The sequence below is a fragment of the Vasconcelosia minhoensis LEGE 07310 genome (assembly GCF_015207255.1).
GTDB lineage: Bacteria > Cyanobacteriota > Cyanobacteriia > Phormidesmidales > Phormidesmidaceae > Vasconcelosia > Vasconcelosia minhoensis.
In genome coordinates, this window is sequence record NZ_JADEXG010000010.1 from 1 (window position 1) to 56,863 (window position 56,863).

General features: G+C 56.7%; 49 protein-coding genes, 1 tRNA gene and 3 pseudogenes (1 of these 53 cut by a window edge). 29 read left to right on the forward strand and 24 right to left on the reverse strand.

Going from position 1 to position 56,863, the window contains the following annotated elements; translation table 11 throughout:
• Positions 1-124 (reverse strand): annotated as a pseudogene (locus IQ241_RS06005) (photosystem II q(b) protein); the annotation flags it as partial.
• A 78-nt stretch (positions 125-202) separates the two neighbouring features.
• Positions 203-1,240 (reverse strand): tRNA lysidine(34) synthetase TilS, encoded by a 1,038-nt coding sequence (tilS, locus tag IQ241_RS06010; RefSeq protein ID WP_193905516.1) that lies wholly within the window; start codon positions 1,238-1,240, stop codon positions 203-205.
• A 257-nt stretch (positions 1,241-1,497) separates the two neighbouring features.
• Here tilS and minC point away from each other — a divergent pair, with 257 nt between their 5' ends.
• The 3 genes and pseudogenes from minC to minE all read left to right on the forward strand — a co-directional run.
• On the forward strand, positions 1,498-2,403 hold the full coding sequence (gene minC, locus IQ241_RS06015) for a septum site-determining protein MinC (protein WP_322743589.1): 906 nt from the start codon (positions 1,498-1,500) through the stop codon (positions 2,401-2,403).
• A 3-nt stretch (positions 2,404-2,406) separates the two neighbouring features.
• Positions 2,407-3,204, forward strand: a complete 798-nt coding sequence (gene minD, locus IQ241_RS06020) for a septum site-determining protein MinD (protein WP_193905518.1) — start codon at positions 2,407-2,409, stop codon at positions 3,202-3,204.
• A gap of 33 nt (positions 3,205-3,237) precedes the next feature.
• Positions 3,238-3,510, forward strand: a pseudogene (gene minE, locus IQ241_RS26380) (cell division topological specificity factor MinE); the annotation flags it as partial.
• Between the two features lie 179 nt (positions 3,511-3,689).
• Here minE and IQ241_RS06030 read toward each other — a convergent pair.
• On the reverse strand, positions 3,690-4,175 hold the full coding sequence (locus IQ241_RS06030; protein WP_193905520.1) for a TrmH family RNA methyltransferase: 486 nt from the start codon (positions 4,173-4,175) through the stop codon (positions 3,690-3,692).
• A gap of 14 nt (positions 4,176-4,189) precedes the next feature.
• Here IQ241_RS06030 and yccX point away from each other — a divergent pair, with 14 nt between their 5' ends.
• Both yccX and IQ241_RS26385 read left to right on the forward strand, forming a co-directional pair.
• Positions 4,190-4,462 (forward strand): acylphosphatase, encoded by a 273-nt coding sequence (gene yccX, locus IQ241_RS06035; RefSeq protein WP_193905521.1) that lies wholly within the window; start codon positions 4,190-4,192, stop codon positions 4,460-4,462.
• A 145-nt stretch (positions 4,463-4,607) separates the two neighbouring features.
• Positions 4,608-4,759: pseudogene (locus IQ241_RS26385) on the forward strand (LemA family protein); the annotation flags it as partial.
• 150 nt (positions 4,760-4,909) lie between these two features.
• On the opposite strand, the gene IQ241_RS06045 reads toward IQ241_RS26385, so the two are convergent.
• Positions 4,910-5,497 carry a CPBP family intramembrane glutamic endopeptidase gene (locus IQ241_RS06045; protein WP_322743590.1) on the reverse strand — a complete coding sequence of 196 codons (588 nt, stop codon included), beginning with the start codon at positions 5,495-5,497 and terminating at the stop codon, positions 4,910-4,912.
• Positions 5,498-6,017: 520 nt separating this feature from the next.
• Here IQ241_RS06045 and IQ241_RS06050 point away from each other — a divergent pair.
• Together IQ241_RS06050 and IQ241_RS06055 are read left to right on the forward strand one after the other, a co-directional pair.
• Positions 6,018-6,299: an Npun_R1517 family heterocyst differentiation transcriptional regulator gene (locus IQ241_RS06050; RefSeq protein ID WP_193905522.1), complete on the forward strand. Its 282-nt coding sequence runs from the start codon at positions 6,018-6,020 to the stop codon at positions 6,297-6,299.
• An 88-nt stretch (positions 6,300-6,387) separates the two neighbouring features.
• A tRNA-Glu gene (locus IQ241_RS06055) sits at positions 6,388-6,460 on the forward strand.
• A gap of 77 nt (positions 6,461-6,537) precedes the next feature.
• On the opposite strand, the gene IQ241_RS06060 is transcribed toward IQ241_RS06055, so the two are convergent.
• Positions 6,538-7,128, reverse strand: a complete 591-nt coding sequence (locus IQ241_RS06060) for an SRPBCC family protein (protein ID WP_193905523.1) — start codon at positions 7,126-7,128, stop codon at positions 6,538-6,540.
• A gap of 276 nt (positions 7,129-7,404) precedes the next feature.
• On the opposite strand from IQ241_RS06060, the gene IQ241_RS06065 reads away from it, so the two are divergent.
• Positions 7,405-9,093, forward strand: a complete 1,689-nt coding sequence (locus IQ241_RS06065; protein WP_193905524.1) for an ATP-binding protein — start codon at positions 7,405-7,407, stop codon at positions 9,091-9,093.
• A 38-nt stretch (positions 9,094-9,131) separates the two neighbouring features.
• Here the strand turns inward: IQ241_RS06065 and IQ241_RS06070 are convergent, their stop codons facing one another.
• Both IQ241_RS06070 and IQ241_RS06075 read right to left on the reverse strand, forming a co-directional pair.
• Positions 9,132-10,049: a hypothetical protein gene (locus tag IQ241_RS06070; protein WP_193905525.1), complete on the reverse strand. Its 918-nt coding sequence runs from the start codon at positions 10,047-10,049 to the stop codon at positions 9,132-9,134.
• Positions 10,050-10,248: 199 nt separating this feature from the next.
• Positions 10,249-10,944 carry a histidine phosphatase family protein gene (locus IQ241_RS06075; protein ID WP_193905526.1) on the reverse strand — a complete coding sequence of 232 codons (696 nt, stop codon included), beginning with the start codon at positions 10,942-10,944 and terminating at the stop codon, positions 10,249-10,251.
• A gap of 78 nt (positions 10,945-11,022) precedes the next feature.
• Here IQ241_RS06075 and ndhM point away from each other — a divergent pair, with 78 nt between their 5' ends.
• From ndhM to IQ241_RS06095, 4 genes are all read left to right on the forward strand, one after another.
• The gene (gene ndhM, locus IQ241_RS06080) at positions 11,023-11,370 is read left to right on the forward strand and encodes an NAD(P)H-quinone oxidoreductase subunit M (RefSeq protein WP_193905527.1); all 348 of its coding nucleotides are present in this window, start codon (positions 11,023-11,025) and stop codon (positions 11,368-11,370) included.
• 21 nt (positions 11,371-11,391) lie between these two features.
• Positions 11,392-13,719: a PP2C family protein-serine/threonine phosphatase gene (locus IQ241_RS06085; RefSeq protein ID WP_193905528.1), complete on the forward strand. Its 2,328-nt coding sequence runs from the start codon at positions 11,392-11,394 to the stop codon at positions 13,717-13,719.
• 56 nt (positions 13,720-13,775) lie between these two features.
• Entirely contained in the window at positions 13,776-15,413 is a 1,638-nt protein-coding gene (locus IQ241_RS06090; RefSeq protein WP_193905529.1) for a CHAT domain-containing protein, read from the forward strand.
• 115 nt (positions 15,414-15,528) lie between these two features.
• Positions 15,529-16,149 carry a hypothetical protein gene (locus IQ241_RS06095; RefSeq protein WP_193905530.1) on the forward strand — a complete coding sequence of 207 codons (621 nt, stop codon included), beginning with the start codon at positions 15,529-15,531 and terminating at the stop codon, positions 16,147-16,149.
• A gap of 179 nt (positions 16,150-16,328) precedes the next feature.
• Here the strand turns inward: IQ241_RS06095 and IQ241_RS06100 are convergent, their stop codons facing one another.
• Positions 16,329-17,630 carry a tetratricopeptide repeat protein gene (locus IQ241_RS06100; protein WP_193905531.1) on the reverse strand — a complete coding sequence of 434 codons (1,302 nt, stop codon included), beginning with the start codon at positions 17,628-17,630 and terminating at the stop codon, positions 16,329-16,331.
• 147 nt (positions 17,631-17,777) lie between these two features.
• Here IQ241_RS06100 and hemC point away from each other — a divergent pair, with 147 nt between their 5' ends.
• From hemC to glgA, 3 genes are all read left to right on the forward strand, one after another.
• Positions 17,778-18,737 (forward strand): hydroxymethylbilane synthase, encoded by a 960-nt coding sequence (hemC, locus tag IQ241_RS06105; RefSeq protein ID WP_193905532.1) that lies wholly within the window; start codon positions 17,778-17,780, stop codon positions 18,735-18,737.
• A gap of 41 nt (positions 18,738-18,778) precedes the next feature.
• Entirely contained in the window at positions 18,779-19,033 is a 255-nt protein-coding gene (locus IQ241_RS06110) for a hypothetical protein (RefSeq protein WP_193905533.1), read from the forward strand.
• A 160-nt stretch (positions 19,034-19,193) separates the two neighbouring features.
• The gene (gene glgA / locus IQ241_RS06115; RefSeq protein ID WP_193905534.1) at positions 19,194-20,630 is read left to right on the forward strand and encodes a glycogen synthase GlgA; all 1,437 of its coding nucleotides are present in this window, start codon (positions 19,194-19,196) and stop codon (positions 20,628-20,630) included.
• Positions 20,631-20,668: 38 nt separating this feature from the next.
• Here the strand turns inward: glgA and IQ241_RS06120 are convergent, their stop codons facing one another.
• Positions 20,669-21,772 carry a D-alanine--D-alanine ligase family protein gene (locus tag IQ241_RS06120; protein WP_390622420.1) on the reverse strand — a complete coding sequence of 368 codons (1,104 nt, stop codon included), beginning with the start codon at positions 21,770-21,772 and terminating at the stop codon, positions 20,669-20,671.
• Positions 21,773-22,085: 313 nt separating this feature from the next.
• On the opposite strand from IQ241_RS06120, the gene IQ241_RS06125 reads away from it, so the two are divergent.
• Positions 22,086-22,451 carry a hypothetical protein gene (locus IQ241_RS06125; RefSeq protein WP_322743591.1) on the forward strand — a complete coding sequence of 122 codons (366 nt, stop codon included), beginning with the start codon at positions 22,086-22,088 and terminating at the stop codon, positions 22,449-22,451.
• A 37-nt stretch (positions 22,452-22,488) separates the two neighbouring features.
• Here IQ241_RS06125 and IQ241_RS06130 read toward each other — a convergent pair whose 3' ends face one another.
• The 3 genes from IQ241_RS06130 to IQ241_RS06140 all read right to left on the reverse strand — a co-directional run bounded on the left by IQ241_RS06130 (position 22,489) and on the right by IQ241_RS06140 (position 26,824).
• Positions 22,489-24,285, reverse strand: a complete 1,797-nt coding sequence (locus IQ241_RS06130) for a TolC family protein (protein ID WP_193905536.1) — start codon at positions 24,283-24,285, stop codon at positions 22,489-22,491.
• 233 nt (positions 24,286-24,518) lie between these two features.
• Positions 24,519-25,868, reverse strand: coding sequence for a TIGR03279 family radical SAM protein (locus IQ241_RS06135; RefSeq protein ID WP_193905537.1), 1,350 nt, complete (start codon positions 25,866-25,868; stop codon positions 24,519-24,521).
• Between the two features lie 32 nt (positions 25,869-25,900).
• A complete protein-coding gene (locus tag IQ241_RS06140) occupies positions 25,901-26,824 on the reverse strand; it encodes an undecaprenyl-diphosphate phosphatase (protein WP_193905538.1) in 924 nt (307 codons plus the stop codon).
• A 258-nt stretch (positions 26,825-27,082) separates the two neighbouring features.
• Between IQ241_RS06140 and IQ241_RS06145 the strand changes: the two genes are divergently transcribed.
• The 5 genes from IQ241_RS06145 (at position 27,083) to IQ241_RS06165 (ending at position 32,405) form a co-directional block, all read left to right on the forward strand.
• Complete coding sequence (locus IQ241_RS06145; RefSeq protein ID WP_228021429.1) at positions 27,083-27,805, forward strand: DUF3120 domain-containing protein; 723 nt, start codon at positions 27,083-27,085, stop codon at positions 27,803-27,805.
• Positions 27,806-27,856: 51 nt separating this feature from the next.
• Positions 27,857-28,906, forward strand: coding sequence for an adenylate/guanylate cyclase domain-containing protein (locus tag IQ241_RS06150; protein WP_193905540.1), 1,050 nt, complete (start codon positions 27,857-27,859; stop codon positions 28,904-28,906).
• Between the two features lie 145 nt (positions 28,907-29,051).
• A complete protein-coding gene (gene psbU, locus IQ241_RS06155) occupies positions 29,052-29,432 on the forward strand; it encodes a photosystem II complex extrinsic protein PsbU (RefSeq protein WP_193905541.1) in 381 nt (126 codons plus the stop codon).
• Positions 29,433-29,514: 82 nt separating this feature from the next.
• On the forward strand, positions 29,515-31,245 hold the full coding sequence (gene nadB / locus IQ241_RS06160; RefSeq protein ID WP_193905542.1) for an L-aspartate oxidase: 1,731 nt from the start codon (positions 29,515-29,517) through the stop codon (positions 31,243-31,245).
• A 101-nt stretch (positions 31,246-31,346) separates the two neighbouring features.
• Positions 31,347-32,405, forward strand: coding sequence for a fatty acid desaturase (locus tag IQ241_RS06165; protein WP_193905543.1), 1,059 nt, complete (start codon positions 31,347-31,349; stop codon positions 32,403-32,405).
• A gap of 105 nt (positions 32,406-32,510) precedes the next feature.
• Here the strand turns inward: IQ241_RS06165 and IQ241_RS06170 are convergent, their stop codons facing one another.
• From IQ241_RS06170 to cysH, 4 genes are all read right to left on the reverse strand, one after another.
• The gene (locus IQ241_RS06170; RefSeq protein ID WP_193905544.1) at positions 32,511-34,592 is read right to left on the reverse strand and encodes a heparin lyase I family protein; all 2,082 of its coding nucleotides are present in this window, start codon (positions 34,590-34,592) and stop codon (positions 32,511-32,513) included.
• Positions 34,593-35,637: 1,045 nt separating this feature from the next.
• Positions 35,638-36,735, reverse strand: coding sequence for a tetratricopeptide repeat protein (locus IQ241_RS06175; RefSeq protein WP_193905545.1), 1,098 nt, complete (start codon positions 36,733-36,735; stop codon positions 35,638-35,640).
• 47 nt (positions 36,736-36,782) lie between these two features.
• Entirely contained in the window at positions 36,783-38,120 is a 1,338-nt protein-coding gene (gene sbcD / locus IQ241_RS06180; RefSeq protein ID WP_193905546.1) for an exonuclease subunit SbcD, read from the reverse strand.
• A gap of 81 nt (positions 38,121-38,201) precedes the next feature.
• Complete coding sequence (cysH, locus tag IQ241_RS06185; protein ID WP_228021431.1) at positions 38,202-38,918, reverse strand: phosphoadenosine phosphosulfate reductase; 717 nt, start codon at positions 38,916-38,918, stop codon at positions 38,202-38,204.
• A 300-nt stretch (positions 38,919-39,218) separates the two neighbouring features.
• Here cysH and IQ241_RS06190 point away from each other — a divergent pair, with 300 nt between their 5' ends.
• The 3 genes from IQ241_RS06190 (at position 39,219) to IQ241_RS06200 (ending at position 42,538) form a co-directional block, all read left to right on the forward strand.
• Positions 39,219-39,503 carry a glutaredoxin family protein gene (locus IQ241_RS06190; protein ID WP_193905548.1) on the forward strand — a complete coding sequence of 95 codons (285 nt, stop codon included), beginning with the start codon at positions 39,219-39,221 and terminating at the stop codon, positions 39,501-39,503.
• Between the two features lie 55 nt (positions 39,504-39,558).
• Entirely contained in the window at positions 39,559-41,070 is a 1,512-nt protein-coding gene (locus IQ241_RS06195; protein WP_193905549.1) for a UDP-N-acetylmuramoyl-L-alanyl-D-glutamate--2,6-diaminopimelate ligase, read from the forward strand.
• A 118-nt stretch (positions 41,071-41,188) separates the two neighbouring features.
• Positions 41,189-42,538: an ATP-binding protein gene (locus tag IQ241_RS06200; RefSeq protein ID WP_193905550.1), complete on the forward strand. Its 1,350-nt coding sequence runs from the start codon at positions 41,189-41,191 to the stop codon at positions 42,536-42,538.
• A gap of 9 nt (positions 42,539-42,547) precedes the next feature.
• On the opposite strand, the gene xseB is transcribed toward IQ241_RS06200, so the two are convergent.
• Positions 42,548-42,826, reverse strand: a complete 279-nt coding sequence (gene xseB, locus IQ241_RS06205) for an exodeoxyribonuclease VII small subunit (protein ID WP_228021432.1) — start codon at positions 42,824-42,826, stop codon at positions 42,548-42,550.
• A 36-nt stretch (positions 42,827-42,862) separates the two neighbouring features.
• Positions 42,863-44,089, reverse strand: a complete 1,227-nt coding sequence (xseA, locus tag IQ241_RS06210; protein WP_193905551.1) for an exodeoxyribonuclease VII large subunit — start codon at positions 44,087-44,089, stop codon at positions 42,863-42,865.
• 312 nt (positions 44,090-44,401) lie between these two features.
• Between xseA and recA the strand changes: the two genes are divergently transcribed.
• On the forward strand, positions 44,402-45,442 hold the full coding sequence (gene recA, locus IQ241_RS06215; RefSeq protein ID WP_193905552.1) for a recombinase RecA: 1,041 nt from the start codon (positions 44,402-44,404) through the stop codon (positions 45,440-45,442).
• Here the strand turns inward: recA and IQ241_RS06220 are convergent.
• The 4 genes from IQ241_RS06220 to IQ241_RS06235 form a co-directional block, all read right to left on the reverse strand.
• Positions 45,439-46,080, reverse strand: coding sequence for an FHA domain-containing protein (locus tag IQ241_RS06220; protein WP_193905553.1), 642 nt, complete (start codon positions 46,078-46,080; stop codon positions 45,439-45,441). The genes recA and IQ241_RS06220 overlap by 4 nt on opposite strands.
• A 318-nt stretch (positions 46,081-46,398) precedes the next feature.
• Entirely contained in the window at positions 46,399-46,740 is a 342-nt protein-coding gene (locus IQ241_RS06225) for a DUF1815 family protein (RefSeq protein WP_193905554.1), read from the reverse strand.
• Between the two features lie 422 nt (positions 46,741-47,162).
• Complete coding sequence (locus tag IQ241_RS06230) at positions 47,163-47,378, reverse strand: DUF2839 domain-containing protein (RefSeq protein ID WP_193905555.1); 216 nt, start codon at positions 47,376-47,378, stop codon at positions 47,163-47,165.
• 34 nt (positions 47,379-47,412) lie between these two features.
• Positions 47,413-48,861: an ATP-dependent DNA helicase gene (locus tag IQ241_RS06235; protein WP_228021433.1), complete on the reverse strand. Its 1,449-nt coding sequence runs from the start codon at positions 48,859-48,861 to the stop codon at positions 47,413-47,415.
• Positions 48,862-49,145: 284 nt separating this feature from the next.
• Between IQ241_RS06235 and IQ241_RS06240 the strand changes: the two genes are divergently transcribed.
• Complete coding sequence (locus IQ241_RS06240) at positions 49,146-49,985, forward strand: prephenate/arogenate dehydrogenase (RefSeq protein ID WP_193905557.1); 840 nt, start codon at positions 49,146-49,148, stop codon at positions 49,983-49,985.
• On the opposite strand, the gene IQ241_RS06245 is transcribed toward IQ241_RS06240, so the two are convergent.
• A complete protein-coding gene (locus IQ241_RS06245; RefSeq protein WP_322743592.1) occupies positions 49,982-51,733 on the reverse strand; it encodes an ATP-binding protein in 1,752 nt (583 codons plus the stop codon). The two genes, IQ241_RS06240 and IQ241_RS06245, sit on opposite strands and share 4 nt — an antisense overlap.
• A gap of 334 nt (positions 51,734-52,067) precedes the next feature.
• Positions 52,068-52,286 (reverse strand): hypothetical protein, encoded by a 219-nt coding sequence (locus IQ241_RS06250; protein ID WP_193905559.1) that lies wholly within the window; start codon positions 52,284-52,286, stop codon positions 52,068-52,070.
• A gap of 264 nt (positions 52,287-52,550) precedes the next feature.
• Here IQ241_RS06250 and lepA point away from each other — a divergent pair, with 264 nt between their 5' ends.
• The 3 genes from lepA to IQ241_RS06265 all read left to right on the forward strand — a co-directional run.
• Positions 52,551-54,356, forward strand: a complete 1,806-nt coding sequence (gene lepA / locus IQ241_RS06255; protein ID WP_193905560.1) for a translation elongation factor 4 — start codon at positions 52,551-52,553, stop codon at positions 54,354-54,356.
• A gap of 282 nt (positions 54,357-54,638) precedes the next feature.
• Positions 54,639-55,604, forward strand: a complete 966-nt coding sequence (locus IQ241_RS06260) for a UDP-glucuronic acid decarboxylase family protein (RefSeq protein ID WP_193905561.1) — start codon at positions 54,639-54,641, stop codon at positions 55,602-55,604.
• A gap of 85 nt (positions 55,605-55,689) precedes the next feature.
• A protein-coding gene (locus IQ241_RS06265; RefSeq protein ID WP_193905562.1) for a UDP-glucose dehydrogenase family protein crosses the window boundary here: on the forward strand, positions 55,690-56,863 show its 5' portion. Its footprint extends 212 nt past the window's final position; the window shows 1,174 of its 1,386 coding nt (coding positions 1-1,174); its start codon is at positions 55,690-55,692; its stop codon lies beyond the right edge, outside the window.

Consider the following 56,863-nt stretch of genomic DNA (forward strand, 5'->3'; position numbering starts at 1 on the left):
GCAAGGTCGGGATCATCAGCACGCCGAACCAGCCTACATACAGGCGGTTCTCGGTGCTTGTGACCCACTGACAAAACTGCTCCCACAGTGAAGCGCTGCTGCGCTGCTGTAGTGTCGTTGTCATAATATGGATGATTCCGTTGTTAGTTTTCAGATACAGATAAGCAAGGTAAAGAAAATTTGCTCAGCTGTATGAGTAATATTATCTCAATTGCTTAGTTTTGTAAAGTTTTCTCGCATCGTCTTCAGATGGCACCAGCCAGATACTCCCCTGGCGCACGATCGCGATCGCGCCTCCTGGAAACGGATCGGTCTGGCTGCCGTTAGGGCTGTTGGCTAGGGCGCTGAGCTTTTCGACCTGGTCAAAGCTGGGCGATTGGTTTAGAGCCGCTTGTAACAGCCGGCGACAGAGGCGGCGTCTGAGGGCCAGAGGGGCCTGCTGGAGTACCGACTGGCTCATCTCCCAGGCCGATGGCTGGGTATGGGGGGTCACGGCTCGCTCGTACCAGCCATCGGTTTCAGCGTCTAGATAGGCCACTTCGGCGGTGACGATCTCTGCGGTCTGGGCCAGGGCTCGCTCAGCCTGCGGGTTGAAATGCTGGCGGATATAGGGCAGCAGCTCCCGGCGCAGGCGGTTGCGGCGAAAGCCCAGGTCCTCATTGCTGCTGTCTGTCCAGATTGGCAGGCCTTGCTCCTGGCAGAAGCAGCCGGTTTCCTGGCGGGTGAAGGCGAGCAGCGGGCGCACTAGGGTCAGATGGGGCGCAGTTGGACTCAGCGATCGCGTCCAGGTCAGGGACTGGAGGCCATCTAGACCGCTGCCGCGAATCAGGTTATAGAGCGTAGTTTCGGCCCGGTCGCTGGCGGTGTGGCCGGTAACGATAGTGCTGTAGCCGTGCTGCTGAGCTAGGGCCTCAAAGGTCTGATAGCGCCAACGTCGGGCGGCTGCTTCGCTAGCGGGCGGCACCTTAGCAGTCTCAACCCAAACCGGCAGCTGCCATTGTTGCGCCAGGCCGACGACATGGGCCGCGTTGGCGGCTGAGTCCGGGCGCCAGCCGTGGTCGCCATGGACGATCGCTAGCCGCCAGCCCCAGTGCGGCTGCAGGCCCATCAGGAGCTGTGCCAGGCAGAGCGAGTCCTGCCCGCCGGAGACGGCTATTAGGATCGAGCTTTGACGGGGCAGCAGTGCCCGTGTTTTCAGCTGTCGATGCAGTCGGGCCTGGAGCGGATGCCAAGGTTTCATTACGCTGGTTTGCTGAACCCTTTAAACCAGGGGTAGATTGGCCTGATAGGGATTGACAATGGCCCGTGTGTCCGCCAATCATTAATCCCTAAGGTCAATAGTGATCTAATATGTCAAAGTTCGCTGCCTGACAGACGATGACCGCTGGGAATCGGCCGATGATTTCAGACTCCTCTTATTATATGCAGATCGGAAATACTGGGCACACCAGGGATACTGGGGATGCCGCTGCGGATGCCAACGGGAATAGATTAGAGGTGGGTGCTGGCGATCAAATCTACCACGGCGTATCGGCTGAATCGGCTGAATTGATAGATGACGGGGAGCCCATCGATATCGAGGCGACAGAGGATTTCATCTTGGAAATTGAGTCCAATTTGGATGACGCTGAGTCGCCAGAGACGAAATCTGAGAACAATCCCAATCTTCAGGTGCAGTTTAAGAGCGATCGCGGTCGGCTGCTTCTCCTCCTGCCCCCCGACCCCGATAATAGCCGCAACCCGGTCAATAGTGAGGAGCTGAGGCACCAGCTGAGACAGCGACTGGACGCCAGCGAGCGGTTTCTCCAGCCCCATACGCCGGTGCATATGATTGCCCGCGATCGTCTGCTCGACAGCCGCCAGATTCAAGATATCGACGACATGCTCGGAACGGCTAATCTGCCGCTGAAGCGAATCTACACCAGCCGTCGACAGACGGCAGTAGCGGCGGCAACGGCGGGCTATTCGGTCGAGCAGCAGACTGCCCTATCCTACCTGGGCCAAACCCAGACGCCCTCCGGCCAGGTTTTAGAAGAGCCGCTGTACCTACAGTACACGCTGCGGTCTGGGGTAGAAGTGCGACATTCCGGCACGATTATTATCCTCGGCGATACCAACCCGGGCAGCTCAATTGTCGCAGAGGGCGATATCTTTGTCTGGGGAAGGCTGCGTGGCGTTGCCCATGCGGGCTCTGGCGGCAATATCGACTGCCGGATCATGGCCCTGTATATGCAGCCTACCCAGCTGCGAATTGCCGATAAGGTTGCTCGCTCCCCCGAACAGCCCCCCGCCCAGTATCGGCCAGAGGTCGCCTATGTTGGCCCTGAAGGAATTCGCATTGCCGTTGCTGACGAATTTGCCCAGGTATACCTGAACGCGCCGATGGCGCAAGATAATGCATAGACCATGAGCCGTATTATTGTCATGACCTCCGGTAAAGGAGGCGTTGGTAAAACGACCTGCACCGCTAACCTAGGGATGGCCCTGGCCAAGTCGGGCCAGCGCGTTGCCGTAATCGATGCCGATTTCGGTCTGCGTAACCTGGATCTGCTGCTGGGGTTAGAAAATCGGATTGTCTACACGGCGATCGATGTCTTAGCGGGTGAATGTCGGCTCGACCAGGCGCTGGTTAAGGATAAGCGGCAGCCCAACCTAGCGCTGCTGCCGGCGGCTCAAAACCGCTCTAAGGAGTCGATTAAGCCCGAGCAAATGCAGCGACTGGTGAAGGCCCTAACCAAGGTCTATAACTTTATTTTAATTGATAGCCCCGCCGGGATTGAGATGGGATTCCGCAACGCGATCGCGCCCGCCCGCGAAGCGATCATCGTTACCACGCCGGAGATTTCTGCCGTTCGAGACGCCGACCGGGTGATTGGGCTGCTTGAGGCGAACGACATTAAAGCTGTGCGGCTGATTATTAACCGCTTGAGACCCGCTATGGTAGAAGCTGGGCAGATGATGTCCGTAAAAGATGTCCAAGGTATTCTGTCGATTCCGCTCTTAGGCGTCATCCCCGACGACGAGCAGGTAATCGTGTCTACCAATAAAGGCGAACCGCTAATTCTAGAGGAAAAGCTTTCTCTGGCAGGAATGGCCTTCGCCAACGTCACCCTGCGCCTCCAGGGTGAAAAAGTGCCCCTAATGGATCTGAGCGCGCCGCCAGAGGGTTTCTTGACCCGTCTGAAGCGGCTGTTTGATCCCTAGACTCCGGTGACACTCCCTAACCCATGAGCTTTCATGACAATTCCCGTAATTAGCGATCTGATCGACCGGCTCTTTAGTGGTCGCACGCAGCACAGCCGTGACGACGTCAAGCGCCGATTGCAGATCGTCCTAGCCCACGACCGGCTTGACCTGGATCCGCAGACGCTCGAACGCATGCGTCAGGAAATTATACAGGTCGTCTCGCGCTATGTTGAAATCGATTTTGAAACGCTGGAATTCTCCCTGGAAACCGACCAGCGTGTCACGGCTCTGATTGCCAACGTGCCGATTCGGCGGATGCGGCCCCCAAATACGGCTCCCGACAGGCCGATCGATGCCGAATTAGAGGCGGCTGATATTGAGCTCGATCTGAGTGACGGCGACATTCTGCTTCGTGATGAAACTGAAGAACCGACGCCGACGCTGCCACGGAGCAAAGAATTCGTTGTGATCGATGATCCCGACGGTCGCCACGATAAGGCGTTTTAGTCGCTGTGTTGGCGGATGTACTCATAGATGGCGATCGCGGCTGCCGTGTGGACGTTGAGCGAGGCGACCTGACCAAACTGGGGAATTGCGATCGCGTCGTCACAGCATTGTTCTAGCTCAGGTGGAATTCCAGTCAGCTCTCGCCCCAGCAGCAGCACCGATTTTTGCCTAAATTCATAGGCGGGCAGGTCATGCTGTCCTCGCGGACTCAGCCCCACCAAACGATAGCCGCGAGCTTTTTGCGCTATGAGCCAGCTCGCCAGCTGCTCGGGCGGGCAGGTCGCCAGCGGCTGCCAGCGCTGAGCCGAGACGGCAACCTGGCGGAACGTCCAGGATTCGGCCATCGCCAGATCGGGCAGTACCAGGCACTCGAGCCGAAAAACTTCCGCCGTCCGACAGAGCCCGCCCAGGTTCAGCGAATTTTGTACTAGGCTGGCGCAGACAATCAGCCCGTGGCGTGGTAGATGATCGGAGAAAGTCATGGGGAGAGCGACAGATGCAGCGAGTTAAGCTGACGGTTCATGGGCGGGTGCAGGGCGTCGGGTATCGCTACCACACGCAACAACAGGCGCAGCAGCTGGGTCTGGTAGGCTATGTGCAGAACCAGTCCGACGGCACGGTAGAAATTGTCGCCGAAGGAGATGCAGCGGCGATTCAGCAGCTGCTGAGCTGGACACAGCAGGGGCCGCCAGCGGCCCGGGTTGAGCGGGTGGAGTCAGAAGCACTCGCGGCGGGGCAGCCTTTTAGCGCGTTTGAAATTTCGAAATAGCAAATTTGGAATGGGTATCTTGAGGTAGATGTCTTCGGGTACCTTACTATGTCTGCCACAGCCATTTTGCGCTTTGTCCTGATTGGGCTGTCGCGTTCGTCGCGATCGTCGTCTGGCAGAGCTATAACTGCCGGGTGACGCTGCCAATCGCTACCGCAACGCCTATACTCAGATCGACGTGCAGTTCCAGCGCCGCTAGACCGGATTCCCAACCTGGTGGAGACTGCCAAAGGCTACATGCAGCACGAGCGCGAAACGCTAGCGGCGTTGATCAATGCGCGAAATCAGGCGGTGAGCCCCAAGCTCAAGCAGTCGCGGGTCGATGCCTGCGCCCATATGGTTTTGGTAGACCAGCAGGGGACTGACCGGGAAGCCGAGCTGCTGCGGGCGATCCTGATTGCCCTGGGCTACCCGATGCCGCCTTTTCTCAAAGTCCTTGCCTATAACTTATTCCCGTGCCGTTTGGAGCTTCCAAATCAGGCTAGAAGCAGAGTTGGTGGTGATATGGGCGATCACCGGCACCAGCAGGTTCCCAGTCATGAGCGCACTCAGCGCCAGAATCAGGCCGATACCTGAGGCCCAAACGACGTAGGGCCACTGCCGCCAGCCGGTCATGTGCAATACGCCGAAGCATAGGCTCGACACGATGACGCCCGTTGCATTCAAACCAATTGCAGGCAGCATCACACCGCGAAATAGCAGCTCCTCACTCAGGCCAGGCAGGAGTCCCATCCAAAGCGCGTCAGCGGGCAGTAAGGGAGCTAGGACAAACCTGAGATAGAAGTCAGCGCTGCGCCGGTAGGCTGGCCAGATTTGGTAGACTGCGGCACTCGCTAGAGAAATGCCTGCACCGACGGCTAGGCCCAACGCGATCGCAATCGGCTGCACCACCAGCGGCAGCTGCACCGTGCTGTCAAACAGCAGCCACAGTCGAGCAATCACCAACAGCACGATCGCCGTCACTGCCATCGCTACCAGCAGCTGCACCCGGCTCAGCGGCTCAATTTCGGGACTCTGGGAGGGGGGTTGGTTCACAGCGGACCTACAAGAACGGCGTTTGGAAGCTGCTCATATTTTATACGTCCGGCTCTAGCCCTGGTGACGGGGAATCAACTGGCAGGGCCGCTTGAGCTGAGACCCGACCTGAATTTAGGCCCAAAGCCGTGTTTTCACAAAATCTTCATTGACTATTTTTGTCGCCCGATTTTATATCAGCAATGAGTATATTGTAGAAGACTGAATCTCTAGTGATTAAGTCAACATTTACATTCATAAGGTTTTCATGATTCATCGCATTTGGGAAGGTTCATCTGCCAGTTTGTACGGACAACTTACTTTTGGGTAGAGACGTTGTTGCCCGTATTTTCCTATTTTTAGTACTTCGGGCTCTTCGGCTCTACAGCCATCAACTTTTTTAGCTGTTATTTTAATTCGAGCGCCGGGTTCCTTTATTAGTAGGGGATAGCGCCGCCTTCGTTTACTCAGTCATTTTCTGAAATTGCGAAATTAGCTCTGTTCCCTCAGTGTTTAACCCTCTAGGAAGCAAGTTTTGAATATGGCTGGCTCGACTAAAACAAACAATCCGCTTTCAGCAGAAGTTGGCCTCTACGAATGCGAGGTTCGATTAAAAGTTCGAATCATCGAAGAGCGGCAGCAGGTGATGGAGAATCAGGACGAGCTGCTGCCCCTGCTGCTGGACGCCCTGAGCTACGGCAGCGACGAATATCTGGAAACCCTAGACAGTCAGGTCGCCATAAAACAAATGGATGAGGTGCAGGCGACGCCAGAGATGAGACGGCAGCTAATCCGCCTGCGCAACTCGAAATCCCTACTGTAGGCCTCATCTGGAGTTCGCCGGAAAAAACTGCTCCAGGTTTGACAGGTTTTCCAATTAGCCGCTATATTGGTTAAGGTCAAAAGCCTATGCCCCCATCGTCTAGAGGCCTAGGACACCTCCCTTTCACGGAGGCGACGGGGATTCGAATTCCCCTGGGGGTATTGATTAAAAGAGCTGCACCCATCAGCCTCAATCTAGATAATGACTAGATAGTGACCCCACTGTGAAAATTATTTCACTAGGCTGGGCTGAACTGCGCGATCGCGTGCTGCCGGATGGCCACTAGATTTTCCGTCAGGTTGTGGCAGAGGTGCCGCTCGATCAGCTTGGCTGGCATCGCTCGCGGTGGCTGGACCACCAGGTCGTAGGAGAGCCGGGTGGCGGACAGGCCGCCTACCTCTGCTGGCGAAAGCCGCCAGGCCCCGTCGAAAGCTTTGAAGTCGCCGCTGACCAGCGAGAAGCTGAGCTCCTTTGGGAAAGACTCGGACATATCAATCACGACGCGGGCGCAGAACTTGATGTTCAAAAAGCACTGGGCGCCAATTTGCTCCAGCCGGATGCCGCCCTCCGGGTGGGGCAGTCGGCGGCTGGTGGTTAAGTTGGGAATGAAGTCGGCCAGCCGATCGTAGTCGGTCAGCACCTGCCAAACCTGCTCCAGCGGCTGAGGAATGGTGATAGCCGCCAAAATTCGCCGCTGCCGGGCGGGTAGCTTTTCCGTCGTGATATCGACCCGGTCCAGGATGGCGGGATCGATGCCTAAATACTCAGCCGTCAGGGCCTCAGCTGGGGGCTGAGGGGTTAGGTCTTCAGGAGCGGAGTTTGGAACCATAACACACCTGCTATGCCATTCGTAGAGCCGTTGGTAGACTCCTTGGATTGAGTAGACCCTGAATGAGGAGTTCAGCTCACTATTCTAGCGGATGACTGAAGCTTCCCCAAGTCATCTTGCTACAGTGTGCCCCGCTAAAGTCACAAGACCGCAGCGATATCAGTATCAGGCGGACTCAATATCAGGCAGGCTCGAGGCGAACGAATAGTAAATTTGTATGCTGTTACCCTTCAGAACCTGCTATAACCTTCAAAAGGCAGCGCTGTAAAACGTCCTATGGCCCAGTTGGCAACTTCCGAGTCGGTGGTGATCGGTACGGTCAAAGGACCGGGGGAAAACGGCAATCAGTATGTGTTCATCACGGCGAATAACCGCCAGGTGAAGATTGGCGAATTTGTCTTTTATGACGTGACTGCGCCCGACAGCCCATCCCAAACGCTGCAAATTTTAGGTAAAATCTCCGCCCGCCGCCTGACCGAACATCTGCCCGACCGAATTTTTGCCGATACTGAAATTAGCCCAGACGCGATCGCGGCCCTAGTCGGCTTTGTCCATCCCAGCCCCGAGCTCTACGAAGTCACCGTCGATGTGATCGGCTATTTTCACCCGGCTCTGGGTTTTATCAACCCCCGCCTCACCCCCGACCCCGGCGCTAAGGTCTATATTACCGACGATGACACCCTGCGCCAGGTGGTGAATAAGCGGCAGCCCGGCGAGGTGGGCTCGGCCCGGGTGGGTTCGCTGCTGCTGCGGCCAGGCGGCGCGGTGCCGGTGGCGCTGGATGTGAAAGAGCTGGTCAGTACGCACATGGCGATTTTGGCCGGCACCGGCTCGGGCAAGAGCTACACGGCTGGGGTGCTGATCGAGGAATTCTTACAGCCTTACAATCGGGCCGCGGTGCTGATTTTTGACCCCCATGGCGAATACGGTACGCTGGCTGAAATGCGGGGCCACCCGGCCTTTGCTACCGCCGATGGCTATGCTCCCAAGGTGAAAATTCTCACCCCCGACGACATCTGCATCCGGATTTCTTCCCTCGACTATTACGACGTGATGACCCTGCTGCCGGAGATGAGCGATCGCCAGCAGTCGATTCTAAATAAGGCATTTACCCTCCTGAAGCGACATCGCTCCGGCGAGTATCGCTGGAACGTCGACGATCTGATTGCCGCGGTGAATGAGGCCGACCTCTCCGTCGATGACGAGGGCAATGAAAAAATCGGCTCCTCCGCCCCGGCCATCACCTGGAAGCTAGAGCGCTTTGCCCGCTCGCCCTACTTCCACCAGATGAATCATTTAGCGCCGCGCGACCTGTTTGAACCAGGGCAGGTGACGGTGCTACAAATGAACGAAATTAGCCAGGAAGAGCAGCAGGTGATCTGCGCGGCGGTGCTGCGCCAGAGCTATCAGGCCCGGATGAATACGGCCAAGGAAAAGCTGACTGAAGCCGATGAAAACTATCTGCCCTATCCGATTTTTACCCTAATTGAAGAAGCCCATCGCTTTTGCCCGGCTCACGAACCGGCTCGCTGTAAAGCAATCCTGCGCACCATCCTGAGCGAGGGTCGCAAGTTTGGCCTGGGGGTAGGGCTGATTACCCAGCGCCCCGGCAAGCTGGACTCGGACGTGCTCTCCCAGTGCATGAGCCAGTTTCTGATGCGGATTGTCAATCCGGTCGATCAGGAAAGCCTGAAGTACGGCGTCGAAGCGGCGGGGCGCGACCTGCTGAAGGAGCTACCCGCCCTGACCAAGGGGCAGGTGATTATTTCTGGGGCCTGCGTAAATACGCCGGTGCTCTGCCAGGTGCGCCAGCGGCTCACCCGCCACGGCGGCGAAACCCTGAACGCGCCGACCGCTTGGCAGGACTATTTTCAGCAGCACCGGCAGCGATCGCAGCAATTGCGGCAGGCCCCGGTGGCAGCGCGATCGCGGCCCGAGACCGTGGGCGGCCTTAGTATTGAGTGAGCATTGAGCGAGGCCTGGGCGAGGTTAAAGCGCAACGGCTAGAGCTTGGACTGCTTGAGGGCTTCCTGGCTGTTGGCTCGGTAGACTTTCACCCGGTCCTGGGCGATAGCGTAGCGATCGCTCTCAGGGGTGACTTCGGCCATTAGGTCAGAGGCGCGCTGCCAGCTCGCAGCTAGCTCCAACCACTCAGCCGCCGTAGTAGCCGTCTTGCCGCGAGCAGAAGTCGCCTCGGCCAGGCGTACCGCGTCGGCGAAGGGGTCTGCGGGCGGCGCGGTCTCAGCTGGGGCTGGCGGCGCCGGAGGAGTAGCGGCAGCAGGTTCGGACGGCGCCACTGTCGTTGCGAAGGTTTCGGGCGCGGCAGCCGGTTCTGTCCCAGGTTCCGGGGGGCGTTCGGGCAAGGCTACGGGCGCGACCGGTGCCTCGGTGACTTGGGTAGGCCCGCTGCGGCCTGCCCAAACTGCGGCTAGCAGCAGAGCCGCTGCCGTGGTGCCAGCTATGCCAACCATCAGCGGCGATGGTCGGCCCGGCTGGACTGGCTGCCGCTGGCCCAGGCTGACCTTAGACGGAGGGGCTTTTGAAGGTGGCTGTAAGCGCCGGAGCAGGTTGGGCTGCTTCAGGGTGATGATCTCAGACCACAGCAAAAAGCGCTCGGGGTCACGGCTAATTTCCTCCAGCCAGAGCAGCTGATGCTCGCGCACAATGCGGCTGTTGACGTTGACTTTGCGGATGCGGTGCGGCGCGATCGCCTCTAAAATCTGCTGCACTCGCTCTACAACGAAGGACTTTTCGAGCTGCTCAGGTGTCTTGGCTTCGCATAGCAGTTGCAAAATGCCATCTGAAAACATCGCCCGAGTACGAATGCCGCTGTCGGCCAGCCGCTCGTTGAGAATTTGAATAATGGCCGCAACGCTTCCCTGACGGGCTTGCCCGAGAATATCATTGGCGGGATTAGTCATATAAAAACCTCTGCAAGTCAGTCAAGTGAAACGATCTAGGTACCTGTCAGTTGATGATTCAGTTGAACAGCAGGGGGCAGTTTCTCGACGGTCTCGACAGGAGCAGTGAGACGGATATTGGAACAGGGCGGTTTCGTGCCTCTATTCTTATAAAGGAAAATTGAGAATAAAGGAAATGTGAGACGGGGTAAAGCAAGCGCTATATAAGATTATGCCGGGCCAATGGCTGCAAGTGCGAACAATCGTTAAACCGGCGGATGATCTGGGCTTCTGGGTTAAAGCGGTTTTCGCTGTCAGTCAACGTTCTGCCTGGTTCTGCGAGCCAGAACTCAAACAGGGCGGTATTGGGAATGGTTAATTTCCAGGTGAGATCGCAGCCCAGCAGCACCGCAATAATCTGCTGTAGGATGCCCCCGTGGGAAATGGCCCAAACTGTCTCGCCCGGCTGGTGGGTCTGCAAAATCTGCCTTACCCACTTTGCCGCTCGGGTGTGGGCGGCGCTGAGCGTCTCGGCCTGAGGCACCGGCAGCCAGTCTAGCGATGCCATCAGCCGCTGGCATAAATCCGGATGGCGATCCATCGCTTCGGCCCAGGTCAGGCCCTGAAAGATCCCCGCATGCAGTTCCTGTAGCTGGGCCTGCTGATAAACCGGGCAGTCGTGCCCGGCTGAGCGCCAGGGCTGGGCCAGGGCCTCTAGCGTCTGCACTGCCCGCAGCAGGGGACTGGTATAAAAACAGGCGGGCGGAGCCTGCTGCTGATAAAGGACCTGACTTAGCCGCTGTGCCTGCTGCTGTCCCAGGGGCGTTAGGGCGGTTGAGCTTTGTCCCTCCATCCGAGTCGCCGCGTTACCGGCTGACTGGGCATGGCGCAGCAGCAGCAGTTTCAAATAGGTCATCGGTTCGTCAGCAATTCCGCTAGCAGAGCGTTTACAATAGGTCGCAGAGCCTTTAAGTTTACTGGTGAGCGACTGCTGATGCTGCTAAAATCCACGACCCGTCATGTCCATATCTTTGCAGCAGAGGTTAAAGATAACGAGCTGATCCCCAGTGACCAGGTGCTAACCCTCGACATTGACCCAGACAACGAGCTGAACTGGAGCGATGAAGCGCGGCAAAAGGTCAACGCTGAGTTTGACCGGCTGGTCGGCAACGCTAAGGGCGAAGCCCTGACCGACTACAACCTGCGTCGGATTGGGTCCGATTTAGAACATTTTGTCCGAGGGCTGCTCCAGTCTGGCGAGATCAGCTACAACCTGAAAAGCCGTGTCTTAAACTACAGCCTGGGACTGCCCCGGGTTACCTCCGATCAGCCTACCGCTTAACCGTTTAGCCTATTCTTCCCTGTGGGTGAAGCGTCCGTGATTACCTGCCCCAACCCCAGCTGCCAGGCCGCCAATCCCGAGGATAGGTCTGCCTGCCAGGTCTGCGGGCTGGCGCTGCCGCATCGCTATCTATGGGGGGTTGGGGCCGGGGTCAGCGGCCTCCATCCGGGTGCTATCCTGAACCGCCGCTACCGGCTGGTCCAGTCCCAAATCTTTCTCGATACCCGGCCTGGCCAGCCGCCCGAATCTCCCCAGGAGCTGCCGCCGGAGTTGGTCGCCTATCTTCACCTAGCGGCCTATCCGCTGCAGGTGCCCCGCCCCTACGCGGCCTTCGCGACGGCGGCGGGAGATTGCCTACTGCTGGAGGATAGCGCGATTGCGACGACTGCTAACCCAGTCGCCCTGCTGCCGACGCTAGCCCAGAGCTGGCTGGACGCGCCACCCCTACGACAGCTCAACTGGCTCTGGCAGATTGCCCAACTCTGGCAGCCGTTTCAGGCTCAGCAGGTGGCGCAGACGCTGTGCCAGCCCGAGCTACTGCGGGTAGACGGCTCGACCCTACGGCTGCGGCAGCTTCAGGCTGGCGCAATGCCGTCGCTAGGCCAGCTGGGCCAGTCCTGGCTGGACTTAGCAAAAGCCGCTCAACCCGCGATCGCGCCGTTTCTAAAAGCGCTGATTCAAGGCATGCAGCAGTCCTCGCCAGAGCAGCTCGAACGCCAGCTTCAGCAGGCCCTGGAGATCTGCGCCCAGGGTCAGAAGATGGTCTATGACCTGGCCGTTTATACCGACCAGGGGCCGTCGCGGCAGCGCAATGAAGACGCCTGTTACCCCGCTAGCGGTACAGTGCAGCAGCTTGAGGTCTCGCCGCCCGCCCAGCAGTCGCTACTGCTGCTAGTCTGCGACGGCATCGGCGGTCACCAGGGCGGGGATGTCGCATCTAAGCTGGCGATCGCAGTCCTGCGGCGGCATCTAGAACCCGTCCTCAGCTCGCTTGCCGCTCCGGCTCACGCCATTGACCTGGTGCAGGCTCTGGAAGAGGCGATCGCGGCGGCCAATGATGAAATTTCCGCGCAAAACGATCGCTCCCAGCGGCAGGCGCGCGATCGCATGGGCACTACGCTGGTCCTAGCGTTGGTCCATGGCTCCTACCTCTACCTCGCCCATGTGGGTGACAGCCGCGCCTATCGAATCAGTCACCAAAGCTGTCAACAGGCCACCCTGGACGATGACGTGGCGGCCCGAGAGATGCGGCTAGGCTACGGCTTCTATCGTCAGGTCCTCGATCATCCCGGCTCGGGTTCGCTAATCCAGGCGCTAGGAATGGGACCTGCAACAGCCCTTTATCCAACTGTCCAGCAATTTATCCTAGACGCAGACAGCGTCTTTCTACTCTGCTCCGACGGCCTTAGCGACCATGACCGAATCGAGCAGTTTTGGCAGCAGGAGCTGCTGCCTGTCGTTGCGGGTCAGCAGACCGCCGCCGCCAGTGCCCGACGGCTGGTGCAGCTGGCCAATCGGTACAACGGCCACGACAACGTCACCGTAGGAATTCTCCAGGTGCGAGTCAGGCAGCCCTCGACCCGAGCGGTGCCGGCTTCAGTCGTGGGGAGCAAGGTTCAGATTGACGCTGACCCGGCGCTTTTCACTCCGCCCTTGACCGAGCCCGCTGCGGCGACCCAGCCCAGTCTAAAAGCCGAACTCGGGCCTGATTACAGGACCAAGGCGTCTACCCGTCGATTTCCCTTGTTGCTGAGCGGATTAGTCCTGTTAGCCATCTTTGGGGTGGCGGGCTGGGTGCTTTGGGGAGCTGGGACCGAGCGGCTAGCTCGCCAGCTGCCTCAGTCCGATGGTGCTGATCCGCTCGTGGAACCTGGCGCTACTATGCCACCCCCTAGCCTGGAGCGCGACTCCTTTGTTCGGATCCAGCAGTCTACGGCTGCCGCAGAAGGGTCATCGCCGCCGCTACTAACCCTCTATGACAGCTTAGAGGCGGTGTCTCAGTCAGCGTCTCAGTCCGCCGCCGTCCCGGCCCAAGGCACCCTACCTGCTGGCAGTATTGTTCAGATCCTGCATAAACCGTCCGGTGCTGACCAGCAGCGCTGGGTACGAATCAAAGTCTGCTCAGTTTCTACAGATACCTCACTGGCCGCGCCGCCGATGGAATCTGGGCCGACCCCGCTACCGACCCCAGCCACGCCAGCGACGAATCCGGCAGCCTCACCGACTCCAGCTGACTCAGCAGTTTTTCAGCCAGGGGCCGAAGGCTGGATTCAGGAGTCCCAGGTCGCCCCCATCGCCGTCAAGGTGGAGGGTCTGCCGCGGTCGCAGCAAGGTATCTGCCGTCGCTAGCTTTGCCTGCTAATCCGCTTCCTAGCGCCCGTCATCCCTTCCTGTCAAGCAATGCGATGTCTGATTCTCAGCCTCTCAATCTGTGGTTAGCGGTCGATCGGCTGACCGCAGCCGACCCAGAGCATTACGCCATCTGGGTATTGAATTCGCCCTATCCCGGCGGTCATGTCCACCACGACTGTATCTGGAGCCATGCCCTTACCCAGGCTTGGCAAAACTGGCAGTCGATGTTTTCTCTGCGGGGCCTGCCAGAGGTGCCCCATATTCCTTCAGCCTATGTCCCCCAGTTGATCCAAACAGAGCTGGAGGGGGGCGCCGTAGAACAGGCTCAGGCGACTAGCTACAGCAGCCGCCTGATGCAGCACCTGGGCGTCAACCTGTGGCAGTGGCTGTTTGACGGCCCGGTCCAGAGCAGCCTTGCTCAGAGCCAGGGGATGGCGGTCGGACAGGATGTGCCGCTGCGGCTGCGGCTGGAGATTCGTGACCCGGACTTAACTGCCCTGCCCTGGGAAATCATGCAGCCCCAGCCGGGCCGTCAGTCGCTGTCGCTGAGCCAGCAGACGCTGTTTAGCCGCACCACCAGCGACGTTGACCCGCTAGCGGACCGAGGTCTGGATAAAGCCTTGAAAATTTTACTGGTGCTGGGTCAGGACGGGGGCCGGATGGGCAATGAGATCCAGGCCGAGCTGCAGCTGGAGCAGGAGGCGGCACTACTGAAGCAAATTTTAGAGCACAGCAGCGACCTGAGCCCGCGGCCCAGCGCTCGGCGGCAGGTCGATGTCTTGCTAGAGCCAAGCTCGGCTGAGCTGATTGAACAGTTAGAAAAGGGCGCATACAATGTTTTTTTCTACGCGGGTCACGGAGTTTCAGCACCCGATGGCGGGCTGCTATTTCTTTCAGAGGCTACGCTGAGCGGGACCGAACTGGCCCAGGTTCTGAACCGTTGCCAGGTCAAACTGGCGGTTTTTAATACCTGCTGGGGAGCTCAGCCCGACCGCAGCGGTCAGCAGGCGATTCCCCGCAGCAGTCTGGCTGAGGTCCTGCTGCACCATGGGATACCTGCGGTATTGGCGATGCGTGATTCGATTGCTGATGAAGAGGCAATTAGTTTTATTCAGGTGTTGGCTCAGAAGCTCGCCGAGCGTAAAGCAGTCGATGAGGCAGTCGCGATCGCGCGTCAGCACCTGCTCACGCTCTACCATTTCAATCAGCCGGCCTGGACCCTGCCCGTGCTCTATATGCATCCCGATTTTGACGGTATCTTGCTCTATCCCATTCCGACTGATATCACTTACCTGCCTGGAGATACGGGCACCAGCGTGCGATCTCGAAAAGCCTTGGCATCGCTACGCGATGCCAACAATCCGCAGCTAGCCTGGCCGATTGTTGGCGGTCTGATGCGGGTTGGGCGACTGCCCGACGACAATGATTTGGTGATTGCTGAACCCTGGGTTTCTAGCCGACATGCCGAAATTTTTTACCGTCGGGTGGCTGCACAGTCGGGAATTGGAGGCACAGAAATGGTTTACTTTCTGCGGGACATCTCTCGCTACGGTACATTTTATCTAGATGGCCGCAGCTGGCGGCAGGTACACCGGCAGGAAATCACCCTATATCCGGGAATTCAGCTCCGCTTCGGCAGTCCTGAGGGACAGCTATTAGAATTTGTCCTGGAATCGCCGTCACTCTCTTAGGACAAGCCCATCAGTACATCTACACAATTTGATAGATAGTTTGGGTTTACCCCGGAACCGGTTCAGTCAGGACTGTATTCCTCCCCTATCAGCCTTTATAATTTCCCCTAACGCAATGTGCAAAACCATGGCCGATCCCTCGTCTCGTTCTGATGCTGCCCAGACCGCCGCTGAGTTAGCCTTGCTCCAGCGACTGCTCGATGCTGCGGGAGAATCTGCGGGAGAATATCCCTGGCAGCCCGCTGACCCCGCTGCCTGGTCCTACTGGCAGCAGGCTGAGGCAGCGGGTGAATCCTTGGATATTTCGGCTGCTGAAGCCACCCAGGGATGGCAGGCGCTTTCACACCAGCTAGATCAGCAATGGGCAAGTCAAGTGTCGCTGCCGCAGCAGCTTGAGCAAAAGTTTGCGGGTCGGCTCTCGCCCGCCCTATCTCAGCAAATCAGCGCCCGGGCCATAGAGTTAGTTGCCAGTGGCCGCCCGCTCGCCGATCAGATGATTGCCTGTGTCCAAGAGTTGCTCTCTGGCTGGGCCGAGGCCGACTTGCGCGTGATGGCCCGCCCCCTGGCCTACGCGATGCGGGATGGCAGGCGTGACGGCAATCAGGATGAAACGTTAGAGCTAGCAATCCGCTCAGTCCGCCAGGCCCAGTGGGCTGACCTATCGCCGATGGAGCAGGCCAGATTAGGACTGGCAGCCGCTCGCTATGCTTTGGACCAGCTCCGCTTAAGCTCTTAGGCAATACTTTGAAAGTTGGAAAGCCCAGGTATGATATAGACAATGAGTGGTAGCATTTGTCATCCTCGATGCTGTCTGCACTTAAGCAAAACATGAATCAGATAGAATCCTTTTCCCGTATTGATATTGAAAATAGCGGCATGGATGTTCTTCTCTTTGAATCATGACCCTGTGCCTGCTTAAAGCTGCTGGTTGACCTGCTCAATTTGTTCGGTAAAGTAGTCCTGTCGGTAGCTGAGCCGATTGGCCAACACTAGCCCTCTTTCGAACGCCTGAAGGGCTTCAAACGAATTGCCTTGGGAGCGTTGCAGCTGGCCGATGGCGTCGTAGGCATTCATCTCACCATAGGTGTTGTAGGACTGCTGCTCGGCTTTGACCAGCAGGTTGTAGGCCAGCAGGGCCTCTTCTGTCTGGCCCTGAGTCGCGTAAAGCTGGCCCAGGTCTTGCAGAACCTGGCTAGCAAAGCTGAACTGCTGGAGCTGCTGGGCCGCTACATAGGCGGCTCGGTAATAGGCGATCGCGTCATTGGGCCGGTTCAGGTCGCGGTAGTTGCGGGCGATCGCGAGTTCCAGGGGCGGGTATTGCGCTATCCGCCCCTGGCGCTGGTAGACCGCTAGCAGGTCGGTCTGGGCGCGAATCGCGTTGGTCAGCGAGTCGCCCTGCTGATAGCTGTAAACCAGCTGAATCAGATAAAACTCCTGCTGCTCTAGGCTGTTTTGAATTCGGGCATCGGCCAGCAGGCGGCGGTAGACCTCTGCCGCGTCGGCAAACCGGAACCAATCTAGATGAATCTGAGCCAGAATATTGAGCCGCCGCCGCTGGGCCAGGCCGTCGCCCCGGTCGGCGGCCAGCTGGGCCAGCTGCTCGTAGGCCGCGATCGCGTCATCCACGGCGCGTAGCACCCGAAAGGTCTCGGCTACGGTCTCTAGCTGAGCTTCGTTCAGCGGCGGAGCCAGGACATCTTCGTCCTCATCTATTTCATTTCTATCCTCATCCGCTCCAGGCTGAGCCGCAGTTACAATTTCTCGCAGCCGCAGCGTTAGCAGCTGGACTTCGACCGGGCGCTCCTGCTGCCAGGCAATTGGCCCGACCCGGCTAATGGCGGCCAGCTCCGCCGACCGGCCCAGGGCTCGCCGCAGCCGCAGCTCTCGTCGCCAGATCTCAAATGCCGCATCGACCTGGCCTACAGCCAAACGCTGCTGGGCTTCTCGGTTGAGCTCGTCGAGCGCTTGGGAAAGCCGCGATCGCTCTAACGGACTGAGCGGTCGCTCGACGACTGGTGACGGTAGCAGCGGGTCGCGAGGCGTTTCGGTCAGCGGATCAGATAAAAAGTCCTGCCGCAGCTGGGGGTCGATACTCTGGGCCAAGCTGGGCTGAGCCAGGGTCAGCAGCAGGGCAGCCTGACAGGCAATCGCCTGCAAAGGTCTCAGTACCGGCCGCAGTCTGACGTCTAAATGCCGCAAACGGAAATGTATGTTCATTCGCAGAACTTCACAGTTGGTCCCATCGCCCATGACCAGGGCAGGATTGCTGTACCCTGGAGATCCGGTATAACTCCTGTTTAAGTCTGGCCTATCAGTTCAGGTGCCAGCCGCAGCCCCACTGAAAACCATCCTAGCAAACTCCCCATGACCGCAAACGTCGCTATGCGTACCGTCCGAATTGGCTCTCGCAAGAGCCAGCTCGCCCTAGTTCAGACTCACTGGGTGCAGGCAGAGCTGCAAAAACAGTTTCCCCACCTCAAGTTTGAGGTCAAAACGATGGAAACTCAGGGCGACAAGATTCTCAACGTGTCCCTTTCTAAGATTGGCGACAAGGGACTGTTTACGCAAGAGCTGGAAAGCGACATGCTCGACGGCACGATTGATTTTGCCGTTCACTCGCTTAAAGATCTGCCCACTCGCCTGCCCGAGGGGCTAATGCTGGGCTGCGTCACCGAGCGCGAAGACCCAGCCGATGCGCTCGTCCTGAATGCTAAACATCAAGGTCAGCAAATCGATACGCTGCCTGAGAATGCGGTAATCGGCACCTCGTCTCTGCGACGACTGGCCCAGCTGCGGCATCATTTCCCCAACTTTGAGTTTAAAGATATTCGCGGTAATCTCAATACCCGGCTGCGCAAGCTCGACGAGGGCGACTATGACGCGATTATTCTGGCCGTAGCGGGATTGCGGCGGTTGGAGATGAGCGATCGCATCGACCAGATTCTGCCGCCCGAGATTTCACTCCACGCCGTTGGGCAGGGCGCACTGGGAATTGAGTGTCGCAGCGATGATAGCGAAATCCTCTCAATCGTGAAAGCGCTGGAGCATTTACCTACGGCCTGCCGCTGCCAGGCAGAGCGAGCCTTCTTGCGAGAGCTTGAGGGCGGCTGTCAGGTGCCGATCGGCGTCAATACGATCCTCGTTGACGACCAGCTGACGCTGACGGGCATCGTGGCGAGTTTGGACGGGCAGCGCCTGATTAAGGACAACATTCAGGGCGCTCCCGCTGAGGCCGAGGCTCTCGGTACGACCCTGGCTAAGCGGGCCAAAGCTGCCGGAGCACAGGGAATTTTGGATGAGATTACGGCAGCTAGCCGAGCTTAGAAGCTAGCCACTATACTTGATTATATCTCTGGAGGTCAGTCATGAGTGAAAACCTAGACTGGCTGAGACGATTAGCCTCAGTCGAAAAGCGCCTGACTCGGGTTGAGAATCAGCTGGATGAGCATGACCAGATTCTAGACCCCAGCGGCTGGATCTCGGAAGCATTCGAGCTTCAGCAGCGGGAGATTGAAGAAGTCAAAGGAAAGCTTGAAACAATTGAGGCAGAAGTTAAATCGAACGGCAGTAAATTGGATGCTATTCTACAGCGACTTACGGGTACTTTAGAAGGCCCTTAGCAAGGTACCTAAACCTTGATATACCAGGGAAGCTTGAGCCAGTGATACCCGCTTAGCTGCCTCTGGCTAGTCTTTCAGAGCGCTGACGGCGACCCCGAAATGCGATAGTGTTTAGACGAGTTTTGCTTAATCAACTGTCCCAACGCCGGTGGAGTTTTGAATGCGAATTTTATTTGTGGCCGCAGAAGCCGCCCCCCTCGCCAAGGTAGGCGGCATGGGCGATGTCGTTGGCTCGCTGCCCAAGATCCTGCGCGACATGGGACACGATGTCCGAATTTTTATGCCCTACTACGGCATGCTCAACCAAAAGCTGAGCATTCCCTCTGAGCCGGTCTGGTGGGGGCAGGCGATGTTTAACTCGTTTGCGGTATATGAGACCAAGCTGCCCAATACCGACGTGCCCCTCTATCTGTTTGGCCATCCGGCCTTTGACCCCGAGCGCATCTACTCGGGTGAAGATGAGGACTGGCGCTTTACCTTCTTTGCTAACGGTGCGGCTGAGTTTGCCTGGAACTATTGGAAGCCCAACATCATTCACTGCCACGATTGGCACACGGGCATGATCCCGGTGTGGATGCATGAGACGTCGGATATCGGCACCGTCTTTACCATCCACAACTTGGCCTACCAGGGTCCCTGGCGCTGGAAGCTAGAGCGCATTACCTGGTGTCCCTGGTTCATGCAGGGACACAATACGATGGCAGCGGCGCTCCAGTATGCCGATTGGGTAAACACGGTCTCGCCCACCTACGCCCAGCAGATTCAGACGCCCGAGTATGGCGAACAGCTGGAGGGGCTGCTGTCTTTCATCAGCGGTCGGCTCAGCGGGGTGCTCAATGGGATTGATCTAGACGCCTTTGACCCAGCAACCGATGAGCATGTTGACTTTGCTTTCTCGGCTGAGGCACTGGATAAACGGGCCAAAAATAAGGTTGCCCTACAGCGCCATATGGGCCTGAACGAAAATCCAGACGCCTTTTTGGTCGGGATGGTGAGTCGGCTAGTGGAGCAAAAAGGCATCGATCTAATTTTGCAGACGATGGACCGGTTCCTGGCCTATTCCGACGCCCAGTTTGTGCTGCTGGGGACGGGCGATCGCTACTACGAGGGTCAGCTGTGGGAAATGGCCAATCGCCACGGCGGACGCATGTCTACCTACCTAATGTATAGCAACGATCTGGCCAGCAAAATCTATGCGGGCGCCGACGCTTTTCTGATGCCCTCGCGGTTTGAGCCCTGTGGCATCAGCCAGATGATTTCTATGCGCTATGGCTGCGTGCCGATCGTGCGACGTACCGGCGGCCTGGTCGATACGGTCAGCCACAACGACCCGGTCAACGCAGCGGGAACCGGCTACTGCTTTGACCGCTATGAGCCGCTAGACCTGTTTACCTGCATGGTTCGGGCCTCTGAAGCCTTCCGCCATAAGCCCCAATGGGAAGCGCTGCAAAGGCGTGGCATGGCGCAGAACTTTAGCTGGGAAAAGTCGGCGCTGGAATATATCCGGCTCTACAGCGACATTATGGGGGTGCCCTATGAGAGCCAGATTCCCGCTCAGTACGGCGGCGCGGTAGAAACGGTTGCGCCAGTCGCTTAGGCAGTGTGGGCTGGGGGCAGTGCGCGCTTAGGTTGGCGCTATGGGGCGGTGCGCGCTAGGCCCAGCTGAATCAGCTGATCGACCAGCCCGCCAAATTCCAGGCCCGACGCCTTCCACAGCATCGGATACATACTCGTCGCAGTGAAGCCGGGCATAGTATTGATTTCGTTGATCAGAACCGTTCCGGTAGATTCGACATAGAAAAAATCAACTCTGGAAAGGCCAGCGGCATCGACGGCTTGAAACGCCTGAATCGCCATCGCCTGAATTTGGGCCGTCACCGCCGTCGGCAGCGGCGCTGGGATCAGCAGCTCGGCCTCACCGGCGGTGTATTTGGTGTCGTAGTCGTAGAAGTCGCTGCTGAAGCGAATTTCGCCCAGGGTGGACGCCTGGGGCCGGTCGTTGCCCAAAACGGCGCATTCAATTTCCCGAGCGACGACGCCTGCTTCGACGATGATTCGGCGGTCATAGCTGGCGGCAGATTCTAGCGCCGCTTCTAGCGCCTTGCGATCGGCAGCTTTGGTAATCCCAACCGAAGATCCCAAGTTGGCGGGTTTGACAAAGCAGGGATAGCCCAGGTCGGCTTCGAGCTGATCACAGAGCTGGGAGAAATCATTGGGATTGGCGTAGACCTGCGATCGCAGCACCCCCCGGTATTCGACCTGCGGCAGCCCCGCCTGGGCAAAGGCCGATTTCATCGCCAGCTTGTCCATCCCCATTGCCGATCCCAGCACCCCCGAGCCGACAAACGGCACCTGCATCAGCTTTAGCAGCCCCTGGACGGTGCCATCTTCCCCATTGGGGCCATGTAAGACCGGGAACCAGATATCGATGTCAGCCACTTCACGCGTAGGCAGGCGGTTCAGAGCAGCAGCGGTTGGGGCTAAAGACCCGGTCGAACTATCCCTGCTGTCATCCTGGGCCAAATCGTCAGCGGTTTCCGATAGCGCTACTCCAGAGGCTAGAATCCGCTGGGCCGACTCGCCGACTTGCCAGCCGCCGTCTTTTTGAATATGCACCGGCACCACCTGGTATTTTTTCGCATTGGCGGCAGTCGAGAGGGCCTGGGCGACCGCTTGGGCTGAGTGAATCGAGACGTCATGCTCGCCAGAACAGCCACCGAACAATAGGCCAACTCGCATTGCCATGGTATGCCTCGCCGCAGGAGTGATGAATGGCGATAGCCTATCACAGACTGCGCGGCCTAAAGAAAGTCCTCCGAAAGTCCAAAAAAAACGCCCGAGCTCCGATTCGGGAACTCAAGCGTCTCATTCAGGGTGCATCTACCAATCAACTATTCCAGGCTAAGATTTGCCGTCCGGAAAAAAAGTTGTGGCTCCAAGCGGTGATTTGGAACGCTCGCTGGAAAGATTTTGCGATCGCGCTCCCCCAGCTATTGAATTCGCACCAGACTTGTCGGCATAATGCCGTTTATGTGACTGTGTGCAAAGCCCCGTGAAATATTTTTTCCTGTCCGACGGCTGGAGAACTGGCAGAGTTTGGGAATTTGGTGGGCTCTGGAATGAGATTGCCTGGCAGCGTAAGCCCCTGGTGCAGCAGCTCAGCCTCTGCATTCGAGAGCACGGCGAAATTCTCTGGCTTTACCAGGTTGAAGATGCGGTACTGATGATCGAAGTCAAGCCAGAAGGGGTCACTTCTGAACCGATTGGTCAAGTGGTCTTAAAGCGCCTGATTACGGCTGAGCAAGTGATTGAGCGTCTGTGTCAGGAAGACTGCTGGAATCAGAAAAGTCAGGATTGGCGACTGTTAAATCAGCCGGCCCTAAACCAGTCGGAACTGCCTTCTGGCATCCATCACTGACTCACAATCAGACTGCTTGACCTGGCTATAGTCCTGTTCACAGCGTTGAGCCCAGATTACTAACAGCCCGCTGTAGGGCTGCTAGAGCTCGGTTATATCCTAAAATAGCCTGTACCAGATTGACCTGGGCGTCGGTCAGATCTGACTGGGCCGTCAAAACATCGAGCTGAGTACCGACACCGGCTTCCAGCCGTAAATTGGCCAACCGCAGAGACTCTTCAGCCGAAATTACAGCAAGCTGTGCAGTGCTAATGTTCTCCTGATTCGTCTCTAGATCAAAGTAAGCTTCCTCTACCTCAAAGCGCACCTGGTCTTGCGTTTCCGAAAATCGCTGCTCGGCGATTTCGCTATTCCGCTCCTGCTGGCGGGCGCTGGCCCGAGCCGCACCGCCGTCAAACAGGTTCATGTTGAAGCGGGCACCAAAGGCATAATTGTCGTTAAAGCCCGTGTCGTTGTTGGTCAAGACATTTTGCACAGTGTAGTTGGCAAACAGGCTAACCTGGGGCCGCACAGCGGAAAGCGCCACAATTCGCTGCTGATCGCTAATATCCCGCTGAAGCAGCTGCTCCTCTAGCTCGGCTCGGTTTTGAAAAGCTAGGACAATGCTCTCCTCCAGCGTCAGCGGCCAGCTTTCAGCCACTTCGACCGCAGTGGCCTGAACCCCTGCTGTCGGGGGTAGGTTTAGCAGTCGAGCCAGGTTGCGCTGGACCGTGCGCTCCTCTCCCTGAGCCTGGATCAGCGACTGACGGTCATTGGCCACTTCTACCTCGGCTCTGAGCACGTCAAAGCGAGTCCCGACTCCCGCCTGCTGACGGAGCTGACTATCGCGCAGGTTGCGCTCGGACTCTCCCAAAGCATCCTGAGCAATCCGAATTTGCTCCGTGGATTCTTGCAGGTTGTAATAAAGCGTAGCCGTATCCAGTCGCAGCTGCTCCTGAATCCGCTCGATTTCCAGCTCGTTAAATCGCAGCTGCAGCTCGGCCGCTCGAATCGAGGCTCTTCGCCCGCCCGACGTAAAAACGCTATAGCTGAGATCGAGCGAGCCGTCCAAGCTCGTATCTACGTCCGAGCCGGAGTCCTCCTCAATCCCAAGCTGGGCACCCAGATCGCCCAAGCCGCCGCTCTGGCTTTCCTGAGTTGTCACACTGCTACTCGCATCTAAGCTGGGATACAGGGCTGCCTTAGCCTCATCGACCGCGGCCTCAGCCCGGGCTCGCTCTAGCAGCGCTACCTGCAAAGACTGGCTGTTGAGATAGGCCAGCTCGACCGCTTCTGCTAAAGTGATAACCCTGACATCGGCGACATTTACCTCCTCTGGCTGGGTCGGAAAGTTGAGTGGATTTGGGTCAGCAACTAGGTCGCCTGGGGGTAGGGGAACGGTGGCTGGAGAGGCAATCGGCTCTGGCTCAGCTTCTGGTTCAGTCAATTCATCTGAAGCCGCTGGCTCGCTTGGCGCTGTAGGAGCGGATTCGGATGGCGGGGGTGAAGCAGGCGATTCGGCGGGCTCATTCAATACCGGCAGCTGGGCCAAATTTTCGCCTGGGTGCCCAGAGCTGGGAGCAAGCTCCGATTTAAGACGCTGCTTGGGTAGCGCTGTAGGCTTAACCGCAGCGGGAAACCGGTTCCGCGGGGGATCTGCTGATATCGGTTCGGGCACCGGTGGCAGTGCGCTCTGAACCGCGCTAGTCGCTACCCGCGCCGACAGAGCGTCTGCTCCAGATGGGCGAGGCTCTATCTCAGGTAAACGCTCTGCTGCTCGCACCGGCTGATGGAAAAGCGCGATCGCACTTCCCGTAACCACTAAAAACAGCGCAGCGGAGTTCAAGTGTCGCATGGTGCTCGTGTCAGCCTCTAAAAATCGGATACTCAGACCAGAGGGTTGAAGCCCGCGTAATATCCTAGGGATGAACGCTCCCTAAAAGCAAGCCAGACGGCAGAAAAGTGAGATGCCGGCAATATATCCTGCCAGAGCCACCGTTAACCTACCAGAACGACAAAAACTCTAAAGTCATACTATACGGTTTAGTGTATTTTGCCAGAACAGTTCAGCTAGCTAGGATGTCTGAACTAGATTGGCCGCTCGATGCAGCTCCGCAGCAGTTCGGGGATATTGTCCACTAGCCAAATCGGGCAGCCCAGGCGGCGGCTCAGCTCGGTGACGCTCATATCGTCGAGAAAGTAAGTCTCTGCTAGGTCGCCTTGGTCGCTCCGCTTCAGCATCAGCGACGGCAGCAGCACGGCCTGCCCCAGGGACTTCCCCTGCAGCTGCGCAGCAATGTCCTGTCCGGTGAGCAGTCCCGTGACCGTGATGTCTTGCCCCCAGTAAGCACTGTTCAGGGCGGCCATCTGAACGGTTAGACCCTCAACCCAATTCAACTGTTCCACAATGGGTGCAAAGGCATATTCGACCGCATTACCCACTACCCAGGTCAGCGATCGCGGCGGCGTCACTCGCTGGGGAAGATTCCCAGCGGCGGCGGCAAATTCCTTCAGAAATAGCCGAATCGAGCCAACCCCATTGCCGATCTGGGGATAGGTTTCGTAGTGACTTTCGGGCGGCAGCGGCTGTCGAGCCAGCAAAAACCATTCGTCGGCCAGCCAGGCAAACGTTGTCCCGTAGCGCTGTCGAAACTCAGCCTGGAGCGGCTGCACCTGAGCGATCGTCTGCCGGGCCTGGGCTGTCGTCACGGGGATGAGCTCGTCCTGCTCGGGCCGAAATCGGGTTAGCCCCACCGGCACCACTGCGGCTGAGACTACGGTTGACGGGTCGCCGCTGTGAAACTCGGCTAGGTCGCGCAGGGTGCGCTCTAGATGCTTGCCGTCGTTGATGCCGGGGCAGACCACAATCTGGGCATGAATCTGTAGCCGATGCCGTCGAAACCAGGCTAGCTGGTCAAGAATTTGGCCCGCTCGGGGATTTTTAAGCAGCCGCGAGCGCACCGCCGGCTCGGTCGCATGGACTGACACATACAGGGGCGACAGGCGCAGCTGGGCAATCCGCTCCCACTCGGCCGCGGGCAGATTGGTCAGGGTTAGATAGCTGCCGTAGAGAAAGCTCAGCCGGTAGTCGTCATCTTTGAGGTAAAGGGTTTCACGCTTGCCGGGCGGCTGCTGGTCGATAAAGCAAAAGGGGCAGCGGTTGGTGCATTGAATCAGTCCATCAAATAGGGCGCTATCAAACTCCAGGCCCAGGTCGACGTCGTAGTCTTTTTCCAGCTCAACTCGATGGGATTGGCCCTGGGCATCCAGCACCTCCAGCGTCAGCTCTTCGTCGGCGCATAGAAAGCGGTAGTCGATTAGGTCCCGAGGCGGCTGGCCGTTGATCGCCACCAGCCGATCGCCGGGCTCAAATCCCAAATCGGCGGCAATCGAGTCGGGTAGGACTTGGGTAATGAGCGCAGGCTGGAATGACCTCATCGCGGTGGCTGGCAGAACTGGATTCAGAATATTTAAACATTGTCTAGTCTGCGGGTGGCGATCGCAATCAGGATAACCGCCCCAAAGGCAAGCCGGTACCAGACAAAGGGCCAGGTGCTATGGCGCTTGAGAAACTCAATCAGCCAGACAATCGACAGATAGGAGGAAACCAGGGCAGCAATCAGACCCGCAGCAATCGGCCCGAGACCGCTATCGCTGGGCGTCTCCAGCAGCGTTTTGAGCTCGACTAGACCCGAAATCAGGATCGCTGGCGTTCCCAGCAGGAAGGAAAACCGCGCCGCAGTTTCCCGCTTTAACCCCAGAAACAGGCCCGCCGTCAGGGTTGAGCCCGAGCGCGATACGCCGGGAATCAGGGCGAGGGTCTGGGCTAGCCCGACGCCAATGCCGTCACCTAGGCCCAGGCTAGCAAAGCCGCGCTTGCGTTGTCCCAGCTTTTCCGCGAGACCCAGCAGCAGGGCCATGACGATGGAGACAATCGCGATCGCGGCGGCACTGCGCACAATCGAATCGTCGTAGCCCGGCACAAACAGCTTGATGAAAACGCCGCAGATGACAATCGGCACTGTGCCTAGCACAATCCCGAGCCCCAGGCGAAACTCGTCTGAGTCAAAGTTACGGGCGGCAGCGGCGCGGAGCGTATTCACCGTTACTGCCGACAGGTCGGACCAAAAATACCAGAGGATGGCGGCCACACTGCCCAGCTGAATCACTGCCGTAAACGCCACGCCCGGATCGCCCCAGCCCAGCGCCACTGGCACAATTTTGACATGGGCCGTACTGCTAATCGGCAGAAACTCCGTCAGCCCCTGGACGATCCCAATTGCCACGGCTTGGAACAGCCCGATTTCCGCTGAGCCCGCTCTGCTGCTCGCTTCACTGATCTGGGCTAGCCGTCCCAGCAGGGACAGCCCGCTGAGAACTGTCGTTTCTAGCATGACAACTCCAGTCAAAAATTAAGTCGAAACTAAATTTTTAACAGACTTCATTAAATTACTGTTAAATAATTTTAGTCTGATCCGCCCATTCAGCTACCCCTTTAGAGGGGCTTTAAAGCTGAGGCGGCAGCCTATACTGCAAGCTCAGCGGATAGGTTAGGGCAGCGAGCTGTCAAGCCGGGGGACATCGGTACCTGCCCCTGCTTTACAATCATGCGTGTTATCTTAACAATAGTTAACTTAAAACTTAGAAAAGCATTGCTCTTAGAACCGCCCCAGCTTGATCTGCCCGACCCGCCGTCTTCCCTTCAGCCCTGCGAATGGCGGCTAGAAGTCACTCAATCTACCGAACCTCGGCTCAAAGCGTTTTGGGTATCGGCTTTTTTAGTCGCCGTTCCAGTCTTTGCCCAGGCTCCCCTGGTCCGGCTGTTTCCCTGGACCAGTTTGCTGCTGAGCGGGATTTGGCTGCTGGGCGGCTGGCAGCTGCTGCGGTCTCCCCGGCTGCGCTTTTGGGGCGATCTGCTGATTGGCTTTGGCTGGTCCTGGCTAGCCGGCTCAGTTTACTGGGGCTGGTTCCGCTGGGAGCCCTATGTTCACCTACCGATCGAAGCGATCGCGCTGCCTGCGGTAGCGCTGCTGCTGCTGCGCAATCGGGCTCAAATTGGCAGTTTTTTTTACCTGGGCTCCCTGCTGGGAACGGTGATTACCGATTTGTACTTTTATTGGGTCGATTTGATTCCCTACTGGCGGCAGGTGATGTCAGTACCGCCCGCCGAAGCGGGTAGCGTTTTACACGCGGCGCTAGGGCAGATGCAAACCCTCCCTGGGGTCAGTCGTGCCGCTGTGCTGTTAGCCCTACTGCTCGCTTTGGGTATCCTACCAATGCAGTCTAAGCGAGCCATCTGGTGGTCCTTTAGCGGTGCTATCCTCAGTACCATCCTGGTAGATAGCCTGTTTTTCGCTGCGGCTGTTTTGGCCTGAGTACCTAGCTGGGATGATTGATCCGCAGGGTATTTTTAGGCTGGGTTAATCATGCGGGAATATTTGTTTGTTGTGACGAATCCTGAAACTCCTTCACAGTTAGAATCCTATCTGCTGTTTAATACGGCTCTAGGGCAGCGACGCCTGCCGCTGACGGCAAGTAGCTGCTGGACGGTGGGGCGAAATGATGACAATAATCTGGTACTGTCTGACCAGTGGATTTCACGCAACCACGCGATGATTCAGAGCATGGAGTCGGGTGAGTTTTATCTGATTGATTTGGGTAGCCGGAATGGCTCTTTTATCAACGGGCGTCGAGTCACCGTGCCGGTCCCGCTTCACAGCGGCGACATGCTAACCTTTGGTCAGACCGAGCTTCAGTTTTTCTGCTCTTCAGCCGATGCTGCCGCGGCTGACAGCACCGACAGCGACTATAGCTTTACGGCAACGGCCGCCATCCATGTCCGCAGGCTGGTTTCAACCGCGGTCATCGACCTCTGTGACTTTACCGCGATGACCCAGTGTCTCAACGAAAAAGATCTATCAGAAGCGGTCGGTAGCTGGTTTCGGCAGGCGGGGGAAGTGCTCAGGCGCTACGGCGGCTGGGTTGACCGCTACACCGGCAGCGCCATCACCGCCGTATGGATTCACGGTACACAAGACGTTCCCCGGGAGGAGAGCCTGCGGACGATTCGGGCCGTTTGCGACCTACAGCAGGTGATGAATGATCTGAACCAGCGATACGCGCTGCCGATGCGCCTGCGAATTGGCGTTGGCCTCGATCAGGGCTATGCCATGGTGGGGGATATGGAAAGCGGCCTGAGGCCTGAATACGCGGTCTTGGGTGATACCATCGACGATACGCGCCAATATGAGCTAGCAACCCAGCATTTGGGTCTAGATGTCGCAGTCAGCAGTAAGCTATACCAGCAGCTGGGCCAGCTGGGCATGAACGAGCAAACCTTTAAACAGTATTCGGTTCAGCTCAAGGGCCAGAGCTATTCGCTGGCCACATATGCCTGTGCCTTTTCAGATCTGGGGCGGTTTTTGAGCGCCTATGAAGATAACCAGGTCGATTTGGTTTCGAGCCAGTCCTACTAAAATGACTTCGCTGACGGATAGGCGCTGAATCGCGGCCGAGCCAGTGCGAAAGTGCCAGCGGAAGTACCCGTGAAAGTGGTAACCTCTTAACAGATGTGTTGTATAAATTTGACTCAAATTTGATTTTGCGAGAGGGACTGAGATAATGAAGCGATTTTTAAGCCTGCTTTTGGTATTGGGATTGCTGCTCGGCGGACTTGTTGGGGGATGGCCACAGCCGGCGATGGCGAAGCAGCTCCGCAACGCTGTAGACGATAAGCTGGCGACTGACTACGGGTCTAAAATTGACGTCAACAATACAAATATTGCTGCTTTCACCAAATATCGTGGTCTCTATCCGACGATTGCCAGCAAAATTGTCACCAATGCACCCTACGATTCTCTCCAGGATGTGCTAGAAATTCCTGGGCTGAGCCCTGTTGAAAAGGATCGGATTGAGCAGAATATGGATGTTTTTACCATTACCGAACCGGACCCGGCATTGGTAGAAGGGGCCGATCGGTTTAACAACGGCGTCTATAAGTAGCCATTCCAGTCGCTATTCTTCGCTGCTATTCACGCCTCCGCCGATTCGGCCGGTCTGCCATCGCGCTTGCTAGAGTCGGTCTATGCCCCGTCTCGGGTATTTTGGCTGCTCTAGCAGGAGCAATTTTATCTTGACCCATGCTGCATCACGGCCGCTCACACTAGACCCTGATCCAGCTTTTGACGTTCTGGTGATCGGCGGCGGGGCGGCGGGGCTTTACTCGGCACTCTGTTTGCCGGCTTCGCTGCGGGTGGGTCTGGTGGCCAAGGACCAGCTGTCAGTCTCTGCTAGCGATTGGGCTCAGGGTGGCATTGCCGCCGCGATCGCGCCGGAAGATTCGCCAGAGCTGCACATTGCCGATACGCTGCGGGCGGGGGCGGGGCTGTGCGATCGCGCCGCAGTGATCCAGCTGGTTAAGGAAGCCCGCGACTGCATCGAGTCGCTGATCGATCTGGGTGTGGCCTTCGACCGGCAGGACGGCGACCTGGCGATGACGCTAGAGGCCGCCCATTCTCGTCATCGGGTGCTGCATGCCGCGGATACAACGGGCCGGGCGATTGTCTCAATTCTGAGTGAGCAGGTCCTGCAACGGGCCAATATCACCGTTCTTGACCGGTCCTTTGTCCTCGATCTCTGGCTCAATTCAGCTGGTCACTGCCAGGGGATTTGCCGAGTGAGCGCCGAGGGTCAGATTCGGTGGACTGCGGCCAAGGCCATCGTCCTGGCGACTGGCGGCGGCGGACAGGTTTTTGCCCATACAACAAATCCAGAGGCTAGCACGGGCGACGGCGTGGCGATGGCCTGGCGAGCCGGGGCGCGGCTGCGAGATCTGGAGTTCTTTCAATTTCACCCCACTGCCCTCAGCCAGGCCGGAGCGCCTCGATTTCTGATTAGCGAAGCGGTGCGCGGTGAGGGAGCTCACCTGATTGATTGGGCAGGCCGTCGCTTTGCCTTTGACTTCCACCCCGACGGTGAACTGGCTCCCCGCGATGTGGTCAGCCGCGCTATTTATACCCGCCTTCAGAATGTCTCTGAAGCCCAGGACCGTTCGGTGGTGTGGCTTGACCTCAGCCCGATCGAGCCGGACCAGGTGCGGCGGCGATTTCCGAATATTGTGCGGGTTTGCCAACGCTGGGGAATCGATGTTTTCAATCAGCCTATTCCCGTTTCCCCCGCTGCCCACTACTGGATGGGCGGTATTGTCACAGACTTAAACAGCCAAACGACGCTACCCCGGCTCTACGCGGTGGGAGAAAATGCCAGCACCGGCGTTCACGGTGCAAACCGGTTGGCCAGCAATTCGCTGTTGGAATGTCTGGTGTTTGGGGCGCAGCTCAGGTCGCTAAGGCTGCCCGAGGCTGAGCTGCCGCCGCCCGCTGCATGGGGTAAGCCGCTTTCGGCAGCCCGCGCCGATGAACTGGCCCAAGTTCAGGACTGGCGATCGCGGGTGCCCGATCTGGTCTGGCAGAGCGCAGGCATCTGCCGCGAATCGGCTGAGCTAGACCGCGCGATTGCTCAGCTCCAGCAGTGGCGGCGTGAGTTTGAGCGGCTCTCGCTGTCTCAAATGTTGACCCAGCTCTCACCCCAATATATCTGCGACCTGCCAGCCAATCTGGCCCCCTTGGCCGTGCGGCAGTGGGGCGAAACCCGCAACCTCTTTGACATTGCCGATCTAATTTTGCAAAGCGCGGCCTTTCGGACCGAGAGCCGGGGCGGCCACTATCGCCGTGACTTTCCCCAGCCCAATCCGGCCTGGCAGGCCCATACCCTAGTACAGGGCAGCCGCTGCTGGCGATCGAAACCCCTGCTCTAACCGCTCGCTAAATGTGAGGATTTGATCGCATTGGGTTAGCGCTCTGTCAGACGGCATCGCTATCCTGAGGACAGTTGTTACAAGCCCCACGGCTGCCCTCGATGACCTCCGCAACATTTCCCGAAAAGGTTTCCAACGCCAGCTTTTATATCAACCATCGCAATCACTGGATTAGCGCGGCTGCGATCGCCTATGTCTTCATTGGCTACGGCGTCGGCGTCGCGGCGCTGATGGCCGCGTCGGGCTGGCTCAACCTGGTCGGCCTGCTCTTGGTCATTCATACCCTCATGTGGGCGGCTTACTTCGTCCATGATTTTATGCACAACGCCATTTTTCAGCGGGCGGGGCTGAATCGGGCGTTTGGTCAGGCCATGCTGTTTCTGACCGGGTCGAGCTACTGTCGCTATCGCGACCTAGCCCATCATCATCTGGCCCACCATAAGGATCGGGCTGACTTTTCTGCCTTTGCGATCGCAGACTTTTTGCAGGCCCTCCCCCGTCCGCTCCGGCAGCTGATCATTGGGCTGGAGTGGCTCTACTTCCCGGTGATTAACTTCATCCTGCGCTGGCTCTGCCTGCTGACGCCCTTCTTCAGTCAGCGACGGCGAGATGAGCGCTGGCGGAATGGGCTACAGCTGTTGGTGCGGGGCAGTTTGTTTAGCGCGATCGCGATTTATTCACCCAGGGCGGTGCTGCTTTATTTCCTGGCCTACCTCGCGTTTATTCACATTCTGCGCTTTATGGACTGCTTTCAGCACACCTATACCGTTTTTCGGCTAGACCAGCCGCTTCCTCGGTATGATCTAGCCCACGAAGAGCTCAACACCTTTTCCAACGTTCTGACCCAGCGCTGGCCCTGGCTTAACCTAATTTTTCTTAATTTTGGTTACCACAACGCCCATCACCGAGTCGTGCGCTGCCCTTGGTACCTGCTGCCGGCGCTCGATCGCGAACTCTATCGACCCGACTACCGACAGGTCGTGACCCTGCCTCGACTGATTGCCAACTATCATCGCTTTCGCGTTCACCGTCTGTTCCACGGGCAGGGCGAGGTTGTTGATGAAGCTAGCGGGGTGAGCCTGCATAACTTCGTAGGCGCGATCGGCGTGTCTTTTCTGGTCCTGCGTGACCCGATCGACTGGCTGCCGTTAAACCTTTAAAGCGACCATGCGACTCAAACTATCACGAAGCTACGGCCAGCGGTTCTAGTCAAGAACCGCTGGCCGTAGTGCGTGAGGCAAATTTTCTAGCCAAGCTCATTGAGCTTATTTGACCTGAGGCACAAACGCTAGATAGTCAAGATACAGGTTCCGATCCTTTCCACTACCACCGTAGAGGTCGTCATCAAAATTGAGGGTAACGGTATCACCTTTCTTCAGGTTCAAGGACGGAACGTTGAGCTCGTGGAGCTTGTACGAGGTGCTAGAAATTGGAGTCGTCCAAGTTTGTTTGCTGTCGTTTTGTGAAACCGTTACGGCAGGTGCACCTTTGTACAAGTCTGCTTTGGCGTTCAGACTGAGGCCATAGCGTCCAGATTCTCCCGTAAACGTGAAGGTGGCTGCAGATTTGCCATGGAACAGGGCAAGGGCCTTCCCACCCGACGCATCCTTGGCGCTGACCACACGGCCTTTCTGGGCAAGATCATTTAATGCAACTAGGCTTGACTCAGCCTGTACCTGGACAGTGCTGTAGGCTGGCGGAAGAACAGATGGAACAGATGGTGCGGATGGTACAGATTGAACGGGTGGCTGACTTTTCCTAGCGGCAGGTACAAACTCCAGATAGTCAAGATACAGGTTCCGATCTTTGTCAACACTGCCCTCGTACAGATCGTTGTCGAATTTGAGGGTGACAGTATCTCCTTTTTTCAGATTTAGATTGGGGCCATTAAGCGCTTGAAGCTGATACGACGTGCTAGAGATCTCAGTGCTCCAAGTCTGGCTGCCGTTGTTATGCGAAACGGTGACCCGAGGTGCGCCCTTGTACAAATCTGCTTTGGCGTTCAAATTGAGGCTATAGCTGCCAGACTCGCCCGTGAACTTGAAGGTGGCTGCGGCGCCGTCATGCTTCATCGCATAGGCCTTATCGCCTGATGCATCGCCCGCTCGGAAGATGCCGTCGTATTTGCCGCCTTTATCCAAGTTGACCAAGTTCGACTCGGCTTCAACCCGCAGCGTATTGCCAGCTGAAGCATTAGACTTAGGCGGGGAGCTGGACTGACTAGGGGCAGGCTGAGGCTTCTGGGCTACCGGTGGGTTAACCGGGGCCGCAGGCTCTACAGGCTTAGGAGACGAGCCCTTAGTCAGCATACCGCCCGGCTTGACAATATCGTAGTAGCCCTCGTTGGCGGCAAGCCGGACCTCATCCAAGTGTAGTTTGCTGTCGATGTCCACACCGCGGGAATTGTAGACGCCGATTTGCACAGTTGTGTAAGAATTCTTTTCACTGGCCATGTAGGACGAGACATTTGCCCCACGGTAATCAACTTTCTTCTGGCCGTTCAGCCAGAGCTCTGTATGGCCTTTATTCGTAGACGACCAGTAGGTGTGAATCACGAAGTCGTACCATTCGCCCTTCTTAACCTTGCCCAAGGAGAACTCTTTACCGGCTCCGTCATACTCGCGGTTGATTACGCCTTTCAAGTTGCCGCTTTTGGCATCGTAGAAAACGCTAAACGGCGGGCGGCCTACGGGCAGCACTTTACCGGGTCTGTAATTGCGCTTGAGCTGAATAATGCGAGTACTGGCTGAACCCTCGGTATAGCTTGGGTCAATCTTAATGCTAGCGCCTACCCACAGATTGTCCCCTTCGCCCGAAAAGTGAGATTGATTGAATTTGTTGGCTTGCCCTAACTCCATCCTGGAGTTTTCTCTTTTCAAGGTCATTGCTAGAGAACCGTTGCCATAGGCAGCTGAGCCAGACTGTAAGTCTGCGATCGCATAGCTATTATTTAACTCTGTCGCGTCTACTTTACGGAATCCGGAGTTGCGATTATTACTAGGACCCGATTGTAAAAAGAACTCGGAAGCTTTCTTGTTCTGAAACTGACCTTCAAAGTTCTCATAATAAACAAGCCCGTTGTTGAGTAACTCGTCTCTGGTGCTTCCTGCGGACCGTCCCGTTAAAGCATCACTGCCTGAAATCGATCTGGGAGAGGCAACAATATTACTTTCTGCTACCAGAGCAACTGGCTCGGGCATAATAGGGGCGTTGAGCATCATATCTCCGGCGCTTTGGCCATTCCCACCTAAAGGTAATTGACTCTGGGTGGAAGGAAAAGGTTCCAGACTGGCTGACTGTCCGTTGGTAAAGATGGGTTCGGGGTGTAGCGTTTCTAGGCTTTCCATAAGATATGCTCCTGATGATGTGTAATGGAGAGAACTGCGTAGTTGAGAGAGTTTGAAAATAGGCACAGCAGATTTGAACCTCCGCAAAGGAAGCGTTCAGATACAAGCTAAGTTTGCCTAGATGGCAGAGGCTTATCAGAGAACTGGGTTCAAAATCGCCAAAATCGCTTTGAGCGAGCCCTTATTTGAGCTGAGCGTTACGACAAAAGGGGGATTTATTCCGCCCGGTTGCCTTTCGAATCTGCTTTGGCGAGAATGCTGCTCAGCGAGATCCAGAAAGATAAAGTGACCGAGGGCAACATAGACCCTTAAAAATACAAGAGACCGTCAAGCATCAGATAGTCTCCACGTAATTCCCAAGCCGTTTTTCGGGACTTGAGATGAAATCCACTTGAGATGAAATACACTTGAACTGCCAGACCTTTATACATGCTTTTCCAACATGAAGCAAGTTTTAGCAGAAATTTATTTTCCATGCCTCTAACGCGCTTCTTGGGTTTAGCTTGCCCCAGCAATTTAGAGCAATAACAGGCAATGATAAAGTTGGTTAGTATTACCGAGGATTGGGTTTTTTGGGAGTTTGTAGATGTCTGGGAACATTTACTGAATAATCTCCGTCATTCTCCTCAAGCTGTTGTTTGCGTCAGGCGGATATGCGTAAAATCCCGACTATTAGACCTTTAATCCAGGATTGGACTGATGATTTTATCTCAGCGATATCTTCGAGTATTATTCCTCGAGCAGAGCTATAGAGCCAATGATTTTCTTGAGGAAAGCGCCCCGCCGTGAATTAACTCGCTTTAAATGAATCTGTTTTGACGTTAGCCGCTGTGTGTAGAATATCGAAAATTAGAGGTCTGCTGATATTTACGCAGAAGCCTCTGTTGGCAGCTCTATCTGCTCAGTATTTTTGTCTGTATTACCAGGCAGCACAGCGTAAAAACTTGGATAACAGCTTCTCTAGGCAGTAAAGATACTTCAAAGTCGATAGTTTTCTATTCGGGCTATATTGCCGTTGCGAATCCGTATCTTCAGAGACTATCCGCTACCGCAAATTCATATGTTTTAGGAAGAGTAATCCACTATACAGTTGAAAGGCTTGGTCCCATTCGCTGGAGGCGCGTCGAGAGATGGAGAGATGAGCTTCGATAGAAGGGAGTATTTTGAAGAACTCTAGTGCGCCTGTCCCAAAAGGGGTAAAGTCGGTATGCAGCGGCGTCATAACTGTCTGGTGGATATGCTGAAGCAGATAGTTCCACTGGATGCGGCTACTGAGTTTGAGGTTCAGCCGATTGCCGTTTTGGGCCGTGGGTACTGGCGTCGCGGCCTTGGCGTAGAGGTAGGTGCGATCGCATAGCCGCAGTATAATCTGCCGTTTTTCTAAATGCAGGTCGAGCAGTTGGACATAGTCCTGGGTTTTTTCCTTATGTAGCGGCTTTCCCCAGGGGCCGATGTCGGCTACCTGTTCAAAGAATGGGACCTGACCGCTCAGCCGCTGTGAGACCTCGGCCCAAGCAAATGCGATTGTCCCCAGCTGACCAGCGCTATTCTTGCAGACAATCACCGGCTGCGTTCCCAGCTGCTGAAAATAGCAAATTTGGAAAACCTGGATAGCCCGTAAATCGGCCACGCTAGCCCAAAAGGCTGGCGTCTGGACCTCCCGCAAAGCCCGACCCCAGGCCTGAATTGCGGTCAAATCTCCGACTCGCTGTAGCCGCAGGCTGCGGGTGGGAAGCTGCATTCTAGCGGTGTAGAGGTCTAGTTTGAGAACCTGGGCCAAGCCCTGCGCTGCCGTTTCCCGATTGGGTTCAGGTGGCGGTTCTAAAATCAAAAGCCCGAGGTCGTCTGGGCTAGTACTGTGACGAACCGCTTTGGGGGCTTCGGCTAGCTGCGCTGCTCGCGCCTGCTGAACCCGATTAAGCCCCTCGCGGGCTTGCCGCATTAGCTTAGGATGGGTAGCCTGTTTCAGCAGCTTTAAATAATTTTTTTCCGCAGCGTCGAGCTTCAGCGTTGCTTCCTGTAGCTTTGCCGCATAAAGCAGCACCAGCGGATCGCCGGGCGCCGCCTGATGCCACTGCTTCAGCAGCTGCGCAGCGCGGCGATAGTCCTGCTGTGCCAGAGCGGCAGCCACCAGTTCATACATAAAAAACTCTCAGTCAGCCCCGACGTCAGAATTACTCCATCACCCCATCACAGCAAACGAAGCTGCTTCGCGTCATCCACAGTCGATAACTCATCACCTGACTCGGCCGTCCGGGACGCCAGCAGAACATCATCTTGCCTGAGCAAGCTCTGGGCCGCTGCGATCATATCCTCAGCTAGATCTTGCAGGTCTTCACGATTGGCCAGGTAGGCTTGCAGCGCAGCGAGAGGTTCTAAAGCGCTGTCGGCTCCTAGCTCGGGCAGCCGAGGGCGAGTCAGCTGGCTGACCAGTTCCGGGTGAATGCTGTAGGTGTGAGCCGGGGCCAAAGCAGCGGCGAGGGCGGCACCGTCGATTTGGTCAATCTGATCGGCACGCAGCTTGTAGATCAGGCGAACAACGGCATCTGCGATCGCGCCGGGCTGAATTGCCTTGAGCAAGGCCGCTTGGGGGTCATCTTGCTGGGTCAGGTCTGTCTTTATCGTCCGAAAGGCTCGCACGGGCAAAGCGCAAAATTCAGCATGGGTATTGGCTTTACTCAGACTAACCATGACGTAGCCCTTGTCTTCCTTCTCTTCGCTGAAGTCAACCCGCTCAATACTGCCGGGGTAGATCATGAGGGGCGACTCGCAGACGACCTGGTGCCGGTGCACATGGCCCAGCGCTACATAGTCAAAGCAGGGCCGCGCCAAAATCGCCATCGGCACGGTGAAGCCCTTACCCACAGCCAAAAACCGCTCGGCCCCAAAGCGCGCCGTATCGGTCATCAGATGGGCCAGTAGAATCGTCGGGATGGCCGGGTCGAGCTGGCGAATTTCACCTTCGAGTGCGACCCGGAGCCGGTCAATGAGGAGCTCGTTAACCTGTCCTAGGGACAGCCCCTCCGTTTCTGGCCGAGTTAGCAGCGTCGAACGGGTCAGCCAGGGCAGGGTCACGATCTGAATTGGGCCTTTGGACGTTTCAATCCGGTGGGTCTCCAGGCGATCGCCGACGATAAATCCCGGCACGCCCAGGGTGCGATAAATGCAGAGGCTAGCGCCGCCGAGTCCCTGGGAATGCTGGTCGTGGTTGCCCACCAGCAGCACCGTCGGAATAGCCGCATCGACCAGCCGCCGGAACTGGCTGGCGAACGCCTGCTGCACCAGCGGCGGTGGCGTCGCATCGGGAAACGCATCGCCCCCAAATAAAACCAGATCGACGGGTTCCGCGATCGCCCGGTCGATACAGCGACTCAGCGTCGCAACGGAATCTTCCAGACGCGTATTTAAGCCCGTTTCAGGATTCTGCCGTCCGTGGCTAAAGCCGCTACCCATATGGATATCAGACAGGTGCAGGATTTTAACCTCTGACCCTTCGTCCACAGGCTTAGTCACCGTTTCACCAGCCATAGTTCGCCTGGAAAGTATTGAGAGACCGTAGATTCACAGTTGCCTTTAGGGTACCAGACGAGGTCCTGGACTCGCCCGCATCTAGCCGTGAATGCCGCATTCCGTCTTTTCACTACCGCGCCAGCGCCCGGCCCGCTCGCCTTCCCCTGCTAAAACGGGCGTTGTCAGCGGCTGATCGCCAATACTGGTGTAGCCCTGGTCGTGCAGCGGGTTGTAAAGTACATCTTCGTCCAGGACATATTTCCACACGTCATTGCGAGTCCAGTTTGCCAGCGGATTGATTTTTATCCGCCCATCCGTATCCCACTCGAAGATCGGCAGATAGCGGCGGTTCTTAGACTGGTCGCGTCGCCGCCCGGTGATCCAGGCTTTGACGTCCAGCTCATCCAGGGCTCGGGCCAGCGGCTCGACCTTAGTCAGGTGGTGAAACCGGTTGACATCGGTGACCCACAGGGCTTCACCATAGCGCTTAGCAAAAGCCTCTTGGCTATCAACGCCTTTCGCGCTGTAGGCATGGAGGTCGAGCTGATAGCGCGCCTGTGCCTGCCTGGCGGTTTCAAGGGTTTCGGGAAAGAGGTGTAGCGTATCTAGAAAAATAACCGGAATCGGGCGTTCGGGCTGAATTTCCTGCGCCAGCATGTGCTGAATCACCGGTAGGCTAAAGGAGGATGCCTGGGCCAGGCCGTCTGGAATGTGCTCGACGCACCAGGCTAAAATCTCTTGCGGTTCAGCGGACTCGAACTGTCGATTGAGACGAGCCAGGTCTAGGTTAAGCCGTTGCTTAACAGGAGCTTCCATGCATTGAACCATAGTATTCTGCGGCTGATGAACCTGATATGAGGAACATTAAACGGGTGATACTTCCCAATCCTACCCCATAAACACACATAACCCGATCGGGAAACGCGGAATTAAATCCCCAAAATCTGGGGGATACCCGATCCGCCCCCACCCGCTTGGGGATTTGAACTGCTTTTGGACCCCGAATGCTGGTCTTTCAAGATCAGCTTGGGAAGGCATTGGGGGCAAACAGGGGTTACGATTTTGATCGATTTCTGGCCAAATCGTGTATTCCTTTTAAGAGATATATTTCAGTTTATGAAGACGCTTATCCTTTACAGCAAGCCAGGGTGCCATCTGTGCGAGGGGCTAGCGGAAAAGCTGGCCCAAAGCCAGCTGCCGTTTACGCTCGAAGTGCGAGATATTACCCAAAATCCCGAATGGTTTCAAAAGTATCAGTATGAGATTCCGGTTTTGTGCAAACTATCGCAGCAGGCCAGCGGTCTGGCTGAGCAGGCCCTACCCCGGCTGTCACCCCGAGCTCCGCTGCGGCAGGTCGAACGGATGTTGAGGAACCACCTGAATTTTTCGACGGTAGAGTAGCTGCTGCCCGCTATGATGAACTGCCCTATGACCCGTTTTATGAGGAATTGCTGACATGAAACTCCGTGAGCTGCTGAGCGACCTACCCGGTTCCCCGTCACCTATAGCGGCGGCTCATCCCGCCTGGGAAACTGAGGTGAAGGGGCTATCGACCAATTCCCATGCCTGCCAGCCGGGGGATCTATTTATTGGCATGCCCGGCACCCGGGTCGATGGGGGCGAATTTTGGCCCAGCGCGATCGCGGCCGGTGCAATTGCGGCCGTCGTCTCTCCCGCTGCCTTAGCGGCCCGCCCGCTGGCTATGGGCTCGGCCGAGCCGCTGGTGATTCCCTGCGATGACATGGCTCGGGTCTGTGCCGCGATCGCGGCTACCTTCTACGGCCATCCGGCTCAGCAGCTGCAGACGGTCGGCGTCACCGGCACCAATGGGAAAACTACAACCACCCACCTAATTGAATATTTTCTGACCCAGGCGCAGCAGCCAACCGCGCTGCTTGGCACGCTTTACAGCCGCTGGCCGGGCCATCAGCAAACGGCGATTCATACCACGCCTTTCCCTATTGACCTGCAGCGCGAACTAGCGGCAGCGACGGCGGCGGGCAGCGGCTTTGCAGTCATGGAAGTCAGCTCCCACGCGCTGGCGCAAAAACGAGTTTGGGGCTGTACCTTTGAAGCCGCTGTCTTCACCAATCTGACCCAGGACCATCTAGACTATCACCGCGACCTGGATGACTACTTCGAAGCCAAAGCCCTGCTGTTTAGCCCCGACTATCTCCGGGGACGGGCCATCATCAACCAGACCGATCTCTACGGTCGCCGGCTGATTCAGCGGCTGCCGGCAGAGCGGGTCTGGACCTATAGCGTGGACGATGCGACCGCGGACCTATTTACCCAGTCGCTGAGCTATGCGCCCGCCGGCGTCAGCGGTACCCTCTGTACGCCAGCGGGCCGCCAGCCCTTCCGTTCACCGCTAGTCGGCCAGTTCAATTTAGAGAATTTGCTGGCGGCGGTAGGGGCCGCGCTCCATCTGGGGCTCGGACTAGAGCAGATTGTTTCGGCGCTGCCTGAGTTTGGCGGCGTCCCCGGACGGATGGAGCGGGTACAGATTCCCGACCAGGATATTAGCGTGATTGTGGACTATGCCCATACGCCCGACAGCCTCCAGAACGCCCTGACGGCGATCCGTCCCTTTGTCCAAGGGCAGCTAATCTGTGTCTTTGGCTGCGGCGGCGATCGCGATCGAACCAAGCGGCCACAGATGGGCCGAATTGCTCATGAACGCTCCGATCGGGCAATCGTTACCTCAGATAACCCACGCACAGAAGACCCAGAGCGAATTTTGCAGGATATCGTCGCGGGGGTCGACACCGCCCTCGACCCTAATCAGGTTCTATGCGACCGGGCCGAGGCCATTCGCTCGGCTATTTTGCAGGCTCAGCCGGGCGATGGCGTTTTGATCGCGGGCAAAGGGCATGAGGACTATCAAATTCTAGGAACAGAGAAAATTCACTTTGACGATCGGGAGCAGGCCAGAGCAGCCCTCCAGATGCGTTCTGCTCGATCCTGAGGCTATCGGCTAGGAATGTCGCACGGGCCAGCAGCGGGTTTCTAGACAAATCTGCTCGATCAATACAGAATGCTCTAAAAGCCATGCCGCCGGCTACACGTGACTTGAGAGTTTTTTGATGGATACTGACGCTCCTGTGACCTTACAGACCTGTCTTTCCGAGTCACAGCTCCGAGGGCAGATACCGGTTACGCCTCGCGCTTTCAAAGCCATCTTGCAGTCGCTGATTGAATTTTTGCAGTCCCGCTCGCTCGCGGCTACCCTTTGGCTCAAGCTGCCTAAAGAAGAGGCCTGGTGGGAAGATATCCGGCAATATTGCCAGCAGCTCGCCGAACCTCGGGTGTACCTGCTGGGACTGGAGCCCTCCTGGCCGACTGCGCCCGATCGGTCCGAGCTACCCTACCAAACGATTGCCTTGAGGAAAGACGATCTCAAAGGGGAATATCTGTGCCTGGCGATCGCCGATAATTTTGCCTGTGGGCTCCTGGCCTTTCGCCGTACTCAAGCCCCGGGTGAAGCCAGTCGCCGCAACCTATCCCTAGTTTGCTTCGCTTCCCCTGGCGCCTTACAGTCAATTGGGCAGGGGCTCCAGTCCCTGCTACACCACAGTCCGGCGGGTCAAGCCTTGCTAACCCAAAACGCTGGTGGCTTAGCGACCGAGTTGGCCTCATCGGCAGCGCTAATCGACGATTTTCTCAGCTGGCAGCTACGGGCTCAGAACGAGCTGCGGGCAACGCTGGCAGAGGCTCGAAAGGCCGACAGCGATTTGGTGCCCTCCTCCAAGCCTGGCGACAGCATCGATCGCGCCTTTTTGGACGCGGCTGGGCAAGAGCTGCGCACGCCTCTGACAACGATCAAGACCGCGCTAACCCTGCTCAATTCGCCAAACCTGAAGCCGCCTCAGCGCCAACGCTACCTCGATATGATTCGCCGCGAGTGCGATCGCCAAAGCGCATTGGTGACGAGTGCGATTGAGCTCCTGCAAGTGCAAACCGCTGCTCCACCCCAGCTGCAACCCTTGCAGCTGGGTGAGATTGTGCCCGGTGTGGTCAGCACCTATCAGCCGCTAGCGCGCGAACGGAGCATTACCCTGGCCTATACGATTGCAGCCAATCTGCCCCCTGCGGCAGGCGTTGAGCCCTGGCTCAGGCAGATTTTAATCAATCTGATTAATAACGGAATTCGGTTTACGGCAAACGGCGGCTCGGTTCGGGTCACGGCTGCCCAAAGCGGAGACCGGATTGCGCTGGCCGTTGAAGATACCGGTACCGGCATTGGTAGTGCCGACCTGCCCAGGGTCTTCGACGCTTTTTTTCGGCGATTGCCCGTAGAGGGTTTGGAGGGGATTGGGTTGGGATTGACCATGGCCCAGCAGCTGTTACAGCAGATGGGAGGCGTAATTCAGATCAAGAGCTCACCCGGTCGCGGCTCCCGTTTTACGGCGATGCTCCTAGCCTATTCCGAGTAGCTGCTTTCCCTAGACTTCAGTTGAGTCAGGCGAGTCTACCAGGGTTTCCACGAGGAGCGACATCTGCTGCTGCTTTTCTTGTAAAAACTGATCGCACTGGCGCAGTCCACCAATCGCAACAGAGAACTGCTCAAATACTTCGGCCAGCGGCATTTCGCCCGTTTCGAGCTGGGTGACAATCGCCTCTACCTGGCGTAGTGTTTCTTCATAGCTCCAGTCCTGAGATCTTTCGGTTTTTTGGGGGGAGGACATTGTCGGCAAATTGAAATGGGGGGTTGGGGTTGTCATCGGGGTTGAAGATCAATTTTAATTCACGCAGTCGGTCTAGTCTTCGGTCAGAATTGCGGTGACGGTTGCCCGGAGCTGTCCTGCCGCCAGCTGAATTTCAATCGGGTCGCCGGGGGCTAAAGCCGCCGCGCGGGTGACAATCTGATGATTTTGTCGGACTAGGGCATAGCCTCGCTGAAGGACTGCGGTAGGGTCGAGGGCGACCAGCTTTTCGGCAATCAGCTGGTGCCGATGTTGGGCCATTTGCAGCCGCTGGCCAAGGCTGTAGAGCAGTCGCTGCTGACATTGATGGACGGTTTGCTGTGCCTGGTCGAGCTGCCGATCGAGCTGGACCTGCCGTAGTCGGTTTCGGCAGGTCTGAAGCTGCCCTGCGGCCTGGTAAAGTCGCTGGGCCGTGAGCTGCACAGTCTGCTGTAGAAAATCGGCCTGCTCCTGATAGAGCTGATCTAAGTTGGGCACCGCCTGCTCTGCGGCTGCGGTCGGCGTATGGGCGCAGAGGTCAGCAGTCAGATCGGCGAGGGACTGGTCCCGCTCGTGACCGATTCCAGTCACAACGGGGATGGGGCAGGTCGCGATCGCCCGTACCACCCGCTCATTGTCAAAGCAGGCCAGATCTTCGCTGGCTCCGCCCCCCCGAGCCAGCAGCAGCACTGCCGCCCGGCCGTCTTGCTGGACGCGCTGGATTGCTTTAACAATCGACCCAGGCGCTTGCTCGCCCTGCACGATAGCGGGCGAGAGCAGGACGAGCAGCCCCGGACTGCGGCGGCCCAGCGTACGCTGAATGTCTCCCCAAGCCGCAGCTTGGGGAGACGTGACCACGGCCACCGTCTGGGGATAAGCTGGCAGGGGCCGCTTTTGGGCCGCATCGAACAGACCTTCGGCCGCGAGCCGCGATCGCAGCTGTCGATAGCGCAGCGCCTGAAGCCCCGCGCCGGCTGGTAATACTTGCCAAACCGTGAGCTGATAGCTGCCGCGCTTGGGATAGAGGCGAATCTGTCCGAGCACAATCACCTGCTCACCCACCGCCGGTAGCGCCGCCAGCCGCGCCAGCTGACTGCGCCAGACCACACAGCTGATCGCCGCCGAGCCGTCTGGCTCTTGCAAGGTAAAAAAGCAGCCCTGACGATGCTGCCGGGCACTCGACACCTCCCCGATGACCCAGACCTGGTGGAGCTGAGCATCATCCTCTAACAGCGCTCGGATATAGTCAGTCAGCCCGGCTACAGTGAGGGCTGAATCAACTGCAGTAGAAAGTGGGGGCATCGGGACAGAAGCTCAGGTTAGGCATCATAGTTAAGTCACCTTTGAGTTAAGTAACCTTTGGGCAGACGAACGACCATCTAGGCTCGACAAGACGATGAGAGCACGATTAGATGATAGTACATCTGTATTTTAATCCTCCGGAAACGGTTTACGATCTGAGAATGTTATAGATAGCCCCTATAGGACTTACTTCAGCCATTGATTTTTGGAGCGCCCTGCCAGCAGCTGCGCCTTTACAATTTGACCTTTGCAGGACACCTTTACAATAAGGTGCCATATTCTTTCCTCACTCACTACCCCTCATCAGCGTCTATGGCTAAACTTCCAACTGACAAGGCCGAGCGACAAAAAGCCCTGGGCCTGGTGCTCAGCCAGATTGAGCGCAATTTTGGCAAGGGCACCATTATGCGGCTGGGAGACGCCAGCCGGCTGAAGGTTGAAACGATCTCCACTGGCGCTCTTACGCTTGACCTAGCCCTCAGCGGCGGCTTGCCCAAGGGGCGCGTGATTGAAATCTATGGTCCTGAGAGTTCGGGTAAGACAACGCTAGCGCTACACGCCATTGCTGAGGTTCAGCGGCAGGGTGGGATCGCGGCCTTCGTCGATGCAGAGCATGCGCTCGACCCGATCTATGCTGCCGCCCTCGGGATCGATACTGAAAACCTGCTGATTTCTCAGCCTGATACCGGCGAAACCGCTCTCGAAATTGTCGATCAGCTCATTCGCTCGGCCGCAGTGGAGATTATTGTGATCGACTCGGTCGCGGCGCTGGTGCCACGAGCCGAAATTGAAGGCGAAATGGGAGACACTCACGTGGGGCTCCAGGCTCGATTGATGAGCCAAGCCCTGCGCAAAATTACCGGCAGCATTGGCAAGTCAGGCTGTACCGTCGTTTTTCTCAATCAGCTGCGGCTCAAGATTGGTGTGACCTACGGTAATCCTGAAACCACAACCGGTGGCAATGCGCTTAAATTCTACGCCTCTGTACGCTTGGATGTGCGGCGGATTCAGACTCTAAAACGGGGAAATGAGGAGTTTGGGATTCGGGTTAAGGTCAAAGTCGCTAAGAATAAGGTCGCGCCTCCGTTTCGCCTGGCCGAGTTTGACATTATCTTCGGTCAGGGGATTTCTAGACTAGGTTGCATTATTGATCTGGCTGAGCAAACGGGTGTCGTCCTTCGTCAAGGGGCCTGGTATAGCTATGGTGGGGAAAACATCAGCCAGGGCCGAGATAACGCTATCCAGTATTTAGGCGAATGCCCACAGCTGGCCCATCAGCTGCAGCAAGAAATCTGGCAGCGGCTCCAGCCAGCATCAGAGACTGCTGCTGAAACGTCTAGTCCCATAACCTAGTCAGGCCGTCTAGCTTCGGGCTGAGTCGGCGTAGAATCAGCTCCGTAGGGGAGCTCTGCGATCGCACTCAGTGCGGTTTGACTCAAACTATTGCAGTGGCCCAATGTGACTGCTGCTTGAGGATCGTAGATGAAAAAGCTAAAGGTAAGGCCGCCTAGCCGAACCCGGTCACCGTCCCGCAGCTTTGAAAATCGCGCTATCCGACTGCCGTTGACATATGTCCCATTTGTACTTTCCAGGTCAAAGAGGACAAATCCCTGCTGCGGCTGATACTGAACCACAGCGTGACAGCGTGACAGCCGCTTATCTGGAAAGACTAGGACGGATTGCCGCGGATCGCGACCAATGCTCCAAATCGACTGTGGCTGCATAAATGCCTGCGACTGGCCCGTCGGCCCGTTACTGACTAAGTACGCGCCGTTTTGAGTGATTACGCCTTGGGCATAGGGGGCGACAGCCGGACCGGATGGCGCAGATAGGTCTGCTTCCTCAGCCCGGAGCAGCTCATCCAGAAAATCGCGATCGCGCTCGTAGAGTTTTGAGAAAATTTGAAATAATTCAAGTCGCTCCCGTAGCTTTTGCTCTTTAGAGTCTGGCAGAGCAGCTGCATAGGAAGCTAGAGCGCTTGGGTCGAGCATAAATGTAGGTGACGCAGCAGCTAAACGAACGACAAACTTATGAATCAGGCCACTCAGGTGCCAAAGTCAGGTGAAGATCCATTCAGCTCTAATTTTCCCAGATGCTTTTGGTCCACAGCTACAATCACCCTGGCTTTATCAAATCTCTAAGCTTTAGGTTTTCTGCTTCATATTGTAGCGAGTTGTCATAGCGGGCCGCAATCTATCAGGTGTCGGCCGGTAGGCTACTCTGCGTCGTTTACCGATAGAGATCTTTCGAGCAGCCTATCTTTGGGCTGTCCGAGGAAGTTTTGTTGGCGTGCGGTCTCGAAGCCGCGTCTAAGCCGAAATCTGAGCCGCTTGGCTGTCGGCAGGCTTGACCTGATACTTGACTAGATTCGCAAGTTCTTGAAGCTGGCTGATGGCTTCAGCCCCTTCTAGCTTCATCAGCTCGCGGTCGTCCCGCATCTCCGTCCAGGTGATGCCGTAGTCAGATACCAAAAAGCGAATGAGATGATCGTCTCCCAGACTAACCATAAAGGAAGCGCTGTTGAGCTGCCCCCCACAGGTGTAGCAGGACGCTAAATAGCCCCGATTTTCTAAAACAGTCGCCAGCGCTTTCAGGCTCAAGACCAGATCCCGAACGAACTGACGGTGTTGTTCTGCAAGTCTAGTAAACATACGGCGTTTCTCTCTCACCACATTCCATAATAGGCGACATTTTAAGATTTACTTAATAAAGTTTGACAGATAAATGTGCTTTTGCCAAAAAATGGCTATTTTGGGGCTACCTATATTGATTCCAGTTAGCCAGCTCGGACAAACTAGTATGGCCAAATTCAAACCGCGCTCTAACCGCAGCCGGGGTGAAGCAATTCCATCTAGGACGGCGCTCTGGACAGGAACGGCAGCAGCAGCCCTGGGCTAACACCCAAGTCAAAAACCCATAGTCCAGCAAACAGCCGCTATTAGGCAAACTGCTAAGATGCAAAGCCATAGGCCAGCAGAAACTTACTCCGTTCTAGCGCAGAAGGCGGAAATTGACAGATTTATCTAGGCTATTGCCAAAATCATCACAAAAATTAGTAATTGGCGGGCAAAACCTAACCCGAAATTTCCCACCAGCCAAAGCCGGGACCAATAAAGCGCACCGTTAGCCAAATCCCAACCATTAAAATAATCCCAACCCAAGCGCCTAACGTCGTCCATCGGCTGAATTGAGTGGCCTGAGCTTTCGTGATCGGCAGCCAAGGCAAAATTGTCTCAGGCTTGCCGTACTCTTCTCCTAGGGCTTCGCGGCGGCGTTTGGCTTCTCCCATGAGTTAGCGGTGATTGGGTGAACAGCTAAGCCCATCATAGCGCTTCTTCCGCGGGTAACCACTCCATGTCGATATAGCTACTGCGAGCAGCGGGACTTAGCGCCATTAGCACCTGAGCCCCATAGCTGCGGTGGTTGACTCGGTTATCCAGCAGGGCGACAATTCCCTGGCGGGTGCGGACAGGCGCGATCGCGCGCTGTAGCTGGCTCAGCGCTTCAGGTAGCAAATATAGCTTAAACCAGTCTTGCCGCCGTCGCTTGTGGGCAGCTACCCGACCTGCGACCAGCGGATTTTCCAACGAGGGGATAGGCAGCGTTGCAATAATCAGGAGTCCAGGCGGGCAGAGTTGGGATTGCTGCTGCTGCCAGAAATCCCAACCGGTAATCAAAATGCCACTCGTCGGCGGCGCTTTTTCGACCTGTACCCGTGAGCCATATTCAGCGGCGAGGATGGCCCCCACCTGGGCTTTGAGCGGGACATCGCCGATAATCACCACAGTGAGCTCCGTCGCTCCAGCTCGAGCGCCCAGCAAAGCCCGAATTTGCTGTAGCAAGGCAACCTGAAAATGACTGGTGTTCGGCATGGGTAGCCGATCCGGCAGATAGAGCTGAATCATATCGTGGTGTCGATCGGGGGCAAACTTGAGGCAGGTCATGTCGCTCAGTCCCAGCCGGGCTCGATAGACGCTAGCCTTATCATCTAGACCTAGGGCTGCACCCATTAACACGACCGGCTGCTGTGTCCAGATTGGCGATAGCGTCGCGCTAATATCGGCTGGACTACAGTGCAGCTCAATACTGCCCCGCTCCCGATTAAGACGGCTCCAGGCAAGCCTTTCAGGACTCCGAAAGCGCTGCCAAAACCGCTGCCAGGTAATCGGCAGAATCGGCTCTTGAGCATAGCCGTTCAATAGCGTTTGATAGAGTTCTATCAGCAGCGCCTGCTCAGGCTCTCCGATTAGATAGCAGTTGTAGGGATTGATCGGATGCTGAAACAGCGCATGGGTCAAACGCACCCTGAGGTCACGAATCCAGCCGCTCTGGCTGGGATAGGCTAGCATCAAATGCTCCCAGTCAGAGGCTCGCAGCGATACGGTTAGCTCAGTCTGGACCCAGCTCTCGAGGTCATCGGCGCGGTCGATCAGGGTCGGCAAGTGATTCGGAAACGCTGTCTGCTGCGTCAGCCGATCCCTCAGCCAGGCTTGCGGAGAAGTCAACAATAAGCCCCGAAAGTCGCCTCCTGGCCAGCGATCCCCGACCTGAATTGGCTTGATCAGCGGCATGGCCTGCTGCAAACTGGGAATGGCCTGTCGCAGTATCTGCGACTGTAGCGGCTGCGGTAAAACCACTATGGCTGGTTCAGGCCAGAGCAGCGCCGGCGTCAGGTAGCTGAGGCGGTAACTGCCGTCGTAGGCCGAAGCCCCACCCGTTTGAATGAGGGCGCTTCTGCCGAGGCGCAGGGCTCTGGCTACGAGACGAGCCATCGTTAGATGGTGGGGCCACGGCCTTTGGCCCTGATCTCGCAGAAACGCCCGTAGTCGCTGGTGTACTTCCGCCTCAATCACAGATCGCTAGCTGTCTTTAATCTGAGTAATGGTCTCAATTGTGACATATCTAATTTGGATTCCTGGGCGGGACACAGAACCTCTAGATTGGGCTGAGACTCTGACAGAATGACATTCTAGTCAATTTTTGAGGGGCAGGCTGATTGCCTCAGAGGCCGGTACTTTCAGAGAAACGATACCCATCGGGAGAACCAGATCCAAATATGAAGATTGGAATTGTCGGGTTAGGGCTGATTGGTGGCTGCTTGGGCTTAGATCTACGTCAGTTGGGGCATACCGTATTAGGGGTGGCGCGGCGGCCAGAAACCTGTTCTGAGGCGCTCCGACGGGGGATCGTGGACCGAGCCACCTCGGAGCTAGCGCTGCTGGAACTGGCAGAAGTTGTGTTTATCTGCACGCCGATTGCCGCTATTGTACCCACTGTGAAGGCTCTAGCGGCGGTTCTACCGGCCTCAGCGGTGATCACCGACGTCGGCTCGGTTAAAACTGCTATCGCTGTCCCAGCGGCCCAGCTGTGGCCAAACTTTGTCGGCGGTCACCCAATGAGCGGTAAAAGCGAGGCCGGGCTGGCCGCCGCTGAAGCCGGTATCTTTAGCTGCCGCCCCTATGTTTTAACCCCGCTAGCGGAGACGCCCCCGGCGGCTGTTGCGCTGGTAGCCGACTTAGCCGAACAGCTCCGCTCCGAGCTCTGCTGCTGTTCGCCGTTGGCCCACGATCGCGCCGTTGCCTGGATATCTCATCTGCCTGTGATGGTCAGCGCCGGGCTGATCCAGGCCTGCCTGAACGAACCCGACCCAACCATTGCGCATCTGGCGCAGCGACTCGCCAGTTCGGGCTTTCGCGATACCAGCCGAGTGGGGGGCGGTAATCCAGAGCTAGGGATGATGATGGCCCGCTACAATCGAGAGCCGCTGCTGCGATCGCTCTACCATTACCAAGCCGCTATCGGCCAGCTGATTCAGCAGATTGAAAACGAAGACTGGCAGGCGTTAGCCACCCAGCTAGCAGCCGCGGCGGCGGCACGGCAGGACTTTGTCGATTAGTCGATGGCCTCTTGACTGATCGCTAACACCGGTTCCTGATAGAGGATCGCCGTAAAGATAACGGTTGATCCCAGCCCTTCGCCCATGCTAATAAACTGGACTTTCCCACCCATCGCTTCTACCAGGCGCTGCGAAATGGCCAGTCCGAGCCCGGTCCCCCCGTACTGGCGAGTGCGCTCGCTGTCTACCTGGCTGAAGGTCTGAAACAGACGATCCTGCTTTTCCAGAGAAACGCCAATGCCGGTATCCGCGACGCTAATTTTGACCATTCCCGGCCAGGACTGATCGTCAAAATCAACCGGCTGTGGATTGATTTCAGCCCCGATGGAAACGCCGCCCTCGCTGGTAAACTTAATGGCGTTGCCGACCAGGTTGAGAATGACCTGGAGCAGCCGCTGGTAGTTGCCATATAGTTTAAGATCATCGCGCGTCTGCGGCAGGTCGATATTCAGGAAAAGTCCCCTCTGCTCCGCCTGCGATCGCATGAAGCCATCAACCTCGGTCAGCAGCTCTCTCAGGCTCACGGCGCTCTTATCCAGCTCCATCTTACCCGCTTCAATTTTGGCAATATCTAGGACATCGTTGATCAGGTTGAGCAAGTGCAGAGCTGACTTGTGGGCCTCTTGAATAAATTCCTCTTGCTCTTCAGGATCGTCTGCCATCCCGTCGAGGACTAGCCTTAGGAAGCCGATCATGCCGTTGAGCGGCGTTCTAAGCTCGTGGGAGGTGTTGGCGAGAAAATCGCTCTTAAGCCGAGAGGCTTCTTCCGCCTGTCGTTTAGCCGCTTCCAATTCATCGTGCTTCCGGCGCAGCTCTTCGTTAGTGCCCTCGAGCTGCTCATTGGTGCACTGGAGTTTTAGTGTTAGCTCATCTCGGGCGTTGAATAGTTTGGCGTGGGCAATAGCCGTCCCCACCTGGTCGGTGAGCTCTGTAATCAGCTCAATTTCTAGCGGCGTCCAGGAGCGCTTTGGACGCTGCTGGAGCAACAAAATGCTGTTGGGTTCGTTCTGATAGCAGGTCGCGACCGTCAACACGGTGTAGGGTGAACCCTCTTCTGAGTGGTCAAAGTCAGACATGACCGGGGCTAGGGTCTGGAGCGTCTGCTGAAAATCCGGTTTTTGATTCAGATCAAAGGTTTTGCCCAGACAGGGATGTAGTCCTGACGGATGGTATTCGGCGACAACGAGGAGCGTCTGCATCTCTTGAGAGTAATCACAAACTAAACAGCGGTCTAGATTGAGTAGTTTCCCCAAGACTTCTACGGTCTGCTGCCAAATCGTTTCTAGATGAAGGGTTTTGCGGATATCTGCGGCAATCTGAGTGAGTAAGGCGTGGTAGCTGCTACCCGGAGCTTCCAGCCGTTCTAAATTCGCTAGCATCCCAGTGGTAATGGGCTGTGGCTGTAGCGATATTAGCTGATAGCCGATGCCAATTACCCCGGCTACCAACCCCGACTCATCGGGTAGGGGGCTCAGCGTAAAGTCAAAGCTCACGGGATGGTGATCGCAGCGCAGCACGCATTGAAACTGCTCTGGTTCCTGTGTTTGTAGCACTCGGTCAACTCGCTTGAGATAGGCTTCGAGCGAAACCGGTCCGACCAGGACTTCGACCGGCTGCCCTACATAGTCCCTAATCGGCAGACCGGCTGCTTCGGCCTGGGGCCAACACAGCGATAAAATTTGGCCCTGAATATCGTGAGTGACTTCAAGGGCGGCTGAAGCGCAGCGCCGACCCATCGCTGAGGGCACCGGAGAGACGTCATCCGGCGCTGTGATTGCGTTTGAAAATGAAGACGAGCTAGCGGGCCGAGGCATTACATCTTAAAATTCTGAACGTTCTGAGCCTGGCTGCATAGGCTAGGCCAAAGGGTCCCTTGCTTAAGTCACCCTAAACTGTCTCTAAATCGCTTCTGAGCCGCCAGGATAGCCTTAGGAATGAGTTTGATAATTAAGCGTAAGCAGATTACTTCAGTGTAAGCTGCTTAGCCTGTCGTGTCATTCCACCGGAAACGGTTCTGGGGGGATAGAGAGCTTGCGGAAATGAGCGAGTATTATTATTTAGATATCCCGTTTAAGAGCCGATTCAATCATTCCATTCGCCTTTAGGCGGTACCGGCGGATTGGGATGGAAGGGCCGGGACAGGTCATCTTCACGCCGGGTGCCGGTTTGGAGCCACTGCCGCAGCGCGATTTCAATCACTTTACTGGGATCGCTGGTCAGCCGGCCAACCTGGTCCATCAGCTCAGGGTCAAGCCGCACCGAAATTTCTACCTTGTCAGGATTGTCAGCAGGAGTTGTCATAGCGGGGTTAAAGATATATCCCAAAGTAAACCGTGTCTTCAACCGAATTGTCCTATTGAGTCGTCAACTTTTCAGTCGATGGACTTGTAGATTGGGCAAGTCATCCAATCAGATGGCAAGATGGGGCCAAGTGGCAAGACGGGGGCAGGCTAGCTGGGCCAGCCCGATTTGTAGATTACTCACCTTACCGTAAGCCAAGCCTTAAAATAAGTTAAGATTTCGCCCCCAGTCATTCCGCTTACAAATTTTTAGAGTCTGAAGTTTATGACCGACGCTGCTGTTGCCCGGATTCGCAATTTTTCAATCATTGCCCATATTGACCACGGTAAATCGACCCTGGCCGATCGGCTGCTTCAGCAAACCGGCACCGTCAGCGATCGCGACATGAAGGCTCAGTTTCTCGACTCTATGGATCTAGAGCGAGAGCGGGGGATCACGATCAAGCTCCAGGCGGCCCGGATGAACTATCGCGCCCAGGACGGTCAGGAATATGTGCTAAACCTGATCGACACCCCGGGGCACGTGGATTTTTCCTACGAGGTTTCGCGATCGCTCGCGGCTTGCGAAGGGGCGCTGCTCGTGGTCGATGCCTCCCAGGGCGTCGAAGCCCAAACTTTGGCCAACGTCTACTTGGCCCTGGAGCACGACCTAGAAATTATTCCTGTCTTGAACAAGGTTGATCTGCCCGGAGCTGAGCCAGACCGGGTCAAGCAGGAAATTGAAGAAATCATTGGGCTGGACTGTAGTCAAGCCATCCTAGCCTCGGCCAAAGAGGGGATTGGGATCAATGAGATCTTAGAGTCGATTGTCCTTTTGGTGCCGCCGCCGCCCGACCAGACTCGCCAACCGCTGCGGGCGCTGATCTTCGATAGCTACTACGACAGCTATCGCGGCGTGATCGTCTATTTTCGGGTGATGGATGGCGCCGTTCGGCGAAAAGACCGGGTACGGCTGATGGCCTCGGGCAAAGAATATGAAATTGACGAACTCGGCGTGCTCTCGCCGCAGCAGGTTGAGGTGGAAGAACTCCACGCCGGTGAGGTCGGCTATTTCGCCGCCTCGATTAAGTCAGTAGAAGACGCCCGGGTCGGAGACACGATTACGCTGGTCAAAGAACCGGCCGAGAAGCCTTTGCCGGGCTACGTTGAGGCTAAGCCAATGGTCTTCTGCGGCCTCTTCCCGACCGATTCGGAGCAGTATGAAGACCTGCGGGAAGCGCTTGACAAGCTGCGGCTGAACGATGCGGCGCTCCAGTATGAGCCAGAGACCTCTAGCGCCATGGGGTTTGGCTTTCGCTGTGGGTTTCTAGGACTGCTGCATATGGAAATCGTGCAGGAGCGGCTAGAGCGCGAATATAACTTAGATCTGATTACGACGGCACCGTCGGTTGTCTATCAGGTGACGACGATCAAGGGTGAGGTGTTAGAGATCGACAATCCCTGCGAGCTTCCCGATCCCCAATATCGCGAAAAAATTGAGGAGCCCTACGTCCGCGTCGATATTATCACGCCAGAGGAGTTTGTCGGACCGCTGATGGAGCTATGTCAGACCCGTCGCGGCGAATTTGCCAACATGAAATACCTGACGCCGGGGCGGACCACGCTGATCTACGAGCTGCCTCTAGCCGAAATCGTCACCGACTTTTTTGATCAGATGAAGTCCCGGACCCGCGGCTATGCCAGCATGGAATATCAGCTGATCGGCTATCGGCCCAATCCGCTAGTCCGGCTAGATATTATGATCCATGGCGACCCGGTCGATCCGCTGGCGACCATCGTGCATCGGGACAAGGCCTATTACGTCGGCAAAGCGCTGACTGAAAAGCTCAAGGAGCTGATTCCCCGACATCAGTTTAAAATTCCTGTGCAAGCCGCAATCGGCAGCCGCGTCGTCGCCAGCGAGAGTATCCCGGCGCTGCGTAAGGATGTCCTGGCAAAATGCTACGGTGGCGATATTTCCCGTAAGAAAAAGCTGCTCCAAAAGCAGGCGAAAGGGAAGAAGCGGCTAAAATCAATCGGCACGGTCGATGTTCCCCAGGAAGCTTTTATGGCCGTTTTGAAGTTACAGTAAGGCGCGATCGCGCTTGTCCAAAATAGCGGTTCAAAATCTAATAGCTGCTCCGTAGGGTTGCTGACAGTCCTGTTTCCGTAAAATTTGTTCGATAGCGAACCCTTTACGCAGAATTGAATTTTTAGTAAAACTGTTTTGACGAGGCCTGGCCAGGCTGGGGAACCTTGTTACATTTCTAAGCAAGCTCTAAACTGGCACTCACTGCTGAGCGGCTACCTGCTCAACTTAAGCTCCGATAAGGGCTGAACTTTTTCCAGAGGACCTCATTAAAGTGCAGAATTTATGAGAATTTTAGTCACGGGCGGGGCGGGCTTCATTGGTTCCCACCTTATCGATCGCCTGATGGAGCAAAATCACGAGGTGATTTGCGTCGATAATTTTTATACCGGGCATAAGCGTAACCTGCTGCGGTGGAAGGATCACCCATATTTTGAGGTGATTCGTCATGACATTACTGAAGAGATCCGCTTAGAAGTCGATCAAATTTATCACCTGGCCTGTCCCGCGTCGCCCGTCCACTACCAGTACAATCCGGTCAAAACGATTAAGACCAACGTCATGGGGACCTTAAATATGCTGGGTCTGGCCAAGCGGGTTAAAGCTAGATTCTTACTCGCCTCAACCTCTGAGGTCTACGGCGATCCAGAAATTCATCCCCAGCCCGAAACCTATCGCGGCAACGTCAACCCGATTGGGATTCGCAGCTGCTATGACGAGGGCAAGCGGGTCGCAGAGACGCTGGCCTTTGACTACCATCGCCAAAACGATGTCGAAATTCGCGTCGCTCGCATTTTTAATACCTACGGCCCCCGCATGTTGGAAAGTGATGGGCGCGTCGTCAGCAATTTCGTCGTCCAGGCGCTGCGAGGGAATCCTCTGACTATCTACGGGGATGGCTCTCAGACCCGGAGCTTCTGCTATGTTTCAGATCTAGTCGAAGGGCTAATGCGGCTGATGAATGGCGACCATCTAGGCCCGATCAATTTAGGGAACCCTGATGAATATACCATTCTTGAACTGGCCCAGGCTGTTCAAAATATGGTTAACCCTGACGTTGCCCTCAAGTATGAGCCGCTGCCTCAGGACGATCCCCGCCGCCGCAAGCCCGATATTGTCCTGGCAAAGCAGCTTCTAGACTGGCAGCCTACCGTCCCGCTGAATCAGGGGCTAGAGCGGACAGTTGACGATTTTCGGCAGCGGCTAGGGGCGACAGACGAGCTGCCTGAGCCATCTGTGGCAGCGTCTTAGCCGACGCTAGCGAGGCAAACGACCTCAGGGTCGGCAGGAAACCCGGATTAAAACCTAAAACCTTATCTTAAAGAGGATTCGCTCTATGCGTGTTTGTGTAATTGGGACTGGTTATGTCGGCTTAGTCACAGGGGTATGTCTATCCCATATTGGTCACCACGTGATCTGCGTTGATAACAACGAAGAAAAAGTCGAGCTGATGCGGTTGGGACAGTCTCCCATCTATGAACCGGGCCTATCTGACCTGATGAAGTCTTCAATGCAGGCCGGGCGGCTAGAGTTTACCTCTGACTTAGGGGCTGGCGTCAGCCACGGCGACATTCTATTTATTGCCGTTGGCACCCCGGCGCTGCCGACTGGTGAAAGCGATACGCGCTATGTCGAGGCCGTAGCCCGCGGCATCGGCGAACACCTCAACGGGGGCTATAAGGTAATTGTGAATAAGTCAACGGTGCCCATTGGCTCGGGTGACTGGGTGCGGATGATTGTTCTCGATGGGATCGCAGAGCGGCAGAAAGTCCCGGTCGGTGCTGGGGCACCTGCTACGACACCACCGGCAATTGAAGCCCAGTTTGACGTGGTCAGCAATCCCGAGTTTCTGCGGGAGGGCTCTGCCGTCTACGATACCTTCAACCCCGACCGGATTGTGCTAGGTAGCAACGGCGACCAGGCGATCGCGATGATGCAGGAGCTCTATACGCCGATTGTCGAGCGCCAGTTTGCTGAAGATCCGTCGTTGCCGCCGGTGCCGGTGGTGGTTACCGACCTGAGCTCGGCGGAGATGGTCAAGTATGCATCAAACGCCTTTCTGGCCACCAAGATCAGCTTTATCAACGAAGTGGCCAATATCTGCGATCGCGTCGGTGCTGACGTCGTGCAGGTGGCCCAGGGCATTGGTCTCGACAGCCGGATTGGCAATAAGTTCCTCCAGGCGGGCATCGGCTGGGGCGGCTCCTGCTTTCCCAAAGATGTCTCCGCCCTGGTCCACACGGCCGACGACTATGGCTATGATGCCGAGCTGCTGAAGGCGACCATCAGCGTTAACCAGCGGCAGCGGTTGCTGACGGTCGAGAAGCTCCAGCAGGTGCTGAAAATCCTGAAAGGCAAGACGGTGGGTCTGCTGGGGCTGACCTTCAAACCCGATACCGACGATATGCGCGATGCTCCGTCCCTGATTCTGATCGAGAGCCTGAACCGACTGGGAGCCAGGGTCAAAGCCTACGACCCGATTGTGTCCCAGAGTGGGATGCGCCACGGTT

Coding starts and splice junctions, on each gene's coding strand:
- sbcD (WP_193905546.1), bottom strand. CDS start 38,120: ATGGCTGGTGAAACGGTGACTAAGCCTGTGGACGAAGGGTCAGAGGTT.
- IQ241_RS06100 (WP_193905531.1), bottom strand. CDS start 17,630: ATGAACATACATTTCCGTTTGCGGCATTTAGACGTCAGACTGCGGCCG.
- IQ241_RS06170 (WP_193905544.1), bottom strand. CDS start 34,592: ATGGAAAGCCTAGAAACGCTACACCCCGAACCCATCTTTACCAACGGA.
- IQ241_RS06195 (WP_193905549.1), top strand. CDS start 39,559: ATGAAACTCCGTGAGCTGCTGAGCGACCTACCCGGTTCCCCGTCACCT.
- lepA (WP_193905560.1), top strand. CDS start 52,551: ATGACCGACGCTGCTGTTGCCCGGATTCGCAATTTTTCAATCATTGCC.
- IQ241_RS06140 (WP_193905538.1), bottom strand. CDS start 26,824: ATGCTAGAAACGACAGTTCTCAGCGGGCTGTCCCTGCTGGGACGGCTA.
- nadB (WP_193905542.1), top strand. CDS start 29,515: ATGCCCCGTCTCGGGTATTTTGGCTGCTCTAGCAGGAGCAATTTTATC.
- IQ241_RS06260 (WP_193905561.1), top strand. CDS start 54,639: ATGAGAATTTTAGTCACGGGCGGGGCGGGCTTCATTGGTTCCCACCTT.
- IQ241_RS06220 (WP_193905553.1), bottom strand. CDS start 46,080: ATGCTCGACCCAAGCGCTCTAGCTTCCTATGCAGCTGCTCTGCCAGAC.
- IQ241_RS06070 (WP_193905525.1), bottom strand. CDS start 10,049: ATGACTAATCCCGCCAATGATATTCTCGGGCAAGCCCGTCAGGGAAGC.
- hemC (WP_193905532.1), top strand. CDS start 17,778: ATGACCGCAAACGTCGCTATGCGTACCGTCCGAATTGGCTCTCGCAAG.
- IQ241_RS06235 (WP_228021433.1), bottom strand. CDS start 48,861: ATGGCTCGTCTCGTAGCCAGAGCCCTGCGCCTCGGCAGAAGCGCCCTC.
- IQ241_RS06090 (WP_193905529.1), top strand. CDS start 13,776: ATGTCTGATTCTCAGCCTCTCAATCTGTGGTTAGCGGTCGATCGGCTG.
- IQ241_RS06110 (WP_193905533.1), top strand. CDS start 18,779: ATGAGTGAAAACCTAGACTGGCTGAGACGATTAGCCTCAGTCGAAAAG.
- IQ241_RS06190 (WP_193905548.1), top strand. CDS start 39,219: ATGAAGACGCTTATCCTTTACAGCAAGCCAGGGTGCCATCTGTGCGAG.
- xseA (WP_193905551.1), bottom strand. CDS start 44,089: ATGCCCCCACTTTCTACTGCAGTTGATTCAGCCCTCACTGTAGCCGGG.
- IQ241_RS06225 (WP_193905554.1), bottom strand. CDS start 46,740: ATGTTTACTAGACTTGCAGAACAACACCGTCAGTTCGTTCGGGATCTG.
- IQ241_RS06075 (WP_193905526.1), bottom strand. CDS start 10,944: ATGACCTATTTGAAACTGCTGCTGCTGCGCCATGCCCAGTCAGCCGGT.
- IQ241_RS06030 (WP_193905520.1), bottom strand. CDS start 4,175: ATGACTTTCTCCGATCATCTACCACGCCACGGGCTGATTGTCTGCGCC.
- psbU (WP_193905541.1), top strand. CDS start 29,052: ATGAAGCGATTTTTAAGCCTGCTTTTGGTATTGGGATTGCTGCTCGGC.
- IQ241_RS06175 (WP_193905545.1), bottom strand. CDS start 36,735: ATGTATGAACTGGTGGCTGCCGCTCTGGCACAGCAGGACTATCGCCGC.
- ndhM (WP_193905527.1), top strand. CDS start 11,023: ATGCTGCTAAAATCCACGACCCGTCATGTCCATATCTTTGCAGCAGAG.
- IQ241_RS06250 (WP_193905559.1), bottom strand. CDS start 52,286: ATGACAACTCCTGCTGACAATCCTGACAAGGTAGAAATTTCGGTGCGG.
- recA (WP_193905552.1), top strand. CDS start 44,402: ATGGCTAAACTTCCAACTGACAAGGCCGAGCGACAAAAAGCCCTGGGC.
- tilS (WP_193905516.1), bottom strand. CDS start 1,240: ATGAAACCTTGGCATCCGCTCCAGGCCCGACTGCATCGACAGCTGAAA.
- IQ241_RS06065 (WP_193905524.1), top strand. CDS start 7,405: ATGGCCCAGTTGGCAACTTCCGAGTCGGTGGTGATCGGTACGGTCAAA.
- minD (WP_193905518.1), top strand. CDS start 2,407: ATGAGCCGTATTATTGTCATGACCTCCGGTAAAGGAGGCGTTGGTAAA.
- IQ241_RS06095 (WP_193905530.1), top strand. CDS start 15,529: ATGTGCAAAACCATGGCCGATCCCTCGTCTCGTTCTGATGCTGCCCAG.
- IQ241_RS06050 (WP_193905522.1), top strand. CDS start 6,018: ATGGCTGGCTCGACTAAAACAAACAATCCGCTTTCAGCAGAAGTTGGC.
- IQ241_RS06130 (WP_193905536.1), bottom strand. CDS start 24,285: ATGCGACACTTGAACTCCGCTGCGCTGTTTTTAGTGGTTACGGGAAGT.
- IQ241_RS06060 (WP_193905523.1), bottom strand. CDS start 7,128: ATGGTTCCAAACTCCGCTCCTGAAGACCTAACCCCTCAGCCCCCAGCT.
- IQ241_RS06120 (WP_390622420.1), bottom strand. CDS start 21,772: ATGCGAGTTGGCCTATTGTTCGGTGGCTGTTCTGGCGAGCATGACGTC.
- IQ241_RS06230 (WP_193905555.1), bottom strand. CDS start 47,378: ATGGGAGAAGCCAAACGCCGCCGCGAAGCCCTAGGAGAAGAGTACGGC.
- IQ241_RS06165 (WP_193905543.1), top strand. CDS start 31,347: ATGACCTCCGCAACATTTCCCGAAAAGGTTTCCAACGCCAGCTTTTAT.
- cysH (WP_228021431.1), bottom strand. CDS start 38,918: ATGGAAGCTCCTGTTAAGCAACGGCTTAACCTAGACCTGGCTCGTCTC.
- IQ241_RS06200 (WP_193905550.1), top strand. CDS start 41,189: ATGGATACTGACGCTCCTGTGACCTTACAGACCTGTCTTTCCGAGTCA.
- glgA (WP_193905534.1), top strand. CDS start 19,194: ATGCGAATTTTATTTGTGGCCGCAGAAGCCGCCCCCCTCGCCAAGGTA.
- yccX (WP_193905521.1), top strand. CDS start 4,190: ATGCAGCGAGTTAAGCTGACGGTTCATGGGCGGGTGCAGGGCGTCGGG.
- xseB (WP_228021432.1), bottom strand. CDS start 42,826: ATGACAACCCCAACCCCCCATTTCAATTTGCCGACAATGTCCTCCCCC.
- IQ241_RS06150 (WP_193905540.1), top strand. CDS start 27,857: ATGCGGGAATATTTGTTTGTTGTGACGAATCCTGAAACTCCTTCACAG.
- IQ241_RS06135 (WP_193905537.1), bottom strand. CDS start 25,868: ATGAGGTCATTCCAGCCTGCGCTCATTACCCAAGTCCTACCCGACTCG.
- IQ241_RS06240 (WP_193905557.1), top strand. CDS start 49,146: ATGAAGATTGGAATTGTCGGGTTAGGGCTGATTGGTGGCTGCTTGGGC.